The sequence below is a fragment of the Sphaerospermopsis sp. LEGE 08334 genome, from assembly GCF_015207205.1.
In the GTDB taxonomy this organism is placed as follows: domain Bacteria; phylum Cyanobacteriota; class Cyanobacteriia; order Cyanobacteriales; family Nostocaceae; genus Sphaerospermopsis.
The window spans coordinates 57672-98116 of the sequence record NZ_JADEXH010000019.1 but is presented as its reverse complement, the minus strand read 5'-3'; the positions used below and the strand labels follow the sequence as shown (position 1 = coordinate 98116).

The window sequence follows — 40445 nt, the reverse complement described above, 5'->3', positions numbered from 1 at the left end:
GATTACGAATTAACAAATCGAGAAAATAAGGCGCACCGACACCAGCAGTCACTACACCGCAGGGAATACTGATATTTTGGATGTTTTCCCGCTTCTGGGGGATGCCGTGGTTGCTCTTAATCATTATTTTCTAATTAAAAAATATCGTCATTTAGGTAAGCTAGTTATGCTTTCTTTGAGATTTGCAGGTTCAACATCTTAATTGAGAATTTTGATAAATTGATCAAGTCTACCAGCAAGGTATATGCTGAGAATATTGAGATTAGCAGCTTGATGTCAGCCGAAAGCCTCAAGATTATACTGTATACTTATTAGTAAAGATTTGCAACTGTTGTCCAAGCTGTGGCACTCAAAAATCCCATCAGCTTACTGAGTCGGTTTCTGCTTTTGAGTCTCAAACCCAGTTATGGGAGTATTAAGTTTAGCAAAAAGGACACAGTCTAATGCAATATATTCTCTATTGTAAATCACCTCATAATTGTTGTAAATTAAACATTAATCTTTTTCTCAGTTAAGAACTAATTGCAATTAGTTTAGCAGAATTACCGTTAAAATATGACAAATATCCTGACGGAAGAGCAAGTTAGTCAAATTGAACAGGAAACTCTAGAGAATTTGGAGGTATCCTACAATACTCATGGGTTTGATGAAATTCGGAGATTCCGTAATAGTTTATACAACAATAATTATCAATTAGTTGAATTTTGCCCGGGATTAAGTCTAGAAATTTTTGATGATTATTACTACCAGCACGTAAACAGTAAAATTACTCACCATGGATTGTATGCACTAACAGCCAAATTTTATTTAGCAGGTAATCATAGTGTGATTTGTCCGGGTATTACAGGGGTGAAGAGCAATTACCAAGAAACAGTAGGAAATAATTACTTATTTTACTTGCCAGATATTGAGGAAATCGAACAATATTTTGCAGGCGATCGCATCTATTTAGTTAAAATTTGTATAGATTTAGACTTCCTTAAATCCTTCATAGATGGACTAGAACATCTACCAAAACAGTTACAGCCGTTCCTAGAAAGTGACTCTCCAAAAAGGTTTCACCATCCAGTGGGTAAAATTACTCAACCAATGCAGACAGCATTACAGCAAATGCTCCAAGTACCCTATCAAGGGATGATCCAAAAAATGTATCTGGAAAGCAAGGTACTAGAATTACTAGCTTTGCAATTTGCCCAACTCACAGAAGTTGACGCAGATAAACAACCCTTAATTAATCTGAAAGCGGGTGATGTTGAGAAAATCTATCAAGCCAGGGATATTTTAACCAGCAATTATGATCATCCACCCTCATTGCTAGACTTAGCAAAAAAAATTGGTATCAACGACAACAAACTAAAGTATGGTTTCCGTGAAGTATTTGGCACAACAGTATTTGGCTATTTACGTGACTATCGCCTAGAAATAGCGCGAAAATTGCTACAAGAACAAAAGCAAAATGTGAGAACTGTCGTCAACACTGTTGGTTATGCCAATCAAAGCCACTTTGCAGCCGCATTTAAACGCAAATTTGGCATTACTCCCCAAGATTGTCGTTTAGGTAGAAAAGCAGTCTAATCAGAAATCTTTCTAGTTTTAGCGTTGATATTGCTACATATTATTTACAGGTTAATGTCAGAAATCAATCACAATCTCCGTTAAGGGTTCAAAACTCTCCCTCTACTATGTAGACTTCTAGCTGGTAAATTACCTAAACTCTTTCCATAGACAGTTGCAAATTATTTTCAATATTTGACTTATATTTGTGGAGTGAGGGGTATGGTGTATCGGCAATCAAAAGAGATTATTTCCGCAGGAATTGTTTTTGCATTCGCATCATTGCTTATCCAACCTGCTGCGGCAGAAACTAAATTAAATAATTCTGCCAGTACAGCTAAGTTACTACTGGTACAACAAAATAACAATTCATCTGTAAAAGTTACAGGTGTAAAAGTCAATAATACAGATAAGGGAATTGAAATTATTTTAGAAAGTGCAAACCCAGAAGCACTACAACCAAACAATAAAAGTACAGAAAATAGTTTTATTGTTGATATCCCCAATGCAGTATTAGCACTACCAGAAGCCAAAGATTTTAACATTGCTAATCCAGTACAGGGGATTATTTCTGTCAGTGTTACTCAAGCTGATAATAACACTGTAAAGTTAACAGTAACAGGTGAATCTGGTTTACCAGCGGCAGAATTATTTGATGGTGAAGAAGGTTTAATTTTTGAACTTGTACCTAAAGCTGCAACCACACCAGCACCACAACCAGAACAACCAGAACAACCGGAACAACCGGAACAACCAGAAGAACCGAGAAGCGAAACACCACCAGAACAACCCATTGAATTAGTTGTTACAGGCCAGCAAGACACCTACCGAATTCCTAACGCCTCTACTGGTACAAAAACTGATACACCAATCCGTGATATTCCCCAAGCAATTCAAGTCATTCCCAAGCAAATCCTTCAGGAACAGCGAGTGCAGCGTTTAAGTGACGCATTAAAAAATACTGCTGGTGTAATTACTAACACTTCAGAACGAAATGTATTTGATGGTTTCAACATTCGAGGATTCACCAATCGTACTATTATCCGTAATGGATTAAGAGATGACACTAATACTACAGCTGGTTCTGGAATTGCCAACATTGAGCAGATAGAAGTTCTCAGAGGTCCAGCATCGGTTCTTTTTGGTCAAGGTGGAGCAGGGGGTACTGTAAATATTGTCACCAAAAAACCTCTGGAAACACCATTCTATTCAGTAGAAGGATCAATTGGCAACTACAATTCATATAGTGGTTCAATTGATTTAACAGGTCCCCTGAATGAGAGTAAAACTCTGTTGTATCGTTTGAATGCTTCCGCTTTTAGTACAGATACCTTTGTAGATTTTGTTGAAATTCAACGTTATTTAATTGCTCCAGCTTTAACTTGGAAAATTGGTCAAAACACAACATTAAATTTAGAAGCAGAGTATTACGATACACAACAACGTAACGACCGGGGTATTCCAGCAGTTGGTACTATCTTACCCAACCCCAACGGCAAGATACCAAGAAATCGCTTTACCAATGAGCCTTCTATTGATCAAAACAATCGCCAAGTATGGCGAGTAGGCTATAATCTAGAGCATCGTTTTAATGAAGATTGGCAAATAAGAAATAGCTTTCGTTCTTCCTTTCAAACAAATCAGCAAAATTCTGGTTTTCCCACATCGTTAGCATCTGATAATCGCACTTTAAACCGTGGCTTATTTATCGCTGAGGCAGCCGTCACTAGCTATATTTTAGACACCAACCTGATTGGTAACTTTAATACTGGCAATATCAAACATAAACTGTTATTTGGCTTTGATTTATCTAGAGAGATATTTCAAGGTTCTAGTCAGCGTGTTCAAGTTAATCCTCTAGATTTATTTAATCCTGTATACGGTTCACAAAACATCGGTGATGTACTTGCTGAATTTCCTAATGAGCCATTTACTCAAGAAGGTTTAGGATTGTATTTACAAGACCAAATTTCCCTATCTGATAATTTTAAATTAGTAGTTGGGGGACGTTTGGATATTGTGAATCAAAAACAAGAAGATGCAGACAGAAATGTTACTTCTTTTCAAGAAGACACAGCATTTAGCCCCCGCATTGGTATAGTTTATCAGCCTAGTCAATTAGTTTCACTGTATGCTAATTACAGTCGCTCATTTGAGCAGGTAACAGGAACAACTTTTGATACTACTTTATTTCAACCAGAGCGAGGTACTCAATATGAAGTAGGAGCTAAATTTGATTGGACAGATAAACTTTCATCAACAGTTTCTCTATATCAAATTACACGATCCAATGTGCTTACTTCTGATCCCAGAGATCCAGATTTCTCTATCCAAACAGGAGAACAAAGAAGTCGTGGTTTTGAAGTAGATATTGTTGGTGAAATACTACCTGGATGGAAAATAATTGGTGGCTATGCGTACACTGATGCACAAGTAACTAAAGACAATGATATTCCAATTGGAAACCGTGTTAATAACGTACCAGAACACGCTATTAGTTTGTGGAATACCTATGAAATTCAACAAGGAAGTCTGCAAGGTTTGGGATTTGGTTTAGGTCTTTTTTATGTAGGAGAAAGGCAGGGAGATTTAGACAATACCTTTAGTTTGCCTAGTTATTTACGCACTGATGCAGCATTATTTTATCGCCGAAATAACTTCCGAGCGGCTCTTAACCTACAAAATTTGTTTGATACTGAGTATTTTGAAATGGCTGAAAACCGCTTACGTGTTTTTTACGGCGCACCTCTATCTGTTAAATTAACATTGGGTTGGCAATTTTAATTTACAAATTGCTCTCATTGATAATTTTTGATTGAGATCGATGATAAATTACATACAGCCCTTGAATGATATGAGGGCTGTTTTATTACCTAATTCATCTACCCAATTTATCACCCAGATATTCAATGATTAGAAAATGTTTGTATTACCTCAAAATATGTTTGATAATAACGCTGTCTGTAATATTTTTCAAAGGTTGTTATAGCTTTTATAATCAAAAAATCTTATCCTCAAAATCCCAAGTAATCAAATCCGAATGTCGAATTATTAAACATGAATTAGGAGAAAGCTGCATTCCCATTAATCCCCAAAGAATAATTGTAACTGACCAAGAAAGTTTAGAAATTTTAGTAGCATTGGGTTTAAAACCAATAGCAGCAACTACAGCAAATCGGGTAGGAAACAAAGCACCTATATTAAAAGGAAAAATTAATAAAATTATTGATTTAGGTAAAGAAAGTCAGCCGAATCTGGAAAAAATTGTTAAATTACGCCCTGATTTGATTGTAGGCTATTCTTTGAGTTATCAAAATTATCAATTATTTTCTCAAATCGCTCCCACAGTTTCCATTGAGTATAAAGAAAATGGCTGGAAAGAAACTTTACTACAAGTTGGTAAATTAATTAATAAAGCTCAAGAAGCAGAAAAATTATTAGAAAAATATCATCAAAGAATTGAAACTTTAAGAGTAGCTTTTAGACAAAAAATCAAAAATAAAGAAATTTCTGTAATGCGGTTTTACACAAGTATTCAATTCACACAATTTTTGAATGAATTATCATTTCCTGTCAGCATTTTAGAGGAATTCAAATTATCTATACCCTTAGCACAACGTCAAATTAGTAGTAATGCAAATGTCAGTTATAACAATGTTAGTTTAGAGCGGGTAAATTTGTTAGAGTCAGATGCGATGTTTATCGCATTAGATCCAGGTGCGGAAGAAAACTTTCAAAAATATCAAAATAGTCCTTTATGGCAAATGCTCAATGTAGTTAAAAATAATCGAGTATATACAGTTGATTCAGGTTACTGGATTTTTGGGAATATCCTGTCAGCAAATGCTATTTTAGATGACCTTGTTAAATACTTATTAGAAGAGTCCTAAAAGATAATGAATTATATAAAATTCTGTTCTCTGATATTATTAAGCTTGATTTTAGTTAAGGGTTGTTATAGCAATTTCCCTAAAATTACAGAATTAACCAAACCAAATTTAGCTCCGGCTGAATGCAAAATCATCAAGCATACTTTAGGAGAAAGTTGTATTCCTTTACAACCTCAACGCATCATTGCTTTAGATGAAACTTCTATGGAAGCGTTGTTAGCACTGGACTTAAAACCAATAGCAGCAATACAGCCGAATATTGCAGGTAGCATCATACCAAAGTTGGGTAAAAAAGCTGAGGGAATAGTTTCTTTAGGAAAAAATAGTCAACCAAATATAGAAAAAATGGTGCAGTTAAATCCAGATTTAATTTTGGGTTTTTCTATTAGTGCAGAAGAATACAAACTATTTTCACAAATAGCACCAACAGTCACGGTGGGTGATTATATTCCAAATGGTTGGAAAGATGCTTTATCACGTATTGCTGAAACAACAGGTAAAAGTAAACAGGCGCAAAAATTACTTGACGAATATCAACAACGAGTTGAAAAATTACGCACATTTGTTAATCATAACCTCACAAGCAAAACAGTTTCTATTAGTCGTTTTTATGCTGGTAATCAATTTACAGAATTTCGCACTAAATATTCATTTCCTGGCAGTCTACTCACAGAAGTGGGAATAGTTCTACCAGAAATTCAAAATCAACTGATTACTTATGAAAATCAACCTCTAGTTTCAGTTAGTTTAGAACGTCTAGATTTAATCAATGCTGATATTCTATTTATTGCTTTAGATCCCGGTGCAGAAGAAAATTTTAAAAATTATCAAAATAGTCCACTCTGGCAAAACCTGAAAGCAGTTAAAAACCAACGAGTCTATACTGTTGATTCAAGTTACTGGATTTTTGGCAATATTTTGGCAGCAAATGCTATTTTAGATGATTTGTTTACATATTTAGTACAAGCATCATGATAAAAATAATGCAAAATTATCAATCATTAGCTAATAATAATATTCTGGATTTCTTACAAGAAATATTTACTCTTGCTCAAAATAAATTAGATAATTACTATACAGACCTGATAATTTTGAATCAACCTCCTGATGGTGCTGAGGCGATTTCATTAAATGATTATTTACAACCAAATAGACTTTTATCTGAATGGAAAACCAGCGAGATATACCAAAAAACTCAAGACATTCGCATTACTGCATCCATTTGGAACAAAGTTTATAGCTGGAAAACATTACCCGGTGTGTTAGCTTTGATGTCTTGGGCAGGAATTGGCTTAAATGCTGAACTAGATAATGTGAGTTTTGTATTAGAAGAAGGTGAACCCAAGGCATTATATTTTCATGATTTAAGTGGTACTGTAATTTATCCCCAAAGATTACCTATACCCATTACCCAAGATTATCCAGGGAAAATAGTTGATAGTGTAGAAGATTTACATCAAGCAGTATTTACTAGCTTATTTCAGCGCAATTTTGCCCCGATGATAAAACGGGTTCATAGTTTAACTAAACTTTCTCAAAAAACGATGTGGAGTAATGCGGTAAATGCTTCAGAAAGACAGTTTGCAGAAATTAGTAAATGTACAAATTCAGAATCTATAAAAACAGATTATTCCGTTTTATATGAACAACCACATAGTTCAGTGATGCCAGGACGTAACCCACTTTATAATTTAGTCCGCACTGAAGAAATTAACGAACCTGGTTTGCCAGCTAAAACTACAGTCCGTCTTACCTGTTGTTTATATGCTTTTATTCCTCCTGGTGATGAAAAATGTACAAACTGTCCTTTATTAAAACCAGAGGAAAGAATTGCCCAAATCAAGGAATACATGACAGAAACTGACTGAAATCATTATTAGTAAAGTTTTAAAGTAAAGTCTTAAAAAATGCCACAAAAATCTAACCCAGCTAGTATGCGTAATTTTCTTATTGTTTGGCTTGGTCAATTCGTTTCTAGCATTGGTAGTAACATGACCGGCTTTGCAATTGAAATTTGGGCATGGGAAATTACAGGTCAAGCTACAACTCTAACTCTGGTAGGGTTTTTTAGTTTGCTTCCCAGCATTATTATTACTCCTATTAGTGGTGTAATTGTAGACAGATTTAATCGCAAATTTTTAATGATGGTGGGTGATACAGTTGCCGTTTTCAGCACAATTATCATTTTATTTTTACATCTCACCAATAATTTACAAATTTGGCATTTTTATTTAACAGGCGCAGTTGTTGGGACTTTCAATCAATTTCAGTCTTTGGCATATTCAGCATCAGTATCACTGATGATTCCTAAACAACACTATACCCGTGCTAGTAGCCTCGAATTCTTATCTGGTTACGGTAGTCAAATTATCGCCCCTGCTTTGGCAGGATATCTTTACACAATCATTGGTTTTACAGGAATTTGGTTAATTGATATTTCGACGTTTATTGTTGCTATTAGCAGTTTACTGTTAGTTAATATTCCGCAACCACCAACTACAAACAACGAAAATATAGTGAATATTTGGCAAGATTTAGGATTTGGTTGGAACTACATCACTACCAACAAAAGTTTATTAGCATTGTTAATAATTAACTTGCTATTTTGGCTACCCCATGACATTGGTGATTCCCTATATACACCTATGATTTTGTCACGTACTAATAATAATACTTTAGTGCTAGGTAGTTTAGCTGCTGCGGCTGGTTTTGGTGGTGTAACAGGGGCAATAATTGTTAGCACTTGGGGCGGTTTTCAACGGAAAATCACAGGCGTTTTACTGGGGATGATTGGGGCTGGTGTCAGTAAAATCGTTTTTGGTTTTGGTAGAACAGCTTTAATTTGGATTCCTGCACAATTTTGTTCTTCTGTTAATTTCCCTTTAAATGGCAGTTCTGATAATGCTATTTGGTTAGCGAAAGTACCAGCAAATGTGCAAGGAAGAGTTTTTGCGGCGCGATCGCTTCTTTTACAGATAGGTTCTGCTGTAGGCTATTTAATAGCTGGTCCTTTGGCAGATCGTGTTTTTACTCCTGCTTTACAATCAGGGGGTGTTTTGGTTGGCATTTTCGGAGGATTATTAGGAACTGGTACTGGTGCAGGAATCGCGTTTTTATATGTGATTTGTGCAGTGTGTATGTTGTTGGTTGGTTTAGTTGGTTTCTTGATACCTGTACTATGGCATCAGGATTAGAACCGTTTACCCAATCACCAATCACCTACCTTTTCCGATTGCGAATTAATAAATACAAAAAATAAGGAGCGCCTACAGCAGCAGTAACAACACCACAGGGAATTTCAATAGGTGCAAATAAACTTCTTCCTAATAAGTCGGCAACAGTAACAATCATTCCTCCTAACAGTGCGGAAGTGGGAATTAAACCTTGATGATTTGTACCTACTAATTGTCTGCCTAAATGGGGAGCAATTAAACCAACAAAACCAATCATTCCCGCAGTTGCTACTGATGCACCAGCTAAGGCAACTCCTACTAATAGTAATAAACTCCGTTGAATTTCTACGGATGTTCCTAAACTTCTAGCAACATCATCTCCTAAATTTAAAGTATCTAAATGTCTGGCTAAAAGTAAAGACATAGGGATAAAAATAATTAACCAAGGTAAAAATGAAAATACCTGTTCCCAAGTTCGTCCATAAACGCTACCAGCTAACCAAACTAAAGCATCATTAACGCTGTAAATGTCACCAAAAGTAATCATTAAACTGGTAAAGGCGCTGGCGATCGCAGATAAACCCACACCCATTAAAATTAATAAAATGGGTGAACTACCATTATTCCAAGCCAACAAATAAATTAAAGCCGCCATTAACAAAGCACCACCAAAGGCTGATAAAGGCAAAGTGTAAACTGGTGCTGATGGAAATAAAACAATCACTGTCACTGCGGCTAAACTTGCCCCAGCATTAATACCAATAATACCAGGATCAGCCAAGGGATTGCGTGTTAAACCTTGGAAGATAGTTCCAGAAATTGCCAGCGCCATTCCTACCATAAAAGCCACTACGGTACGAGGTAAACGCAGGGTATTAATAACGAATAAATGATCAGGGTTTCCTGTATTTACTCCCAATAAAGTTTTAATAATATCTAAGGGAGAAATGGGATATTCACCCCTACCCACATTCATCACTATCGCTACACCAATTATTGCTAATAAAAATAAGAGCATTATTGGTACACGGCGATCTATGCGAAAAGATATCACTGAAGAACGAAAAACCAATATTTGAGATTTTGAATTGGGGATTTTAGGTTCTGAAAATGCTGCTGTATAATCTTCTCTTTTTTCCATCTATTTCGATTAGATTAATGAAATAATTATCAATTATCAATTGTCAATTATCAATTGATTTCATTTCCTCACCTTTGACTTAGCCAGATAGACAAAAAAGGGAGCGCCCACGAGTGCAGTCATCACACCTACAGGTAATTCCTGGGGTTTAAGGATGATACGACTGGTAATATCTGCTACTAACAGTAAAGTTGCTCCGACAACTGCGGAATAAGGCAAAATCCAGCGATAATCGGTTTTAATGAAAAATCGGACAACGTGAGGAACGACTAAACCAATAAAACCAATGGGTCCAGCCAGGGCTACGGAACTTCCTGCTAGTAAAACTACGCTGATGGCGGTAAGAATTTTTATCCAGGCTGTTTTTTGACCTAAACCTTTGGCGACATCATCACCTAAACTCATGGTGGTGATTTGTTTACCCAAAGCCAAGGCAATTATTAATCCGATGATGACAAAAGGTAGAGCCGAAAACAGAATATTGGCATCTCTACCAGATAATGAACCAGCTAACCAAAATCTAATTTCTTCTAATGTGCGTTGACTAATGATTAAAATGGCAGTAGTCAGGGAAGAAATTAAAGCTGTCAGTGCTGCACCTGCGACTGTGAGATTTAGCGGGGTTGCGCCTCCCTTTCCCAGTGAACCCAGGAAGTAGACTAAAATCGCTGTGACTCCCGCACCCAAAAAAGCCGCAATTGTTAAAGTAGTAATTGATGTACTACCAAATACAAAAATTGTCACAACTACGGTGAGTGCAGCACCGGATTCAATCCCCAAAATACCGGGATCTGCTAAGGGGTTACGGGTTAAACCTTGCATCAATGCCCCGGAAACTGCTAGGGAAGCACCGACTAAAATAGCAATGAGCGATCGCGGTAATCTGACTGTTTGAATAACTAAGTGTTGATATGAACCGTCAAAGCTGACAAAGGATGTCAAAATCTGATCTAGTGGTATTTCTGCTGCTCCCAAAGTGACACTAAATATCAAACAAATTACCAGCAGCATCACACACCCAACCAAGTTAAATACAGGTTTAGCTGCTAAATTCATCAAAATTCTGAACTCCTGAACCTTAATTATTTACGAGTTGCAATACCTAATTTCACCCCTTCTACCTGTCGTACTTTATCCATTACTGCTACTACTTGTCCGTGATTTACCGCTTCATCTGCATTAAGTATTACCATCAACGGTTTTTGAGGTTCTACTTTTGCTCTCACTTGGTTTGCTAACTGCTCTAAACTAACAGCTTCTTTATTCAGAAATATTTTGCCAGTTTTATTTATTGTTAGCGTCACCTGTGCAGGATTATCTCTTTTCGCCGTCGCAGCTTGCGGTAAATTTACTGGTAAACCTTCGGAGCGGGTAAGATACAAAGTTGACATGATAAAAAATGTCAAAATCGCAAATATCACATCAATCATCGGCACAATATTAATCTGTGCGGGGATATCTGGATCATCTTGTAGGCGCATAGGTTTTTTCTCCTCGTTCGTAGCGACGACGGTACAGCAGTTCTAATTCTCCTCCATATTCTTGAATCAAAGCAATTTGCCGTTGATACAGTCCCCGGAATGTGTTAGAAAACAAAAGCGTAAAAATTGCTACAACTAAGCCCGTAGCAGTAGAAACTAAGGCTTCACTAATACCACCAGTCACATTGGAAGTTTGTGATCCCCCTACATTACCAATATCCAAGGAAGCAAAAGAACCAATTAAGCCTAATACAGTTCCCAGTAATCCCAACAGGGGTGCAAGGGCAATAATAGTATCAAAAACTGTGTTAAATCTTTTCAGTAAAGGAATTTCTGCTTGAGCTTCGCTTTCTAAAGCTAAACGAAACTCTTCTGGATTAGGTTCTTCTAGTTCCAAAGCTGTCAAAAAAATCCGGGCAATGGGTAAATCTGCATTCTTTCGCAGTGTATCAATTGTACTGACCACGTTATTTTGACGATACAAATTTAATACTTCTCTAACTACCCGTTGCTGACGGTTGCTAATTTTTAGCCAAAATTTTATCCGTTCAATAATTAACCCTACCGCCACAACAGAAGATAGTAGTAGCGGCCACATCACCACACCACCTGCTGTAAACAGATTTTTGATGTCCATGTCCGATCTTCAAACCTTGTAATAAAATTTCCTGACTATTTCAGCAAGTGTAGCTGATAGAACTTCTCAATTTACAGTAGAGCAAATGAGAAGAGATGTCAATCATTTGCTACTGTTCAGGAAAAATTACCAGTCTTTGTAGGGGTAAAATCGCGAAAATGATTGGATAGCAAGAGATTGCGGCTAATATCTGCAAATCCAAACATTTTAATTTATTGATTGACATTTGCAGTAACTTTCTGATAATCTGCCAAAGTTACTGAAAATAAGTGGCAGTAAATATGAGTTTTTCCAGCACAGCCCTAGAGCAACGCGAAAAAGAATTAAAGACGCTGAAAACCTTTTTGACTTATAGCTTGATCGGCTCTTTGGCTATACACATCGGGTTGCTGGCTTCTGGTATTGGCAGTTTACTCACAAAAGCAGCAATAGAAGAGACTGAAGAACCTTTGGAAATCACTTTTGTTGAGACTCCACCGGAAGAAAAAAAACCAATAGAAGAACCGCAAGAAGAGATAAAACCTCAAGTTGTTGAAAATTCACGGGTTTTCACAAGTACAAACAATAGTTCTGATACATCTGCAACCGTCTTTGTGCCGCAACCTGTTGTAGTCCAAAAACAGACGGTGCAATCTCCTGTAATTAAATTACCTATCGTTCCTGCTCCGAAAATAGAACCTCTCAAACCTTTACCTTCTGTCACTCAGGCAACTGTATCGCCGCAGAAAGTATATACCCCGCAACCAGTAGTATCTCAATTAACAGCAAAGGCATCACCAAAAACAGCAGATACCCAACCACAATCAATATCTGAGACGAAAAATACCCCTGTTCAACCCTCATCTACTGAAACTACTGCTGTAAAACCATCTTCAACATCCAGCACTGATTTAAGTAAGTTGTTAGCAGGAATAAGAGATAGTAGGGCAAATCAAGAAGTTTCAGAACTTTCTCAAGCTAATGCTGATAATGGTGGAAATACAGTAGGGAGAAGTACAGGTTTGCGTGTTCGTCGTGATCTGGGCAATGTTCCTAGTGTAAATAATGAACCGTCAAATACTGCTACAGTTGCTACAGCACCAACACAGCCGAAAATAAATACTAACACTAATACCAAGACTGGTAGCGGTAATGGTCGTGCTGCTTGTCGGGAGTGTAATACAAGTTATCCAGATTGGGCAAAGAGAAGGGGGGTAGAAGGCAGGGTTGAAGTAGCTGTTGATACAGATAATAAAGGTAATGTGACTAACGTGCGGTTGTTGCGATCCAGTGGTAACGATAAATTGGATGCAGAACATTTGGAGAGAGCGCAAAAATGGAAACTCAAACCCAGTTCAGAGGGTAGACAAGGGGTGACGATTGGAACAGAATATGCGATCGCCGGTTCTCAAAGACATCGCCAACTGCAAGAACGCAAGAAAAAAAGAGAAACAGAAAAAATAAACACTGCATCTACTAACAATGCGAGTAATTCTACGACTGAAACACCAAGACGCAGAAGAAGAGTAGTCACATCTGTTAGTAATGATACTCCCCAAGAATCAACTACAACAACTAGAACAATTCGCAGTCAACGAAGTGCAGCAACATCATCAACATCTACTTCTACTTCAACAACTAAATCACAGCGTTTAGGAGAAGCTCTAAGAAGTAGAAGAAAAAGAGCAACTAATAATTCTTCATCTTCAGGAGAAACAAGGAAAAGAAGAAGAAGGGAAATAAAACCTGCTTCCTCAGTCACTACTAAAAGTGAAAGCAGTTCTCAACCTACCAGACGGCGGCGACGTTTAGAACAACCTGCTTCTTCAGAGCAAAATCAACAACCATCTCCATCAGGTGATGCTAATTAGGGTTTGCTGAAAAATTCTTTATCTATTTTAGGTATGCTGAAAAATTATTGTAGTGGAGAAAGGGAACAGGGAACAGTTTCAAGTATTTAGGGGTTGCTGAGAAAGTCTTTCCGTGAGGGTATAGGAGTCAGGAGGAGATTTTAAAATTTCTTTGCCATCTCTCAAAATCCCAAAAAATGCACACTTTTTCAGGTATACCCTTCAAAACCCTTGCACTTTTTTCCTCTTTAGCAACCTGTAACCCTTGATATATCTGGGTTTTACATTTATATGGCTTACGCCACGCTTCGCTATCAGCAAGCCCTATTTAGTGGCAAAAAATTTTCCTCTCTCGTCAGACTTAAATGCAAGGTTTTTAAGTTCCTAAACTCTAAAAGCTTGCCCTTATTGACAAGAAAAATTCCTAAAACCCTTTGCCTGTAATGTTTTCAGATTTATGCAGCAGGTCATATTTGCATACGTATAAACAATAATTGTTATGTCTCATTAAAAAACAAAATTTAATATTTAAACAAATTGCCTAAACTTAAATTACATTTAATCAAAATTGAAATCAAAGTTATTTAACAGAACTAGCGTAAACATAAAAATATAGCGTCAACTCATACCCGTAACTGAGTTTTATCAGCAAAACCTACTGATGCCATTTTCGATGTCAGTGTGAGCTAAGGAGGTTTTTTAACGTTTGCTTAAGATATAAACTAAGCCAGAAGTGGGTAGTATCAATACAGTACAGACAAAGCCCTCCCTTGATCAATATCGTTTGGAAAGTTGTCTAAAATTACTTCGTTATCCAATTATTGCTGATGAACCTCTACAGTTGTTATTTATGGATATTTATCATGCAATAAGAAGATTAGTTTTGGAAATTAAAACTCCTCATAGTTTGACATCGGAAAAAGTAGCTGATATTACTTTTAATATTGATGCTATTTTTACTCTTCTCAATTCTCACCTAGTATTTCTGTTTTTTAAAAGCAGCAAAAGTAAAATTTTCTTAAATTATGCAAACATTACCAAGACAATCGGAAAATACTAGTTTACTCTTGAATTATAAAAGTATTGGTAGTGGAAACTTATTTATAAAATAATTTTTTTAAATAGAATCCCAACTACTTCTGAAGCAATTTTTTAATATTTTTTTCCTCCTATGGCTCCCGAACACACAAAAATTAAATTCCCTCTTTGGGATTATTTGAACCAGCCCTTATTTAGTCGTAACACTAAATTTATCTGGAATCCCCGTCAGTTTGCGATACTATGGCGAATTCAACTTTTAGAAAGGTGCTGGACTAAACATTCCGATGCTAAAGGACCTCAACAGTCTTAGATAACAAGTCACAGGTTAAACTGAAAAGCGATCAATGAAAAACTAAGTATAACGACGGGAACAAACCAAAGTATGTAAAGAAAAGTAAATTAACCTAAAAACCTCTTGCCTTGTCATAAAGACAATTTTTAACGCCTACCTACTTATCACTGATCATTGATTATGCCTCGTTTACCCAGGAACGGGGCTTTTTCCATCAATCTGCTCAGGCATGAGAAACCAATTCCTGTGGTAAACTCAGATATCACTCAGGTGTTGCCCTTTGGCTTTGCTGGGGAGGTTGCAAAAGTTTATCTGAAGGTATCATGCCAAAGGCTATTAAATAGCTGCATTGAAAATTATTAATTATTAATTGTATTAATTGCTTATGTCTTTTGTACCTTTACATATTCACAGTGACTACAGTTTGCTAGATGGTGCTAGTCAGCTACCAGAGTTAGTGGATCAAGCGATCGCCCTAGATATGAAAGCGATCGCCCTCACAGATCATGGTGTCATGTATGGAGCAGTTGAACTAATAAAAATCTGCCGCAGTAAGACTATAAAGCCAATTATTGGCAACGAAATGTATATCATTAATGGTGATATAGAAAAACAAGAACGCCGTCCCAAATATCATCAAGTTGTTTTAGCAAAAAATACCAAAGGTTATAAAAACCTAGTTAAACTCACCACAATTTCTAATCTGAAAGGTGTACAAGGTAAAGGTATTTTTTCCCGTCCTTGTATTAATAAAGATTTACTCAAACAATATAAAGAAGGTTTAATTATCACCAGTGCTTGTTTAGGGGGAGAAATTCCCCAAGCAATTCTTAGTGGTAGACCAGATGCAGCCAGAAAAGTTGCCAAATGGTATAAAGAAGAATTTGGTGAAGATTTTTATTTAGAAATTCAAGATCACGGTTCTCAAGAAGACAGAATTGTTAATGTTGAAATTGTGAAAATTGCCCGTGAATTAGGCATTAAATTTGTTGCTACCAACGATTCCCATTACATTTCTTGCTTTGACGTAGAAGCACACGACGCTTTACTTTGTATTCAAACCGGTAAACTAATTGTTGATGATAACCGGATGCGATATAGCGGTACAGAATATCTCAAATCTGCCGGAGAAATGAAATTATTATTTCGGGATCATTTACCCAATGATGTTATAGAAGAAGCCATAGCAACAACAGTAGAAGTAGCGGATAAAGTCGAGCCTTACCATATCATGGATGAGCCAAAAATTCCTACTCCTCCCATTCCTTTTGGTCATACCGCTGATACTTACGCTGAAGAAGTAGCTTGGCAAGGACTACTAGAAAGATTAAATCGTAAATCTCGCAGTGAAGTAGATCCAGTCTACAAAGAAAGATTAGAGTATGAATTAAAAATGATTCAGCAAATGGGTTTTTCTACCTACTTTTTAGTAGTGTGGGACTACATCAAATTTGCACGAGATAATAATATTCCCGTTGGTCCAGGTCGGGGTTCGGCTGCGGGTTCATTAGTTGCTTACGCCATGAGAATTACCAATATAGATCCCGTGCATCATGGCTTACTCTTCGAGCGATTTTTGAACCCAGAACGGAAATCAATGCCTGATATTGATACAGATTTCTGTATTGAAAAACGGGATGAAGTAATTGAATATGTCACTGATAAATATGGTGCTGATAGAGTTGCCCAAATTATCACCTTTAACCGTTTAACATCAAAAGCAGTATTAAAAGATGTCGCCAGAGTGTTAGATATTCCCTACGGGGAAGCTGACAAAATGGCGAAAATGATTCCTGTAGTGCGGGGAAAACCAACTAAACTCAAAGTGATGGTTTCTGATGAAACACCAGCACCAGAATTTAAAGAAAAATACGATAATGATCCGAATGTTCGCCGTTGGATAGATATGGCCATGCGAATTGAAGGAACTAACAAAACCTTTGGTGTTCATGCTGCGGGTGTGGTAATTTCCGCCGAACCTTTAGATGAAATTGTACCATTACAACGTAATAACGACGGTTCAGTAATTACCCAGTATTTTATGGAAGATTTAGAATCACTGGGGTTGTTAAAAATGGACTTTTTGGGTTTAAGAAACCTGACTTTGATTCAAAAAACTATTGATTTAATACAACAAAGTAAAGGATATCGTATTGATCCTGATGACATTACCCGTGATGAAAGGAAAGCCCAGAAAATATTAGCTAAAGGTGAACATAGCACTTTACCTAAAGATGTTTCTCAAGCTTATTCTTTGTTAGAATCTGGAGATTTAGAAGGTATTTTTCAATTAGAATCTTCAGGAATGAAGCAAATAGTGAGAGATTTGAAACCTTCTAATATTGAAGATATTTCTTCTATTTTGGCATTATATAGACCTGGTCCATTAGATGCGGGATTAATTCCTAAGTTTATCAACCGTAAACATGGTAGAGAAGCAATTGATTATGAATCGCAACTTTTACAACCTATTTTAAATGAAACCTATGGAATTATGGTTTATCAAGAGCAAATCATGAAAATTGCTCAAGATATGGCTGGTTATTCTTTAGGACAAGCTGACTTACTGCGTCGCGCTATGGGTAAAAAGAAAGTAGCGGAGATGGAAAAACAAAAGCAAAATTTCATAGATGGTTCAGCAAAAAACGGTGTAAAACCCCAAGTTGCTGAAAAACTATTTGCGGATATGTTGAAGTTTGCTGAATATTGTTTGAGCTATGAAACTGAAGTTTTAACTGTAGAATATGGCTTTTTACCCATTGGTGAAATTGTGGAAAAACAGATTGAGTGTAGTGTTTTTAGTGTTGATAATAATGGTAATGTTTACACTCAACCTATTGCCCAATGGCATCATCGGGGAGTACAAGAATTATATGAATATTGTTTAGATGATGGTTCAAAAATCAGGGCAACAAAAGACCATAAATTTATGACTACTGCTGGGGAAATGTTGCCCATTGATGAGATATTTGAAAAGGGTTTAGAGTTGTTAAAAGTCCCAAATTTACCAGCTTAAATTTAGGTTTGGGATTTCAACCATTCATCTAAATCGTTGATATCCCCAAAATCTAATAACGCTTCTCCCAAGTCTTCTAATTGTGCTATTTTCAGGGTACTGATTTTCTGGATATAACTATCTGTCAATTTTCCAAACCTCTTAGATAACAGACGCAGTAGTAAGTTTGTTGCTTCCACTTCTCTACCTTCTTCTCTACCTTCCTGCTTTGCTTCTTGATATACCCTTGTTTGTTTGATATCATTGACTAAAAACATCGCTTCTATCTCCTGACGGGTTAATTGCGAAAACTTCGACAACAACACAGTTTCCAATAACTCTATAATACCTTCTCTTTCTGAGTCGTTGCTAATTTCGGTTTTCGTTCTTTGCATCAAATTCTTAACTAATTCTGGAGCTTGGTTTTCTTTACTGACAATTAATTCAATTAACCCCATCCCAATTGAACCTGATGGTATTTCATCCAAATAAATCCGTTTGATGCGACCACTATTGACTAATTCCTGCTGATAATTAGTTAATACTTCCACATCTAAACTACGTTTAGCAAACAAAGCTACCGCTTGCCAATCTTGCTGAGGTTTATATTGATTGAGGTAAATGTTGATTTCTGTAATAAATTCCCAGTAAAATTCTGGTTTTGGTTGAAATTGCACCTCCACAAAGTAAATCGGTTTTTCTCCACTATCTGGCATAAATATACCATCAAATCTAAAGGCTTTTTCCTTCACTTCTACAGATGTGAATTTGTAACCTTCAGCATTTTCGGGTGGTTCTCCCAGTAGTTCAAATAAAAGAGTATGAAAAGTGAGAAAGATTTGGTAAAATATTGTATCTGTGTGCATTACTGATAATTATGTATAAGATTTGAACCATTCATCTAAATCATGGATATCCCGAAAATCTAATAACGCTTCTCCCAAATCTTCTAATTGTGCTATTTTCAGGTTACTGATTTTCTGGATATAACTATCTGTCAATTTTCCAAACCTCTTAGATAACTGACGCAGCAGTAAGTTTGTTGCTTCTTCCTGCTTTGCTTCTTGATATACCCTTGTTTGTTTGATATCATTGACTAAAAACATCGCTTCTATCTCCTGACGGGTTAATTGCGAAAACTTCGACAACAACACAGTTTCCAATAACTCTATAATACCTTCTCTTTCTGAGTCGTTGCTAATTTCGGTTTTCGTTCTTTGCATCAAATTCTTAACTAATTCTGGAGCTTGGTTTTCTTTACTGACAATTAATTCAATTAACCCCATCCCAATTGAACCTGATGGTATTTCATCCAAATAAATCCGTTTGATGCGACCACTATTGACTAATTCCTGCTGATAATTAGTTAATAATTCCACATCTAAACTACGTTTAGCAAACAAAGCTACCGCTTGCCAATCTTGCTGAGGTTTATATTGATTGATGTAAATGTTTATTTCTGTAATAAATTCCCAGTAAAATTCTGGTTTTAGTTGAAATTGCACCTCCACAAAGTAAATCGGTTTTTCTCCACTATCTGGCATAAATATACCATCAAATCTAAAGGCTTTTTCCTTCACTTCTACAGATGTGAATTTGTAACCTTCAGCATTTTCGGGTGGTTCTCCCAGTAGTTCAAATAAAAGAGTATGAAAAGTGAGAAAGATTTGGTAAAATATTGTATCTGTGTGCATTGCTGATGATATAAATTTACTATATTCTACCCTGAAAAATACCCATTGAAATTACCAAAACTCATTTTTTTGTGTCATGCTATCATTGTCGCCAATATCTAGTAATCTAAGAAAGTGTTTATCTATCTGCATAAAATCTTACCATGATTAAAATTTTTCACAAACTCCGCATTTTGGCAATTACCAGCTTATTATTTTTGACTATTAGCTGGTCACTTCCAGCCCAAGCTGACACGAAAATTGACCCCAAACTAGAACAGCAAGTATTAGAAATTATCCGTCGAAATCCCAAAGCAATTATCGAAAGTGTGCAAGCATATCAGGAAGAACAGCAACAAAAAGTTCAACAAGCAAGACAGGGATTTTTACAAAATTTAAGAACAAATACAAAAGGTGTAATTGGTGATTCTCCCACCACAGGTTCGACACAATTAAAAACTGTGTTAATTGAATTTTCTGATTTTGAATGTCCCTATTGTGCCGAAGCAAATAAAACTCTCAAAGATTTATTAGCAAAATATCCCAATCAATTCACCTTAGTTTATAAACATTTCCCTTTAGTGCAAATTCATGACCAAGCATTACCAGCAGCTAAAGCAGCTTGGGCAGCATATCAACAAGGTAAATTTTGGCAATATCATGATGCTTTGTTTACAAATCAAAAACAACTGGGAGAAAGTTTATATTTAGATATTGCGAAAAATCTCAATTTAGATTTAGCAAAATTTAAACGCGATCGCAATTTAGCAGATAAAGCAATTCAACAAGACCTACAAATGGCTTATAAATTGGGTCTTTCTGGTACACCTTCTTTTATTATTAATAGCCAGAATCTTTCTGGTCCAGTGCAGTTGTCAGAAATTGAAAGTATTTTGGAGAGAGGAGACTAGTAACTGGGGACTGGGGACTGGTGACTGGGGAAGAAAATTTTAGATTTTAGATTTTAGATTGGAATTGACAAAAACAATCCAAAATCCAAAATCCAAAATTGAATTACCAATTATCAATTATCAATTATGAATTATAAATTACCTCTTAACGTTTACATCCAAGGCCAGGGATTTCCCATACTCGCTTTACACGGTCATCCTGGTTCTGGCCGTAGTCTTTCTGTGTTTACTAATCATTTATCAAAACGTTTTCAAACCATTGCCCCAGATTTGCGCGGATACGGTCAAAGCCGCTGCAATAGCAATTTTGCCATGCAAGACCATTTGGACGATTTAGAAGCTCTCCTAGACCGTTTTCAGATAGAGAAATGCCTGATATTGGGATGGTCACTGGGTGGTATTTTAGCTATGGAATTAGCATTGCGTTTACCACAGCGAGTCACAGGACTGATTTTAATTGCCACCTCAGCTAGACCTTGGGGGAATCATCCGCCTATTTCTTGGCACGATAATCTTTATACTGGTGTAGCGGGAATATTAAACTATATTAAACCTGGTTGGTCTTGGAATATTGAAACTTTTGGCAAGCGATCGCTCTTTCGCTATTTAATCCAACAGCATACACCCACCGCTTACGGTTACATTGCCAAGGAAGCTGTACAAGCTTATTTAAAAACCTCTAGTTATGCTACTCGCGCTCTCTATAGCGCCATTAAAGCTGGATATAATCGACTTCCAGACTTGGAAAAAATACAATGTTCGAGTTTGGTACTCGCTGGCTCTGAAGACCGACACATTACCGCTGATTCTAGTTTAGAAACAGCAACACACCTTAAAAACTCTCATTGGCAATGTTACCCCAATACCGCCCACCTTTTCCCCTGGGAAATTCCCCAACAATTGCTATGGGATGTTGATACTTGGTTAGAAGCACATCCACAGGTAATTGATAATTGGTAATTGGTAATTGGTGATTGGTAATTCAATTTTGGATTTTGGATTTTGGATTTTGGATTGTTTTTGTCAATTCCAATCTAAAATCTAAAATCTAAAATCTAAAATTTTCTTCCCCAGTCACCAGTCACCAGTCACCTATTGTTGCCCATCGTTCCCAGAATTAACTCAAAATTAACTCAGGAACGATGACAGCCTATAGATTTGTATTACACTTGACCGCTAAAGGCAGGCTTTACTTTACGGTCAATCCTTTCCCCCAGGTCTTCAGCAATGGTTAAAACATAAGGTTTACAACGCTTGACATTGACTATAATTCCTTGCGCTCCTTCGTTTTCTAAATCTTCTAGATAGCCCTTACTGGCAGATGTCGCTTCCACCGAGCTTAAAAATGGACCAAAGTAGTAGGTGCAACGTGGATTCTGGGTGACAATTTCAACCCACCAAGCCAAGCCTAGACCGTTAGATAAGCTAATCAGCCCTTCCTTAAGGTTATGCCAAATAGTTTTCATGGTTTTCACCAATTTATAAACGTGATACTGGGTATTAAAGAATATGTTAGATAGATTCAGTTTTACATTTCTTTATACTCTTTTAGGTTTATTTTTTCAAAGAAAATGTATGTAATTTATCAAGATAGTGGGTATTTAACGACCGTTGGCGATAAATTTCATAAAGCGCCATCCCTGCTGCCACTGAGGCATTTAGGCTAGGAGTCTTACCCTGTAAGGGAATTGAGACTAAAACATCACAAGATCGTTGTGTCAACATACTCAGACCTTCACCTTCAGCACCAATTACTAAAACGATAGGTCCACTGAATTTTACTGTATGTACAGCTTCGCTACCAGAGGCTGCTGTTCCGTAAATCCAAAAACCAGCTTCTTTAAGTTGTTCCAAAGCGCGGCTGAGGTTAATGACTCTGGCGACAGAAAAGTTTTCTAAAGCACCTGCGGACACCTTAACCACAGTTGAGGTGATTCCCGAAGCCCTTCTTTGAGGAATTACTAAACCTTGAGCGCCAATGGCTTCTGCTGTGCGAATAATTGCCCCCAAATTGTGAGGATCAGTGATACCATCAGCAACAACAATCACTGGATCGGTGACTGATTTTGCTTGAGTAATCAGATCATCTAATTCCATGTAGGCATAAGGCGCAATTTGGGCTGCTATACCTTGGTGATTAGCTCCGTGAGTGATTTGGTCTAAACGCTTAGGTTCAACTTCATCAATTACTGTACCATTATCCTTAGCTTGGAGAATTAAATTATGAAATCGCGGATCATAACGCAGACGAGAAGTAATCCAAATCCGGTTGAGATTGCGTTGATTTTCTAATGCGCTTAATACCGGATGACGACCGTAGATGAGATCACTGTCTTCTGTAGATTTGCTCTCTGGTAAGGGTTGGGAAGATGGACGAGATGGACGGGGTTTGCGAGATATGGGTTTAACTTCTGCGTTGCTTTGAGTACGAATAGGATTAGCAATAACGCGTTTACCCTTGATTTTTATAGGTTGTCCGCGTTTTGGTTCACCAGCGTGATTAATTTTTCTAGGTTGGTTAGACATGGGATTATTGAGTTTAGTAAATAAGTGAGCATTGAGATTCCCTCAATTTTATGAACCGTTACAACTGATTTTCCTATCAAGAGATTGAGCTACTCACTATTTCTCTAGATGGAGTTTTTGCAACAATTCTGTTAAACGGGGGTAATCGGTGAGATATAGATAGCCAACTAAAGTTTCTAGACTAGTTGCCTGTTGATAAATTTCGGGATTTAGTCGTTTGGGACGGCCAGCGGCTGCATTACGACCTCGGCGGACAATTTCTAACTCTTTACTCGTTAAATGAGGAGTCAGCGATCGCAAATGTAGGGCTTGTGTTTCTGCTCTGACCTGCGCTACTACCAAACTATGGTAAATTTCTGGCCTTTGCTGTGGCCACAGAAAAAACATTCTAACATATAGTTCGTAAATTGCATCCCCCAAGTAAGCTAAGGCAGAAGGAGAAATTTGTTGTACTTGTGCCTGGGATAATGGTTGGGGTAATTGCGTCGTGTTTACCAACAATGCTGGAATGTCAGATGAATACTGCATTACAGTTTCATCTCCTCCATTTTTTGCTTCTTCCTCCTGGGGATTCACCTGTTCATCATTCCTTGACCTACTAATATTGGGAAGATTATCTTTACGAACATTTATTTTTTGTGCAGTATGCCATCATAGCACACCGAGCATATTCAACACTAACAAATATTACTTAAAACTATATAAATTCCTGATTGGGGAGATGGGTGATTGTGAAAAGATAGGTCTTTTGGCTATTTTGGGGAGTTGGGAAAGATGAGGAAGATGGAGAATTAATATATTCTTCATATTTTCTTCAACTTCCTCACCTTCCTACTGCTCATCGGGATAGCTAAATTGATTTTTTGTGGTCAAGCAATCAAGACGACTTGATGTTTTCTAGAGCCGCATCAACTGTAGTTTGTAGGGCGAGAAACTTTTCTAAGCGAACAAGCTTGACCGTTTGAGTAACGCGGGCATTGGTGACAATTTGGAAAGTGCCTTCGGCGGTTTGAGCTTGCTTGGCTAGTTGTACCAGCGCACCCAAACCAGAGCTATCAACAAAGTCGATTTGTGAGAGATCCAGAATTATGTGCTTTGGACCTTCATCAATCTTTCCAGACAGTACCTTGCGAAATGTAGGTTCAGAAAAAGCATCTAACAGACCTGTGAGGCGGAATAGCTGGCAGCTATCCCGGACTTCGCGAGTACCTCTCAGGCTTACGGTTAGATTCAGTGGTTCAGCAATAACTCCCTCCTCGTCCTCTTGACTGAAAGTAAACGCTCAAGTATAGATGGTTTTGACTTATCTTGTCTAGGTTGGTGACTGGTGATTGGTGATTGGTGACTGGGGAAGAAAATTTTAGATTTTAGATTTTAGATTTTGGATTGGAATTGACAAAAACAATCCAAAATCCAAAATCCTTTCATTGAATTACCCATTACCAATTACCAATTACCCATTACCAATTACCCATTTTTATTGTTGATTAACTTAAGCGATCGCTGTTTGACGTGCTGTTTGCATTTCTAGCACAAATTGCTCAAATAAGTAATCAGCATCGTGGGGTCCTGGACTAGCCTCTGGGTGATACTGTACAGAAAACACTGGTAGAGACTTGTGACGTACCCCTGCAACAGTGCGATCATTTAAGTTCAGATGACTAACCTCTACCAATGCTGATGGTAATGAATCCGGATCAATAGCAAAACTGTGGTTTTGGCTGGTGATTTCTACCCGTTGTTGTAAACCCGCAGGTTGATTTAAACCACGATGCCCAAATTTTAGTTTAAAGGTTTCTGCACCCAAAGCATGACCCAAAATTTGGTGTCCCATACAAATACCAAACATGGGCTTTTGACTTTCTAGCAGTGCTTTAACGGTGCTAATGCCTTCTGTCACTGCTGCTGGATCACCGGGTCCGTTGGAGAGGAAAATCCCATCTGGATTATATTTGAGGATTTCCGCTGCGGGTGTATTGGCTGGAACAACAATCACGCGACAGCCATAACTAGCCAACCGCCGCAAGATATTGCGTTTTACGCCAAAGTCTAAAGCAACGACTGTGAACGTTTCCTCAATCTTAGCTACGGATTCTGGGTTAAATTCCCAAACTTCTGTAGTAGTTTCGGACCATTCATAAACTTCTGGGGTGGTGACTTCCCGCACCAGATTTAATCCTGCCATGTTGGGAGCAGCTTGCACCAGTTCTAATAATTCAGTTTCATCCAGAATTGATGTAGAGATACCACCATTCATCGCGCCATACATCCGAATTTTGCGGGTGAGGGCGCGGGTGTCGATACCGAAAATACCGGGGATTTGGTGTTGTTTCAGGTAGTCTGGTAAAGATTGGGTAGAGCGCCAGTTACTTGGTTTGTGACAGATATTGCGGGCGATCGCTCCTCTGACATGAGGTTTTGTTGATTCCTCATCTTCGGGATTAACCCCTGTATTTCCTAATTCGGGATATGTAAAAATAACAATTTGACCTGTATAACTAGGATCGGTTAATACTTCTTGATATCCAGTCATGCCAGTGTTAAACACCACTTCGCCGACAGTGGTTCCCATAGCGCCGAAAGACCAACCACGATAAGCTGTTCCATCTGCTAGGACGAGTAGAGCAGGTATTGCATCAGATAAAGACATAAGTAACTGGTAATTGCTAATGGGAGCCAGAAGAGGTTTTCTCTCTTCTATATTTAAATTTAGTTCTTTATAAGACTACAAAAGTATATTTTCTCATGGTTTATGAAGGTGGAGACTCTACATCCACAATATTCATTTCTATAATTGCCAGTTGCTCTTTCAAGTCCTGATCGCTAGGTCTTTTAGGGTATTCTTCGTGTGTATAAACCCAGATGGGATAAACAGAGCAAGAAGCTTGATGAACAACATACATAAATCGGCCTCTACGGGAAGCACCTTGAAGTTCAGGCATTGAAAACCGAATTTTTCTAAATTCAAAATCTGGTTTGTAAGCACCTTTAGGAAAATTCTTGCTATCTGAGTCATCAAAAAGCGGATCTTTTGCAAGAGTCTCTCTATACTTTTGTATCAAAGTCTCAAATGAATCTCTAGCTCTTTTGTTTTTTTTTGTAGTGAGTTTTCACAAGCTTAACAAGACTAAGCTCAAACTTCGGCAATGGCCTTATCGAATATGTTTCGCAACCAGGCACTACTATCCTCCGGCTTTACTTCGGGAATATGTTCGTAATTTAAACGCAATTCCTCTAAAGTATCAGATAAAACAGCCTGATAGCTGGGATTATCTTGCTCAATACAATCAAGAATTGACGGAGGATATGAATCCTCGCAAAGTCTGGCGATGCCAGAAATAATATTTAAATATTCATCGGAAAGCAAGAAAGTTCCTGTAATTATTATACAATCCTTTACAAAAAATTAAATAGGGGTTGCTGAGAAAGTCTTTTCGTGGAGGCAGGGAACTCTTAACAGGGAACAGGGAACAGTTTTAGCTATCTGTCATCCCCCCATTTTGGGATTTCTTGGTTTCAAAATGCACGGTTTTTCAGGTATACCCTTCAAAAGTCTTGCACTTTTTTCCTCTTTATCAACCTCAAACCTTTGATTTATAAAGGGTTGCGCTTTATTCAGCAAACCCTAAATATATGTATACAAAAATACAAAAACTACTATGAAAAACTTTGATTTTTAAATGATTAAATCTGAAGCATCTTTAATTCTGTGGGGGCGGTACACTTGGAGAGAGCCAGGGCGGTTAACCTGAAAGGAACTATGCTTGAGTCTTTTTTATCCCGCGCAGCCCTAATTTTTGTTTCCGGTAGTCTGGTGGTTTTGAATGTTGCCTGTAGTGACAACAAACAGACAACGGGGGTTGGTGATAGTCAGCCATCTATACCTGTTGGTAATTTGGCAGCGATACAGCCGCCAATGAAGCAACCAGCTTCATTATCAGCCAAACCAAAACCAAAAGTAGAACAAAGTACACAAACCAGTCCTTTAGAATTGGCACTGGATAAAGCTACTGGTGCTGTGAATATCAGTAAATCTGCTCAGTCTCCAGATGATTGGCATTTGGTGGCGAGTAGGTTTGAGGATGCGATCGCTCTCTTGAAACAGGTGCGGCGAGACAGTCCTAATTTTCCTTTTGCTCAAAGAAAAATTGCCGAATACCAGGGTGAAATTAAATTAGCCAAACAAAAAGCTAACCCCAGTAAGTTAGCATCTCCCGTAGCACGTGATCAACAGGTAGTTGTTGCTGTTCCCCAAACAAAGCCCAAAACACAACGCTATTCAACTTCTACTCCTGCTAGACCACTACAACCACTGCCACCACTAGAGCCGATTTTACCTTCCTCGGAAACTCTCGCCTACAATAATCAGGTATTTGTAGTACCGATTAAGCGGCGAGTTGGTGGTACTCCCATTGTGGAAGTTACCTTTAATGGTAGGCAGCGATTTGAGATGATTGTGGATACGGGTGCTAGTGGTTCTGTGATCACTCAACAGGTAGCAGAGGCTTTGGGTGTGGTGCCTGTGGGTATTGCTAAAGCCAACACCGTTAGTTCTAAAGATGTGGAATTTCCGGTTGGTTATCTCGATTCAATGGAAGTTGGCGGTGTAACGGTAAATAAAATTCCTGTGGCGATCGCTGGTGAAGAACTGGAAACGGGATTGTTAGGACATGACTTTTTTGGTAATTATGACGTTACCATCAAACGTAATGTTGTAGAATTTCGTCCCCAACACCACTCAGAAGAATCTAATTCTTCAGAAATTCAACTAACTGTTCCAACTTTTTCCAGGGACTACCGCTTTGTAGAATTTCCTTAGCTACTGTCACACCTTGAGCATGATTTAATAAGGGAACTGCACCGGCTACTTGCAACGCTAAAGAAGCATTTAGCGCCACTGCATCCTGTTGGGCTGAAGTTCCCTTTCCTTTAAGGACGTTGGTTAAAATTTCGGCGTTTTCTTGGACATTCCCACCTTTTAAGGCTGTAATGGGTGCTGGTGTTACTCCTGCTGCTTCCGGGTTGACTGTGGTTAACTGTACTTTACCATCAGATAAAACTGCCAAATCGGTTACATCCCCTAACCCGGCTTCATCTAATTTTTCTCTACCATGCAATACGATCGCTTTATCTGTTCCCAAATGGTTTAATGCTTGGGCGATGGTTTCGATCAGTTTGGGATCAAATACGCCTATTACTTGCCCTGTGGGGCGCATGGGGTTTACTAATGGTCCGAGTAAGTTAAATACTGTCCGCACTTTTAAGTTTCTCCGCAGTGGTGCAACGGCTTTTAGTGCGGGATGCCATCCAGGGGCAAATAAAAAGGTTATTCCCACTTCTTTGACTGCTGCTTGTACTTTTTCGCTGGGTGCGTTGAGATTGACTCCTAAAGCTTCTAAAACGTCGGCGCTACCGGTTAAGCTGGAGGCGGAACGGCTGCCATGTTTAGCGACTGGTACACCCGCAGCAGCAGTGACAAAGGCGACGGCGGTGGAGATGTTAAAGGTTGATGCACCGTCTCCACCAGTGCCACAGGTGTCAACTAGGGGTATGGGGTTTTGGCTGTTGTCGTGTGTAGTTTGAACAGATAAGGATTTTAATATTTCTGCCATTCCTGTGAGTTCTTCGGCAGAAACTCCTTTAAAGTGCAGTGCTGTTAATATTGCTCCTGATAGTTCTGGGGGGATGGTTTCGTTGATCCATCCTTGCATCAGTTCGGCTGCTTGGTTGCGGGATAATGATTGGTTTTCTAATAGTTGTTTAAGTAGGTTTGACCAAATATTAGGATCTGGTAAGTTTGTCATTTTGGCGGTTTTGTAGTTAGGCTGTGTGTGATTTTACCGAAAAATGGGGGTTTTTTGAAAACGAACCGCAGAGGCGCAGAGAAGCCAGTGCGTTGGGGAGACAGCGCCGTGGGCGGGTTTCCCGACTTGAGGCGACTGGCGCGACGCAGAGAAATATGGATTTATCTATGTATTGTATAAGTTTAGATGAATGAACCACGAAGGCACGAAGGACACGAAGGAAGAGAGGAAGAGAAGGAGAGATGTGGGTATTCGGCCGTCAGCTATCAGCTATCAGCTTTCAAGGCTAAAATACAAACAATGCTCACAAATGCTCACAAATGCTCAAAGTGTAAAATTCCTCAATTAATGCTGCTAAATCTTTGTTTTTGCCGTTATAAGCTGATTACTGATTACTGATAGCTGAATGCTTACCAAATATCTATAGTTTAATGCTTTGAGAAATAAAATCAATATAAGGAGACTTTTGTGCCATACCAATTCCTATGTGCATTCCATGTACTCCTTGATTCATAATTGAATTTATCTGCCAGTTAATATTTTGGGCAATTATTGTATTACAGCCAAAGCCTATTTCTGTACAACTTAGGTTGCGTTCTAGGCTGTAATTCATGTCTAGTAAGATGGAAGTTTCATCTCTACCATCCAAAACTAGGCGGATGATACTGTTATCTTCTATGTCAATATATTTTTCTTGGCTAGATGCTACTTTTTTTAGTAGATAATTCAACAAGTCTTGGTTACTTTCTTTCACTTGCTGATTTGCACAAGCATAGATGATACCATCAAAAAAGAAAGTACCATCTACTGAAAAGCTTGATTTATCACTTTGAATATTGACTATTCCGCTTTCTAATATTTCTGAAATTGAGTAAAACCATCCTGGTTCTAGTTCATCTTCTGTGTTGATAACTTCTAAATTTTCCGATAAGAAACAATTTAGTTTACTGCCTCTATCATCAGATAAATATAATTTATCTTCTACTTCAGCAATCTGATCATAAGCTTTAGCTCTCAATTCTAATGCTTGTGTGATATTACAAGCAAGAATTTGTGCAAATGAATATGCAATTGATTCTAGATGAGAATCGTATCTCACTGCTAGTAGATGGACAAGGGTACTTTCAGATTCATTAGATATTTGTATAAGACGATCATGATAAGAGAAATCTGAAATTACAGCAAATACTATTTGTTGAGTCGCAAAATCATAATCATCAAAAAAAAATGTTTGATATCCCTGTTCTCTAAAGTAAGAAGCAATTTGTTCGCTATCAACCAGGACAGGAATTTGATGATTGAGTAAAGCTTGTTGAAAATTTATAATGTGCATTTTACCAAAACTATATAGACTGTAAAATTCTCTGCTTATGAACACTAAAGATCATTGCATACATAATCATAACTCATAATTTTACACCATAAACTGTAGCCTTAAAAAAACGACACATACACACACATATATAATGAAAAAAACCAGAGGATTAATTTTCTACAGAAGCTGATACCTGATTATATAAACGACTGAAACCCTGATGATTGTTGCAAAAGTTAGTTATTCAACATTGCCTAAATAGAATCAAAATAGCAAAATTCTTAGATTTTAAATATAAATAAATTATAAAGTTTTTGAAAGTAGATTTTATGAAATTACCTTTGGATAAGTGTTTCAAGCAATATGGCAAAATTATTGTTTCCCTCATCTGTAATTCAGTGTTTTACTCAAGGTTAAGAAATATTAAAAAAACAAACTATACCTTGTGCAATCAATTCGATTTTGGTAAATTCCTAAAAACAGGACTTACACCTGATGTAAATCCTAAAATTCCACATTTAAGGAGTTCTTAAAATGGACAGCAAGAAAACACAAAAACGGAAACTCGAACAAGTTAACAAAGAAACTCGTAGAAAATTGGGCAATATTTACTGGTAATAATTATCTGAACAACAGGTAATACCTTACTGGTTTACAAGTTGCTTTATTTATCTCATTTCATAATTTGGACAGCAATTTTAATAATTGTTGTCCATAAATTTGCTGTAATAAATAGATTTTAGTATGCAGATTATAGATTTTTATCAAGCTTTAGTTGCCAAACAAATTCCCATTATTTTTGATAGTCATCAAGTGGACATATTCTGCAAAGAGCAAGGATACAAAACAATTTTTTTTGATGATTACGATTTTAAGAGTCAACAGGCTGCTTTTTTAATTTTTTCAGATTACAAATATTATTACAAACTTAAACAACTGTGGCATGATTCCCAAAGTATTATAGTACATTTGCCAGCAGTTAAATTTGATGGTAGTTTATCTGTCATCCAATATTCATTGAAGCAGTTAATGTCAAGTGATATTGAACAAGCATTAACAATTAGAGATTTTTTATATGATAAAATAGCTGATATAGAAAGTGAGTTAACCTTATCAGATGTGAGAGGAAGTAAGTTAAATTGCCAACTGACTGATAATATAGAAATAGCTAATGCTGATTTAGAACTTGAGCCTGGATGGTTTTACTCTGTGGCAGAATTTTGGGAAAGTTCTGTTGTTAATACCAAAGCAAATAAATCAAGTTTCTCGGTAGATGGAATTTTTTATTTTGATGGCATTTTAACGCAAACTACAACCCAAGAAACAAAGGAAAATAACTGGAAGCCTTTAAAATATCTGACAGATAAGGTGGTAAATAGTCAGGAAAAATATTTGCGAATCGAAGATAATGCCATAACTCAGTTAGTCATAGATGGTGAAGATGAAACTTCAGTATTGTTAGATATGACTTACAGTTTAGAGAGAGGATTGAGTTTAACAGAAATAGCTTTTGGTGTGAATAAAAATATCAGAGAAACTGTTGACTGGTCAATAAATTCAGTGGTTAATGAAGGTATATATGGAACACATATAGGAATAGGTATGGCGCAAAAAGCTCCTCATATTGACTTTATTTCCCAAACTTTAGAACTGGATTAATTTTTGCCCAACTTATTATTATGGTCGATGTTGCTTTTTTTGATTTACCTAGTTATACTCGCATAGATACGACTCTAGGGTTAGTTCAAGAATTAGCTCGGCGTGGTGAACAGGTAGACTATTATTATTTTGAGGAATTTAAAGACAAAATTGAGTTAGCGGGTGCGAGATTTCAAGCACTTCCGAGTATGAAACCAGCATCGGGAGATGTAACCCTACAATCTCGCTTAATAGAATACTGCTTGGATGCTGTACCAATTTTATTAGAAAAACTGGAACGAGATCGCCCAAAGTTAGTGATTTTTCATGCTAAATGTTTGTGGGCTGCTATCCCTGCGGATTTACTGAATATTCCTACTGTTTGCTTCCATACAAATTTTCTCCTACCACCTCGTTTTTTGCCGCCATTATCATTACTATTAGCCGCCTATCCTCTAACAGATATTACTAAACATCTGCAAAGGTTTTATCGGCACAAGCAACTTTGGCAGCAATTAAGTAAAAAGTATGAAATGAAACGTATCCATAAAGAAGATGTGTTTAAGTTGCAACCAAATTCTATGAATTTGCGGGGAGATTTAAATATCGTCTATACTTCTGAAGATTTTCAGCTACAACGTTCAGAATTTGATGATAGTTATATTTTCACAGGTCCTTGTTATAGTGAGAGAGCAATTCATCCTAAATTTCCCTTACAAAAAATTGATAAAAAACCTATTATTTATATTTCACTAGGTTCAGTTACAAGTTACAATTTTAAAACTGATTTTTACCAGTTATGTTTACAAGCTTTTGCAGACAGTGAATATGGTGTAGTCATGTCTGTAGGTAAATCTGTTGATATCACTACATTAGGAAAAATTCCATCTAACTTTATTATCAGCAATTATGTACCCCAAATGCAAATCCTGCAACACGCTCAGGTATTTATCACGCATGGAGGTACAAATAGTGTTTGGGAAGGATTAATTAATAAAGTTCCGATGATTGTATTTCCCCAAGGAGGAGATCAATATTTAGTTGCTTATCAACTAGAACAATTAGGTGCAGGAATATGGGTAAAACAGAAAAATATTGCACCCAATAAATTGCGATCGCTTGTGAAAGATGTCATGCAAAATGAACAAATTCGCAGTAACGTTGAGATATTAGGTAATTCTTTAATCAACGCTGGTGGTACTCAGAAGGCAGTGGATAAAATCTTAGAATTTAAAGATAGAATTTAAAAATAGGAGTTGCAGTTCTTATGTTTGAGACTACTAAAGATTTCGTGAAAGATTTGTGGGGATTTGTTCAGCAGCGTCAAAATTATCTCCTAGTTCCTGTAATTGTCACTCTTCTACTGGTGAGTGCGTTAATTGCGTTTGCACAATCATCAGCGATCGCACCGTTTATTTACACTCTATTTTGATAAATAAGACTGGATATCTTGATAAAGCTGTTTGGCAATTATCTGATTGCCATTAGCAAAGACATGAACAAAATCCATATAGACAGGTTCATCAATGGAAAATATGTCTGTATAGTCAATAATCCATTGATAACCGCGTTCTTTGATGATTTTTTGAATTAGGGGATATACAGTTTTATATTGAAGATCGATCCCGTAATTTTCATAGACATCAACTTCTTTTAAATGGTTGAGTTTTGGTGTCCCAATAAAAGCTACAGGTTGAAGTATAGCAAAAAAATTAATCCCCCTTGCAGTAGCAATATCATGAGCTATTTTCCAATTGTTAACCATAGTTTCAGCCACTTTGATAGCTCTATCTTGTTGTTCATCACAAACTAGCAATTTTTCCTGATAATTTTGAGGCTTGAGAACCAAAACACTCACAAGATTTCTGGTTCCCTGAATAAAGGCTACATCTAAATAGTTGATAAATTGCTGATAGCTGTTTTTACTATTGGCTACTAATAATTTTCTAATTTTCTGAGTCATCAGATGTTCGTTAACATTAAGTTCACTTCTACAATGAACAGCAATATCATTAGCTCCATCATAGAAAACTGCTGTTTGAATTTTCTCATTTTGGGCAATTAGATTGATAAACCTAGCTAATTCCTGACGAGATGTAAAAGCTCTTTCCCCTTTATTAAAAGTAGGAAATCCTGAAACTGCATTGAATAAAGCGGGGATTGTTTCTTGATCCTTTACTCCCGAACCCCACATTGTAGAACCACCAAAAAAATAGACAGATTTGTCTAGATTACCGTTAGAAACTTGATTAGTGTGAATGCGATCGCCATTTGCGTCAATATTAGTTGTTACTCCTTGGAATGGCTTTCTTGACCAACCAATAAAGGGTTTATATTGACTAGGAATTTGAGCAAATTCTTGATAAATTACCTTAGTTGATTCCTGATTCTGCAAAAATTCAGGCAAGCCAACCTTGGAATCTGATACTAGATAATTATTAAATTCTTGAAAAAGAAATATTCCTAAATTGCTACAAAAATTGAGAATAAAAATAAACAGCAGTGTTAGAGCAAGATTTATGGCAATTATTCGTGCATTAATTTTCATTGATTTTTCACCTAAAAAGGATTCCTCATATTGTCAATTGGTTTGTTTTGATTTGGAATAGCATAACTCTCCTGCTCACTTACAAGTTTTCGCATCATTGGATCACGTTTGAATAAACGCATCATTAAACCAATTGGCGTTAATAAAAAATAAAAGACAAAACCCAGAATTAAGCGTGTGTTGAGCCAACCAAATGTTGAACCAATTGTTTTTACAAGTTGCTGAATGGGCTGGAGTAGTTTTGGTTTCAGGACTGCCAAAAACCATAATATACTAGCAACTATCCAAGGTAATAACGGCAGACTCTCATGTTTAATCAGAGGCCAAATTAAACCTAGTGGTAGGGCAATTCCTACACCAGTAAGTAAGCCAAATTTACGTATTTCTTGGGTTGCGTGTTCATCTACTTCTACTTCTACTTCTACTTCTTTTTCTTTTTGTTGTAAATTATCTTTTATTTCTGGTGGTTGTTCTGATTTAGCTAGTAGGAAATTTTCCAAGACTAAATAATCCATCTCTGTTCGCATAAAGCACCTATAAGCATCTGCTGGAGTACAAACAATCGGTTCTCCGCGCACATTAAAAGATGTATTGACCAAAAGACCACAACCAGTTTTTTGTTCAAAATTACTAATTAATTGAAAGTAGCGGTGATTAGTTTCTTCATGCACTGTTTGCACCCGCGCTGAGTAATCGACATGAGTAATGGCGGGAATCGTTGAACGACGGATTTTGAGCTTTTCTATCCCAAATAGTTGCTGTTGTTCAGGTGTCAGAGGTAAGCGTAGATGTTCTTTGACATCTGCGACTAATAACATATAAGGACTGGAATGGGTTAAATCAAAATAATCAGAAACTCGTTCTTTTAAGACAGAAGGAGCAAAAGGACGGAAAGATTCACGATATTTAATTTTCAAGTTCATTACCGATTGCATAGACGAGCTACGGGGGTCGCCAATAATCGAACGATTACCTAAAGCACGAGGACCAAATTCCATGCGACCTTGAAACCATCCCACAACATTTTCTTGAGCAAGAATTTCCGCAACGCTAGTCATTAATTCCTGGTCTTGTAAGTGCTGATATTTAGCTCCAATTTGGTCAAGATAATTACGAATTTCTGTTTCTGTAAACTGGGGACCAAGATAACAACCACGCATTTTGTCCTGACCATGATTATTGCGCGGCTGGTTTTGGTATTGATGCCAAACGGCTAAAGCTGCTCCCACTGCACCACCAGCATCTCCGGCGGCTGGTTGAATCCAAATATCTTGAAACAGACCTTCTCGTAACAATCTACCATTGGCCACACAGTTGAGTGCTACACCACCAGCGAGGCACAAGTAATCCGTTTTTAATTCTTGATGTACTTTTTTCGCCAACCGTAATACTACTTCTTCCGTGACTTTCTGAATGGAAGCCGCAATATCCATTTCTCGTTGCGTTAACAGGCTTTCTGGTTGACGTGGTGGACTACCAAATAGCTGATGGAATTTTTCGTTAGTCATGGTTAATCCCACAGCGTAGTTGAAATAATCCATATTGAGGCGGAATGTGCCATCTGTTTTGAGATCCAACAGATGTTCCAGAATCAAATCAGCATATTTGGGACAGCCGTAGGAGGCTAATCCCATGAGTTTGTACTCTCCAGAGTTAACTTTAAAGCCTGTGTAGTATGTAAAGGCTGAATACAACATCCCTAGAGAGTGAGGAAAGTTAATTTCCCATTGGGGAATCAGTTGATGATCCTTACCTAACCAAACTGAGGTACTAGCCCATTCACCCACAGCATCTAGACAAATTACGGCTGCTTGTTGAAAGGGACTAGGAAAAAAGGCTGAAGCGGCGTGAGCTTGATGGTGTTCGGTGAAGAGTAGGGTAGGAAGTAGAGAGCGATCGCTTTTACCTAGTTTAGCTAACTCGGTTTTTAGCACTGATTTGAGATAAAGTTTTTCTTTGAGCCATACAGGAATAGCAGCAAAAAAAGACTTTATACCTTGAGGAGCATAGGCTAAGTAGGTTTCTAATAAACGTTCAAAGGTAATAAAAGGCTTTTCGTAAAAAACTACATAGTCCAAGTCTTCAACTGTGATCACAGCTTCTTGCAGACAGTAGGCGATCGCCTCTCTGGGAAATCTCGCATCATGCTTTTTCCTTGAGAAACGTTCTTCTTGAGCGGCTGCAATTATTTCCCCATCTATGATTAACGCTGCTGCACTGTCATGATAGTAAGCAGAAATTCCGAGTATTTTCATAACAATTTTCTTAAATCAACAGTTCAGTAGCTTGCTATAAAAGTCAATTGAATTTTTGAGGATGTTAATTTTTTAGCCAGCAAATAAAGAATCAACTGCCTCTGTACTGAGAACAGTCAATGGAGTGCGATCAGGATCTGATAAAAATGCTGGTCTTTCTTTCTGAGGAAGGGCGGTTTCTTCGACACTGCTGTAAGTAAGAACCAAGTTCCGCCGGTCAAAAGGAGAAATATTACCCACAGAACCATGCCAGGTATCGTAGTGTACAAATAAAACTGAACCTGCTGGACCTTTTGGTGCTACAATTCCTCCCTGATCTACCAAGGAAGAAATTCGTTCTTTAGCTTTGTTCAATAAGTAGTCTTTTGTCAAAGAGGGAGTCGTTGATACTTCCTGTTCAAGAGCTATCAAACCTTGTTGATGAGAACCGTTTATATAGTAAACAGGACCGTTGAACTCGTTAACTTCATCCAAAAAAATGATGACATTTCCTCCCTTTGGAGAAGGAATTTCTTCATAATATTGAGCAAATGCAGAGTCTTGATGCCACTCCCACATTCCACCAGTGAAAGCTGGTTTCATCACAATTTTACTGCGAAAAACATATAATTCCGAAGCAAAGAGTTGTTGTGCAGGTTCTAATAAAAGTGGGTGTCGGACTAAAGCATTAAATACTTTATTTGTCAGATGCACTCCGTAGAGAGTTCGTAAAGTTTTATTATCTGCTTCCCAAACTCTCCCCACTGCTTCATCAGCAATCAACTCTGGAATGTTAGCACGGAGTGCCGAAACTACTGCTTGAGAAAAATATTGTGGAATGAACAAAAATCCTTGATTTTCGTATTCCTGTACTTGCTCACGAGTTAATTTCATTACTGGCTTTTAAAAAAAATTTGTATAGAATATTTTTAGCAGAAAGCTCGCATTTTCATGCAATAGACAGAAAATTTTAACAATTTATCAAATCATCAGGACTTCACAAAGCTTAAAATTAAATTTTTTTAAAATTCATTGAAATTTGATTACATCTAAACTAATTGTTACAGAAACGAATTTATCTATAGGTGGCGCTAATTACTGACAGATGGTTACTGATGGCTGATAGCTATTGTAAATTTAATCGCATATCATCTTTTATAGCTATAAGTAAAGATGTTATATAGCTATAAAAAAGATGATTATCTTAATTTTGAACGCTTGTAGAAGAGGAATAATTATTCAACCATTCTTCTATTAATCGTACTCCAAATACTATGACGCTGGCTATTTGAGATAAAACTAAAGCCAACCACAACAAATGGTTGTTATGAAAATACCCAGCAGCGATCGCTATAGGTAAAAAAGCAATTATCAAGGAAACTATGGCAGAGTTACGTAAAATTCCCCCTTCAGTTAACCCGATAAAATACCCTTCTAAGATAATATTAACTGCACAAAATCCCTGAAAAGGTAATAACCAGAATAAATAATTAACCATACTTTCAGTAATTTCATTGTGGTTAGTTAACAGCCCAAATATAGGTTCTGGAAAGACAATATATAAAATAGCGACAGGAACGGAAAGGAATATGCTGCTGATAAAACCAGTTGTCAGCAGAGGTTTTAACTGCTCCGAAGCTCCCTGACCTTTAAAGTTTCCGGTTAAACTTTGGGTAGCATATCCTACGCCTTGAATAATAAACATATTAAAAATTGCTGCCTGAAGTAATACACTATTTCTGGCTAGTATATCTGTTCCCATTGCTGAACCTAATTCAGTAAAAAGAGAGAATGTAGAAATTACAGCCAAATTTTTAATCAACATATTGCCATTGAGTTTAAAAATAGCTTTGATAGCTGGCAAATCTAAAATTTTTTGGCTGACTGTTGATATGAATGACCAGTCAATATGAAAAGACGCGATTATCAAACCTACGAACAATGCTAAATATTGACTCATTGCTGTAGTTAGGCCAGCGCCGGTACTTCCCCAACCCCAGCGAATAATAAAGAAGTAGTCCAGCACTATATTAGTTAGACCTTCTATCACAGACAATAGCACTACAAAACCATTCATTTCCCGGCCAAAAAACCAACCGACTAGGACAAAATTGAGTAGAACCGCAGGTGCGCCCCAAATGCGAGCCTGGAAATAGTCAAGTCCAGCATTTTTGACTTCGGTTGCACCTACTAAGAAGTTAAACCCTAGTAGTTGTATAGGATATTGAAGAATCAAAATGAGTAAACCGACACCTAAAGCGATCAGACCATTTCGTAGTAAAACTAATAGTATGCCTTCTGAATTATTTGCTCCTACAGCTTGTGCTGTCATCCCATTACTAGAGGAGCGTAAGAAATTCAAAACTTTGTATAAATAGCTAAAGATAATTGTCGCTAAGGAAACTCCTGCTAAGTAACGGATGTCCGGTAAATGTCCGAGAAAAGCTAAGTCTATTAAACCTGACAATGGCACAACAATACTAGAAAGAATGTTCGTTAATGCCAGTTTGTAAAAACGAGGTAAGAAGTTATACGGATTTGACAAGCTAGTATTCATGCTAATTATACGATGTTTAATGTATTCTACTGTTATTTTTATACTTTGGGAGAACCTACCATGTTAAATATGAGCCAATGCCCAGACATGATAAGGAAACTCTGGTTCGTTATCAAGAGAGTGTGATAGAGGATCATATACTATCCATTGTGAGAAGTTGGCAATAATGCACTGACGGTTGCCCCAAGAACCTGTTTGAATATTGTCTAGAGGAAAACCACATTCGTGGAGGAAGTATTTGAGTCCAGTTTCTGTCCAGCGTGTGCAGTCTATAGGATAATTATGAACTTTTACCAAAAAGGGAACAGAAATCAGAAAATATCCTCCAGGGTTAAGCATAGAAATAACATTGCGGCCTGCGCGATAGGGGTACAACAGATGCTCAAAAATTTGTTCAGCAATAATTAAATCAAACTTTTCTGGTAACGGTTCAAAGCAAATATCGTATTCTGGATAGTTAATATTTTTGTATTCTCGAAAGCCAAAATCTTGCCAAGCACTTCCAGAAATTTCTAATGCTGTCCATTGTGGAAACGGCAATGGTTTTAACATATTTGCCGTTTCTTGATTCATTATTACTCGACTCCAGGTAATACTCATTTTTTTGTCTCCGACAATTACTTTTGATATAATGTGTAAGTATTCAGCCTTCAGCAATCATATCCCACTTTACCCCCATTACAAAGGGAGGAACTAGCCTTAATGTTTCCCTTTTTAGGGTGTATTTTATCGTGATTGTTTAACATTTTCCCTATTTTTTATATTTACTTTATAAATGTAGTCCTTGTGATTTTAAAGTCCAGTAATAAATAGTTCTTGTCCTTTTTCTGCTGTTTTTTGTTTGTAGTTATTCATGCCATATTGTAGTTCCCATTGGGCAATTTTCGCCCATGCAAAGTTTTGATGTACTTGTTCTGAGTTGTCGTAGGTGACTAACCATTGGTGAGGACAGGTTTTTAAGTTATCTGCAAATTTTTGATGATCAAATTTAGTGTGTAAGTCTCCATCTTTTCCATATAATCTGGAGTTTTTATTGCTTAAATACGGTGGATCTAGAAATATAAATACTTCTTTACCTTCTGCTTTTAATAGTTCGCTGTAATCTAAGTTGGTAATTCTGATATCTGGTGTTAAAATTTCTGCTAATCTTTCTAGTCTTTCTATTGATGAATGGGTAAAACGTTTATGAAATGCTTCCAAGGAAAA

General features: G+C 37.2%; 36 protein-coding genes (1 of these 36 only partly in view). 15 read left to right on the top strand and 21 right to left on the bottom strand.

Annotation, left to right across the window (positions count from 1 at the left end; all coding sequences use genetic code 11):
• The first annotated feature begins 555 nt into the window (after positions 1–555).
• From IQ237_RS12720 to IQ237_RS12695, 6 genes are all read left to right on the top strand, one after another.
• Positions 556–1575 carry an AraC family transcriptional regulator gene (locus tag IQ237_RS12720; RefSeq protein WP_194055621.1) on the top strand — a complete coding sequence of 340 codons (1020 nt, stop codon included), beginning with the start codon at positions 556–558 and terminating at the stop codon, positions 1573–1575.
• A gap of 201 nt (positions 1576–1776) precedes the next feature.
• Positions 1777–4338, top strand: a complete 2562-nt coding sequence (locus IQ237_RS12715; protein ID WP_194055619.1) for a TonB-dependent siderophore receptor — start codon at positions 1777–1779, stop codon at positions 4336–4338.
• A 167-nt stretch (positions 4339–4505) separates the two neighbouring features.
• Positions 4506–5444 (top strand): iron-siderophore ABC transporter substrate-binding protein, encoded by a 939-nt coding sequence (locus IQ237_RS12710; protein ID WP_309225756.1) that lies wholly within the window; start codon positions 4506–4508, stop codon positions 5442–5444.
• Between the two features lie 6 nt (positions 5445–5450).
• Positions 5451–6419 carry an iron-siderophore ABC transporter substrate-binding protein gene (locus IQ237_RS12705; protein WP_194055615.1) on the top strand — a complete coding sequence of 323 codons (969 nt, stop codon included), beginning with the start codon at positions 5451–5453 and terminating at the stop codon, positions 6417–6419.
• An 8-nt stretch (positions 6420–6427) separates the two neighbouring features.
• A complete protein-coding gene (locus tag IQ237_RS12700) occupies positions 6428–7312 on the top strand; it encodes a ferric iron reductase (protein WP_194055634.1) in 885 nt (294 codons plus the stop codon).
• A 39-nt stretch (positions 7313–7351) separates the two neighbouring features.
• Positions 7352–8638, top strand: a complete 1287-nt coding sequence (locus IQ237_RS12695) for an MFS transporter (RefSeq protein ID WP_228020170.1) — start codon at positions 7352–7354, stop codon at positions 8636–8638.
• A 25-nt stretch (positions 8639–8663) separates the two neighbouring features.
• Here the strand turns inward: IQ237_RS12695 and IQ237_RS12690 are convergent, their stop codons facing one another.
• The 4 genes from IQ237_RS12690 to IQ237_RS12675 are packed head-to-tail and all read right to left on the bottom strand — an operon-like array spanning position 8664 to position 11876.
• Complete coding sequence (locus IQ237_RS12690; protein WP_228020169.1) at positions 8664–9758, bottom strand: iron ABC transporter permease; 1095 nt, start codon at positions 9756–9758, stop codon at positions 8664–8666.
• A 60-nt stretch (positions 9759–9818) separates the two neighbouring features.
• Positions 9819–10814: an iron ABC transporter permease gene (locus IQ237_RS12685; protein WP_194055630.1), complete on the bottom strand. Its 996-nt coding sequence runs from the start codon at positions 10812–10814 to the stop codon at positions 9819–9821.
• Between the two features lie 26 nt (positions 10815–10840).
• Positions 10841–11239 (bottom strand): biopolymer transporter ExbD, encoded by a 399-nt coding sequence (locus IQ237_RS12680; protein WP_194055613.1) that lies wholly within the window; start codon positions 11237–11239, stop codon positions 10841–10843.
• Complete coding sequence (locus tag IQ237_RS12675; RefSeq protein WP_194055612.1) at positions 11223–11876, bottom strand: MotA/TolQ/ExbB proton channel family protein; 654 nt, start codon at positions 11874–11876, stop codon at positions 11223–11225. The genes IQ237_RS12680 and IQ237_RS12675 overlap by 17 nt, the downstream gene beginning before the upstream one ends.
• Before the next feature lie 281 nt (positions 11877–12157).
• Here IQ237_RS12675 and IQ237_RS12670 point away from each other — a divergent pair, with 281 nt between their 5' ends.
• The 3 genes from IQ237_RS12670 (at position 12158) to IQ237_RS12660 (ending at position 18054) form a co-directional block, all read left to right on the top strand.
• Positions 12158–13726, top strand: a complete 1569-nt coding sequence (locus IQ237_RS12670) for an energy transducer TonB (RefSeq protein WP_194055610.1) — start codon at positions 12158–12160, stop codon at positions 13724–13726.
• 712 nt (positions 13727–14438) lie between these two features.
• Entirely contained in the window at positions 14439–14765 is a 327-nt protein-coding gene (locus IQ237_RS12665; RefSeq protein ID WP_228020167.1) for a hypothetical protein, read from the top strand.
• 658 nt (positions 14766–15423) lie between these two features.
• Entirely contained in the window at positions 15424–18054 is a 2631-nt protein-coding gene (locus IQ237_RS12660) for a DNA polymerase III subunit alpha (protein WP_194055608.1), read from the top strand.
• 2 nt (positions 18055–18056) lie between these two features.
• Here the strand turns inward: IQ237_RS12660 and IQ237_RS12655 are convergent, their stop codons facing one another.
• Positions 18057–18899, bottom strand: a complete 843-nt coding sequence (locus IQ237_RS12655; protein WP_194055606.1) for an Rpn family recombination-promoting nuclease/putative transposase — start codon at positions 18897–18899, stop codon at positions 18057–18059.
• Between the two features lie 9 nt (positions 18900–18908).
• Positions 18909–19727 (bottom strand): DUF2887 domain-containing protein, encoded by an 819-nt coding sequence (locus IQ237_RS12650; protein ID WP_194055604.1) that lies wholly within the window; start codon positions 19725–19727, stop codon positions 18909–18911.
• Positions 19728–19870: 143 nt separating this feature from the next.
• Between IQ237_RS12650 and IQ237_RS12645 the strand changes: the two genes are divergently transcribed.
• Positions 19871–20617 (top strand): thioredoxin domain-containing protein, encoded by a 747-nt coding sequence (locus IQ237_RS12645; RefSeq protein ID WP_194055602.1) that lies wholly within the window; start codon positions 19871–19873, stop codon positions 20615–20617.
• Between the two features lie 126 nt (positions 20618–20743).
• Positions 20744–21577: an alpha/beta fold hydrolase gene (locus IQ237_RS12640; protein WP_194055600.1), complete on the top strand. Its 834-nt coding sequence runs from the start codon at positions 20744–20746 to the stop codon at positions 21575–21577.
• 203 nt (positions 21578–21780) lie between these two features.
• Here the strand turns inward: IQ237_RS12640 and IQ237_RS12635 are convergent, their stop codons facing one another.
• The 7 genes from IQ237_RS12635 to IQ237_RS12605 all read right to left on the bottom strand — a co-directional run bounded on the left by IQ237_RS12635 (position 21781) and on the right by IQ237_RS12605 (position 26510).
• Complete coding sequence (locus IQ237_RS12635) at positions 21781–22083, bottom strand: DUF1816 domain-containing protein (RefSeq protein WP_096566225.1); 303 nt, start codon at positions 22081–22083, stop codon at positions 21781–21783.
• A gap of 88 nt (positions 22084–22171) precedes the next feature.
• Complete coding sequence (gene rlmB / locus IQ237_RS12630; RefSeq protein ID WP_194055598.1) at positions 22172–23143, bottom strand: 23S rRNA (guanosine(2251)-2'-O)-methyltransferase RlmB; 972 nt, start codon at positions 23141–23143, stop codon at positions 22172–22174.
• Between the two features lie 96 nt (positions 23144–23239).
• The gene (locus IQ237_RS12625) at positions 23240–23719 is read right to left on the bottom strand and encodes a Mini-ribonuclease 3 (RefSeq protein WP_194055596.1); all 480 of its coding nucleotides are present in this window, start codon (positions 23717–23719) and stop codon (positions 23240–23242) included.
• A 301-nt stretch (positions 23720–24020) separates the two neighbouring features.
• Positions 24021–24377: an STAS domain-containing protein gene (locus tag IQ237_RS12620; RefSeq protein WP_190347592.1), complete on the bottom strand. Its 357-nt coding sequence runs from the start codon at positions 24375–24377 to the stop codon at positions 24021–24023.
• A 258-nt stretch (positions 24378–24635) separates the two neighbouring features.
• Positions 24636–25793, bottom strand: coding sequence for a glutamine-hydrolyzing carbamoyl-phosphate synthase small subunit (gene carA, locus IQ237_RS12615; RefSeq protein WP_194055594.1), 1158 nt, complete (start codon positions 25791–25793; stop codon positions 24636–24638).
• Between the two features lie 100 nt (positions 25794–25893).
• Positions 25894–26205 (bottom strand): hypothetical protein, encoded by a 312-nt coding sequence (locus tag IQ237_RS12610; RefSeq protein WP_228020163.1) that lies wholly within the window; start codon positions 26203–26205, stop codon positions 25894–25896.
• 71 nt (positions 26206–26276) lie between these two features.
• On the bottom strand, positions 26277–26510 hold the full coding sequence (locus IQ237_RS12605; protein ID WP_194055636.1) for a hypothetical protein: 234 nt from the start codon (positions 26508–26510) through the stop codon (positions 26277–26279).
• Between the two features lie 393 nt (positions 26511–26903).
• Between IQ237_RS12605 and IQ237_RS12600 the strand changes: the two genes are divergently transcribed.
• On the top strand, positions 26904–27962 hold the full coding sequence (locus IQ237_RS12600) for a TIGR02281 family clan AA aspartic protease (RefSeq protein WP_194055585.1): 1059 nt from the start codon (positions 26904–26906) through the stop codon (positions 27960–27962).
• Here the strand turns inward: IQ237_RS12600 and trpD are convergent.
• Entirely contained in the window at positions 27892–28947 is a 1056-nt protein-coding gene (gene trpD, locus IQ237_RS12595; protein ID WP_194055583.1) for an anthranilate phosphoribosyltransferase, read from the bottom strand. The two genes, IQ237_RS12600 and trpD, sit on opposite strands and share 71 nt — an antisense overlap.
• A 421-nt stretch (positions 28948–29368) precedes the next feature.
• Positions 29369–30280 carry a hypothetical protein gene (locus tag IQ237_RS12590; RefSeq protein WP_194055581.1) on the bottom strand — a complete coding sequence of 304 codons (912 nt, stop codon included), beginning with the start codon at positions 30278–30280 and terminating at the stop codon, positions 29369–29371.
• 726 nt (positions 30281–31006) lie between these two features.
• On the opposite strand from IQ237_RS12590, the gene IQ237_RS12585 reads away from it, so the two are divergent.
• From IQ237_RS12585 to IQ237_RS12575, 3 genes are read left to right on the top strand one after another with little or no spacing between them, the layout of a single operon-like run.
• Complete coding sequence (locus IQ237_RS12585) at positions 31007–31921, top strand: hypothetical protein (RefSeq protein WP_194055580.1); 915 nt, start codon at positions 31007–31009, stop codon at positions 31919–31921.
• A 20-nt stretch (positions 31922–31941) separates the two neighbouring features.
• Positions 31942–33147 (top strand): macrolide family glycosyltransferase, encoded by a 1206-nt coding sequence (locus IQ237_RS12580; protein WP_194055579.1) that lies wholly within the window; start codon positions 31942–31944, stop codon positions 33145–33147.
• Between the two features lie 20 nt (positions 33148–33167).
• Positions 33168–33332 carry a DUF5989 family protein gene (locus IQ237_RS12575; RefSeq protein WP_194055578.1) on the top strand — a complete coding sequence of 55 codons (165 nt, stop codon included), beginning with the start codon at positions 33168–33170 and terminating at the stop codon, positions 33330–33332.
• Here the strand turns inward: IQ237_RS12575 and IQ237_RS12570 are convergent.
• The 6 genes from IQ237_RS12570 to IQ237_RS12545 form a co-directional block, all read right to left on the bottom strand.
• On the bottom strand, positions 33324–34448 hold the full coding sequence (locus tag IQ237_RS12570) for a hypothetical protein (protein WP_194055577.1): 1125 nt from the start codon (positions 34446–34448) through the stop codon (positions 33324–33326). The genes IQ237_RS12575 and IQ237_RS12570 overlap by 9 nt on opposite strands.
• 11 nt (positions 34449–34459) lie before the next feature.
• Positions 34460–36703 (bottom strand): SxtJ family membrane protein, encoded by a 2244-nt coding sequence (locus IQ237_RS12565; protein WP_194055576.1) that lies wholly within the window; start codon positions 36701–36703, stop codon positions 34460–34462.
• A 72-nt stretch (positions 36704–36775) separates the two neighbouring features.
• Positions 36776–37576 carry a phytanoyl-CoA dioxygenase family protein gene (locus IQ237_RS12560; RefSeq protein ID WP_194055575.1) on the bottom strand — a complete coding sequence of 267 codons (801 nt, stop codon included), beginning with the start codon at positions 37574–37576 and terminating at the stop codon, positions 36776–36778.
• 310 nt (positions 37577–37886) lie between these two features.
• Positions 37887–39239 carry a guanitoxin biosynthesis MATE family efflux transporter GntT gene (gntT, locus tag IQ237_RS12555; protein ID WP_194055574.1) on the bottom strand — a complete coding sequence of 451 codons (1353 nt, stop codon included), beginning with the start codon at positions 39237–39239 and terminating at the stop codon, positions 37887–37889.
• 63 nt (positions 39240–39302) lie between these two features.
• On the bottom strand, positions 39303–39839 hold the full coding sequence (locus tag IQ237_RS12550; protein WP_194055572.1) for a bifunctional 2-polyprenyl-6-hydroxyphenol methylase/3-demethylubiquinol 3-O-methyltransferase UbiG: 537 nt from the start codon (positions 39837–39839) through the stop codon (positions 39303–39305).
• A gap of 192 nt (positions 39840–40031) precedes the next feature.
• Positions 40032–40445 carry the 3' portion of a DNA adenine methylase gene (locus IQ237_RS12545; protein WP_194055570.1) on the bottom strand. 393 nt of this gene lie beyond the right edge of the window, so the window shows 414 of its 807 coding nt (coding positions 394–807); the start codon falls outside the window, past its right edge; its stop codon occupies positions 40032–40034.

Excerpts from the sequence above, each read along its gene's own strand:
- IQ237_RS12700 (WP_194055634.1), top strand. The coding sequence starts at position 6,428 with ATGCAAAATTATCAATCATTAGCTAATAATAATATTCTGGATTTCTTA.
- IQ237_RS12705 (WP_194055615.1), top strand. The coding sequence starts at position 5,451 with ATGAATTATATAAAATTCTGTTCTCTGATATTATTAAGCTTGATTTTA.
- IQ237_RS12720 (WP_194055621.1), top strand. The coding sequence starts at position 556 with ATGACAAATATCCTGACGGAAGAGCAAGTTAGTCAAATTGAACAGGAA.
- IQ237_RS12690 (WP_228020169.1), bottom strand. The coding sequence starts at position 9,758 with ATGGAAAAAAGAGAAGATTATACAGCAGCATTTTCAGAACCTAAAATC.
- IQ237_RS12715 (WP_194055619.1), top strand. The coding sequence starts at position 1,777 with ATGGTGTATCGGCAATCAAAAGAGATTATTTCCGCAGGAATTGTTTTT.
- IQ237_RS12655 (WP_194055606.1), bottom strand. The coding sequence starts at position 18,899 with ATGCACACAGATACAATATTTTACCAAATCTTTCTCACTTTTCATACT.
- carA (WP_194055594.1), bottom strand. The coding sequence starts at position 25,793 with ATGTCTTTATCTGATGCAATACCTGCTCTACTCGTCCTAGCAGATGGA.
- IQ237_RS12600 (WP_194055585.1), top strand. The coding sequence starts at position 26,904 with ATGCTTGAGTCTTTTTTATCCCGCGCAGCCCTAATTTTTGTTTCCGGT.
- IQ237_RS12650 (WP_194055604.1), bottom strand. The coding sequence starts at position 19,727 with ATGCACACAGATACAATATTTTACCAAATCTTTCTCACTTTTCATACT.
- trpD (WP_194055583.1), bottom strand. The coding sequence starts at position 28,947 with ATGACAAACTTACCAGATCCTAATATTTGGTCAAACCTACTTAAACAA.
- IQ237_RS12675 (WP_194055612.1), bottom strand. The coding sequence starts at position 11,876 with ATGGACATCAAAAATCTGTTTACAGCAGGTGGTGTGGTGATGTGGCCG.
- IQ237_RS12670 (WP_194055610.1), top strand. The coding sequence starts at position 12,158 with ATGAGTTTTTCCAGCACAGCCCTAGAGCAACGCGAAAAAGAATTAAAG.
- gntT (WP_194055574.1), bottom strand. The coding sequence starts at position 39,239 with ATGAATACTAGCTTGTCAAATCCGTATAACTTCTTACCTCGTTTTTAC.
- IQ237_RS12685 (WP_194055630.1), bottom strand. The coding sequence starts at position 10,814 with ATGAATTTAGCAGCTAAACCTGTATTTAACTTGGTTGGGTGTGTGATG.
- IQ237_RS12585 (WP_194055580.1), top strand. The coding sequence starts at position 31,007 with ATGCAGATTATAGATTTTTATCAAGCTTTAGTTGCCAAACAAATTCCC.
- IQ237_RS12570 (WP_194055577.1), bottom strand. The coding sequence starts at position 34,448 with ATGAAAATTAATGCACGAATAATTGCCATAAATCTTGCTCTAACACTG.
- IQ237_RS12660 (WP_194055608.1), top strand. The coding sequence starts at position 15,424 with ATGTCTTTTGTACCTTTACATATTCACAGTGACTACAGTTTGCTAGAT.
- IQ237_RS12680 (WP_194055613.1), bottom strand. The coding sequence starts at position 11,239 with ATGCGCCTACAAGATGATCCAGATATCCCCGCACAGATTAATATTGTG.
- IQ237_RS12590 (WP_194055581.1), bottom strand. The coding sequence starts at position 30,280 with ATGCACATTATAAATTTTCAACAAGCTTTACTCAATCATCAAATTCCT.
- rlmB (WP_194055598.1), bottom strand. The coding sequence starts at position 23,143 with ATGTCTAACCAACCTAGAAAAATTAATCACGCTGGTGAACCAAAACGC.
- IQ237_RS12575 (WP_194055578.1), top strand. The coding sequence starts at position 33,168 with ATGTTTGAGACTACTAAAGATTTCGTGAAAGATTTGTGGGGATTTGTT.
- IQ237_RS12645 (WP_194055602.1), top strand. The coding sequence starts at position 19,871 with ATGATTAAAATTTTTCACAAACTCCGCATTTTGGCAATTACCAGCTTA.
- IQ237_RS12635 (WP_096566225.1), bottom strand. The coding sequence starts at position 22,083 with ATGAAAACTATTTGGCATAACCTTAAGGAAGGGCTGATTAGCTTATCT.
- IQ237_RS12550 (WP_194055572.1), bottom strand. The coding sequence starts at position 39,839 with ATGAGTATTACCTGGAGTCGAGTAATAATGAATCAAGAAACGGCAAAT.
- IQ237_RS12580 (WP_194055579.1), top strand. The coding sequence starts at position 31,942 with ATGGTCGATGTTGCTTTTTTTGATTTACCTAGTTATACTCGCATAGAT.
- IQ237_RS12640 (WP_194055600.1), top strand. The coding sequence starts at position 20,744 with ATGAATTATAAATTACCTCTTAACGTTTACATCCAAGGCCAGGGATTT.
- IQ237_RS12565 (WP_194055576.1), bottom strand. The coding sequence starts at position 36,703 with ATGAAAATACTCGGAATTTCTGCTTACTATCATGACAGTGCAGCAGCG.
- IQ237_RS12695 (WP_228020170.1), top strand. The coding sequence starts at position 7,352 with ATGCCACAAAAATCTAACCCAGCTAGTATGCGTAATTTTCTTATTGTT.
- IQ237_RS12560 (WP_194055575.1), bottom strand. The coding sequence starts at position 37,576 with ATGAAATTAACTCGTGAGCAAGTACAGGAATACGAAAATCAAGGATTT.